Source organism: Alkalimonas collagenimarina (assembly GCF_030717845.1).
GTDB classification, from domain to species: domain Bacteria; phylum Pseudomonadota; class Gammaproteobacteria; order Enterobacterales; family Alteromonadaceae; genus Alkalimonas; species Alkalimonas collagenimarina.
In genome coordinates this window covers 113,610-171,280 of record NZ_JAUZVZ010000006.1, presented here as the reverse complement: position 1 = coordinate 171,280, position 57,671 = coordinate 113,610, and the positions used below count along the sequence as shown (strand labels likewise).

At 50.7% G+C, this 57,671-nt stretch carries 50 protein-coding genes (2 of these 50 cut by a window edge); 22 read left to right on the top strand and 28 right to left on the bottom strand.

The features are described 5' to 3' along the window. Window positions 1-393, bottom strand: the 5' portion of a protein-coding gene (locus Q3O60_RS05925) for an acyl-CoA thioesterase (protein WP_305892980.1). Its footprint begins 15 nt before the window's first position; only the first 393 of its 408 coding nucleotides appear in the window; it begins with the start codon at window positions 391-393; its stop codon lies beyond the left edge, outside the window. A 133-nt stretch (window positions 394-526) separates the two neighbouring features. On the opposite strand from Q3O60_RS05925, the gene Q3O60_RS05920 reads away from it, so the two are divergent. After that, the gene (locus tag Q3O60_RS05920; protein WP_305892979.1) at window positions 527-1,858 is read left to right on the top strand and encodes a TonB family protein; all 1,332 of its coding nucleotides are present in this window, start codon (window positions 527-529) and stop codon (window positions 1,856-1,858) included. Between the two features lie 30 nt (window positions 1,859-1,888). On the opposite strand, the gene fre is transcribed toward Q3O60_RS05920, so the two are convergent. Genes fre through ubiD form a run of 3 tightly spaced genes read right to left on the bottom strand, consistent with a single transcriptional unit; the run spans window position 1,889 to window position 4,367 of the window. Beyond that, on the bottom strand, window positions 1,889-2,596 hold the full coding sequence (gene fre / locus Q3O60_RS05915; protein ID WP_305892978.1) for an NAD(P)H-flavin reductase: 708 nt from the start codon (window positions 2,594-2,596) through the stop codon (window positions 1,889-1,891). A gap of 11 nt (window positions 2,597-2,607) precedes the next feature. Continuing rightward, a complete protein-coding gene (locus Q3O60_RS05910; RefSeq protein ID WP_305892977.1) occupies window positions 2,608-2,886 on the bottom strand; it encodes a 2Fe-2S iron-sulfur cluster-binding protein in 279 nt (92 codons plus the stop codon). Next, window positions 2,883-4,367, bottom strand: a complete 1,485-nt coding sequence (ubiD, locus tag Q3O60_RS05905; protein ID WP_305892976.1) for a 4-hydroxy-3-polyprenylbenzoate decarboxylase — start codon at window positions 4,365-4,367, stop codon at window positions 2,883-2,885. Before ubiD ends, Q3O60_RS05910 begins: the two co-directional genes overlap by 4 nt. Before the next feature lie 238 nt (window positions 4,368-4,605). On the opposite strand from ubiD, the gene Q3O60_RS05900 reads away from it, so the two are divergent. Beyond that, window positions 4,606-5,379 carry an EAL domain-containing protein gene (locus Q3O60_RS05900; protein WP_305892975.1) on the top strand — a complete coding sequence of 258 codons (774 nt, stop codon included), beginning with the start codon at window positions 4,606-4,608 and terminating at the stop codon, window positions 5,377-5,379. Window positions 5,380-5,444: 65 nt separating this feature from the next. Here Q3O60_RS05900 and Q3O60_RS05895 read toward each other — a convergent pair whose 3' ends face one another. Continuing rightward, the gene (locus Q3O60_RS05895; RefSeq protein ID WP_305892974.1) at window positions 5,445-7,931 is read right to left on the bottom strand and encodes a TonB-dependent receptor plug domain-containing protein; all 2,487 of its coding nucleotides are present in this window, start codon (window positions 7,929-7,931) and stop codon (window positions 5,445-5,447) included. Between the two features lie 283 nt (window positions 7,932-8,214). Between Q3O60_RS05895 and Q3O60_RS05890 the strand changes: the two genes are divergently transcribed. Then, the gene (locus Q3O60_RS05890; protein ID WP_305892973.1) at window positions 8,215-9,387 is read left to right on the top strand and encodes a cystathionine beta-lyase; all 1,173 of its coding nucleotides are present in this window, start codon (window positions 8,215-8,217) and stop codon (window positions 9,385-9,387) included. A gap of 302 nt (window positions 9,388-9,689) precedes the next feature. Then, on the top strand, window positions 9,690-12,500 hold the full coding sequence (locus Q3O60_RS05885; protein ID WP_305893004.1) for a TonB-dependent receptor domain-containing protein: 2,811 nt from the start codon (window positions 9,690-9,692) through the stop codon (window positions 12,498-12,500). 44 nt (window positions 12,501-12,544) lie between these two features. Here Q3O60_RS05885 and Q3O60_RS05880 read toward each other — a convergent pair whose 3' ends face one another. The 3 genes from Q3O60_RS05880 to Q3O60_RS05870 all read right to left on the bottom strand — a co-directional run bounded on the left by Q3O60_RS05880 (window position 12,545) and on the right by Q3O60_RS05870 (window position 14,856). Continuing rightward, window positions 12,545-13,645, bottom strand: coding sequence for a GGDEF domain-containing protein (locus Q3O60_RS05880; protein WP_305892972.1), 1,101 nt, complete (start codon window positions 13,643-13,645; stop codon window positions 12,545-12,547). Then, on the bottom strand, window positions 13,645-14,091 hold the full coding sequence (locus Q3O60_RS05875; protein ID WP_305892971.1) for a molybdopterin-dependent oxidoreductase: 447 nt from the start codon (window positions 14,089-14,091) through the stop codon (window positions 13,645-13,647). The genes Q3O60_RS05880 and Q3O60_RS05875 overlap by 1 nt, the downstream gene beginning before the upstream one ends. Before the next feature lie 222 nt (window positions 14,092-14,313). Next, window positions 14,314-14,856, bottom strand: coding sequence for a YaeQ family protein (locus Q3O60_RS05870; protein WP_305892970.1), 543 nt, complete (start codon window positions 14,854-14,856; stop codon window positions 14,314-14,316). A gap of 134 nt (window positions 14,857-14,990) precedes the next feature. Between Q3O60_RS05870 and Q3O60_RS05865 the strand changes: the two genes are divergently transcribed. Beyond that, window positions 14,991-15,575, top strand: coding sequence for a hypothetical protein (locus Q3O60_RS05865; protein ID WP_305892969.1), 585 nt, complete (start codon window positions 14,991-14,993; stop codon window positions 15,573-15,575). A 122-nt stretch (window positions 15,576-15,697) separates the two neighbouring features. Beyond that, a complete protein-coding gene (locus tag Q3O60_RS05860; protein ID WP_305892968.1) occupies window positions 15,698-16,168 on the top strand; it encodes an Hsp20 family protein in 471 nt (156 codons plus the stop codon). Between the two features lie 57 nt (window positions 16,169-16,225). Here the strand turns inward: Q3O60_RS05860 and Q3O60_RS05855 are convergent, their stop codons facing one another. The 5 genes from Q3O60_RS05855 to Q3O60_RS05835 form a co-directional block, all read right to left on the bottom strand. Beyond that, window positions 16,226-16,855, bottom strand: coding sequence for an outer membrane protein (locus Q3O60_RS05855; RefSeq protein ID WP_305892967.1), 630 nt, complete (start codon window positions 16,853-16,855; stop codon window positions 16,226-16,228). 279 nt (window positions 16,856-17,134) lie between these two features. Further along, window positions 17,135-17,377 (bottom strand): TIGR02647 family protein, encoded by a 243-nt coding sequence (locus Q3O60_RS05850; protein ID WP_305892966.1) that lies wholly within the window; start codon window positions 17,375-17,377, stop codon window positions 17,135-17,137. Between the two features lie 87 nt (window positions 17,378-17,464). Further along, a complete protein-coding gene (locus tag Q3O60_RS05845; RefSeq protein WP_305892965.1) occupies window positions 17,465-18,244 on the bottom strand; it encodes a CLCA_X family protein in 780 nt (259 codons plus the stop codon). Window positions 18,245-18,433: 189 nt separating this feature from the next. Further along, a complete protein-coding gene (locus Q3O60_RS05840) occupies window positions 18,434-18,757 on the bottom strand; it encodes an early set domain-containing protein (RefSeq protein WP_305892964.1) in 324 nt (107 codons plus the stop codon). A gap of 287 nt (window positions 18,758-19,044) precedes the next feature. Continuing rightward, on the bottom strand, window positions 19,045-21,726 hold the full coding sequence (locus Q3O60_RS05835) for a M14 family zinc carboxypeptidase (protein WP_305892963.1): 2,682 nt from the start codon (window positions 21,724-21,726) through the stop codon (window positions 19,045-19,047). Window positions 21,727-21,942: 216 nt separating this feature from the next. On the opposite strand from Q3O60_RS05835, the gene Q3O60_RS05830 reads away from it, so the two are divergent. After that, window positions 21,943-23,646 (top strand): methyl-accepting chemotaxis protein, encoded by a 1,704-nt coding sequence (locus tag Q3O60_RS05830; protein ID WP_305892962.1) that lies wholly within the window; start codon window positions 21,943-21,945, stop codon window positions 23,644-23,646. 124 nt (window positions 23,647-23,770) lie between these two features. Here the strand turns inward: Q3O60_RS05830 and dbpA are convergent, their stop codons facing one another. Beyond that, window positions 23,771-25,150, bottom strand: a complete 1,380-nt coding sequence (dbpA, locus tag Q3O60_RS05825) for an ATP-dependent RNA helicase DbpA (RefSeq protein WP_305892961.1) — start codon at window positions 25,148-25,150, stop codon at window positions 23,771-23,773. Window positions 25,151-25,322: 172 nt separating this feature from the next. Here dbpA and arfB point away from each other — a divergent pair, with 172 nt between their 5' ends. Then, window positions 25,323-25,745 (top strand): alternative ribosome rescue aminoacyl-tRNA hydrolase ArfB, encoded by a 423-nt coding sequence (gene arfB, locus Q3O60_RS05820; protein ID WP_305892960.1) that lies wholly within the window; start codon window positions 25,323-25,325, stop codon window positions 25,743-25,745. 6 nt (window positions 25,746-25,751) lie between these two features. On the opposite strand, the gene Q3O60_RS05815 is transcribed toward arfB, so the two are convergent. After that, window positions 25,752-26,633, bottom strand: coding sequence for a TraB/GumN family protein (locus Q3O60_RS05815; protein ID WP_305892959.1), 882 nt, complete (start codon window positions 26,631-26,633; stop codon window positions 25,752-25,754). Window positions 26,634-26,882: 249 nt separating this feature from the next. On the opposite strand from Q3O60_RS05815, the gene Q3O60_RS05810 reads away from it, so the two are divergent. Together Q3O60_RS05810 and ppc are read left to right on the top strand one after the other, a co-directional pair. Further along, a complete protein-coding gene (locus Q3O60_RS05810) occupies window positions 26,883-27,653 on the top strand; it encodes a substrate-binding periplasmic protein (RefSeq protein WP_305892958.1) in 771 nt (256 codons plus the stop codon). Window positions 27,654-27,795: 142 nt separating this feature from the next. Then, window positions 27,796-30,426 (top strand): phosphoenolpyruvate carboxylase, encoded by a 2,631-nt coding sequence (gene ppc / locus Q3O60_RS05805; protein WP_305892957.1) that lies wholly within the window; start codon window positions 27,796-27,798, stop codon window positions 30,424-30,426. Between the two features lie 82 nt (window positions 30,427-30,508). On the opposite strand, the gene Q3O60_RS05800 is transcribed toward ppc, so the two are convergent. Continuing rightward, window positions 30,509-31,027, bottom strand: a complete 519-nt coding sequence (locus Q3O60_RS05800; protein ID WP_305892956.1) for a hypothetical protein — start codon at window positions 31,025-31,027, stop codon at window positions 30,509-30,511. Window positions 31,028-31,170: 143 nt separating this feature from the next. Further along, window positions 31,171-32,058 carry a LysR substrate-binding domain-containing protein gene (locus tag Q3O60_RS05795; RefSeq protein WP_305892955.1) on the bottom strand — a complete coding sequence of 296 codons (888 nt, stop codon included), beginning with the start codon at window positions 32,056-32,058 and terminating at the stop codon, window positions 31,171-31,173. 91 nt (window positions 32,059-32,149) lie between these two features. Here Q3O60_RS05795 and Q3O60_RS05790 point away from each other — a divergent pair, with 91 nt between their 5' ends. Together Q3O60_RS05790 and Q3O60_RS05785 are read left to right on the top strand one after the other, a co-directional pair. Further along, a complete protein-coding gene (locus tag Q3O60_RS05790) occupies window positions 32,150-34,393 on the top strand; it encodes a protein-disulfide reductase DsbD family protein (RefSeq protein WP_305892954.1) in 2,244 nt (747 codons plus the stop codon). Window positions 34,394-34,517: 124 nt separating this feature from the next. Then, complete coding sequence (locus Q3O60_RS05785; protein ID WP_305892953.1) at window positions 34,518-35,120, top strand: redoxin domain-containing protein; 603 nt, start codon at window positions 34,518-34,520, stop codon at window positions 35,118-35,120. Window positions 35,121-35,377: 257 nt separating this feature from the next. On the opposite strand, the gene Q3O60_RS05780 is transcribed toward Q3O60_RS05785, so the two are convergent. The 5 genes from Q3O60_RS05780 to Q3O60_RS05760 are packed head-to-tail and all read right to left on the bottom strand — an operon-like array spanning window position 35,378 to window position 40,401. Next, the gene (locus Q3O60_RS05780; RefSeq protein ID WP_305892952.1) at window positions 35,378-36,613 is read right to left on the bottom strand and encodes an ABC transporter permease; all 1,236 of its coding nucleotides are present in this window, start codon (window positions 36,611-36,613) and stop codon (window positions 35,378-35,380) included. Between the two features lie 2 nt (window positions 36,614-36,615). Beyond that, complete coding sequence (locus tag Q3O60_RS05775) at window positions 36,616-37,791, bottom strand: efflux RND transporter periplasmic adaptor subunit (protein WP_305892951.1); 1,176 nt, start codon at window positions 37,789-37,791, stop codon at window positions 36,616-36,618. Continuing rightward, a complete protein-coding gene (locus Q3O60_RS05770; RefSeq protein WP_305892950.1) occupies window positions 37,788-38,786 on the bottom strand; it encodes an HlyD family secretion protein in 999 nt (332 codons plus the stop codon). The genes Q3O60_RS05775 and Q3O60_RS05770 overlap by 4 nt, the downstream gene beginning before the upstream one ends. Then, a complete protein-coding gene (locus Q3O60_RS05765) occupies window positions 38,783-39,733 on the bottom strand; it encodes an HlyD family secretion protein (protein WP_305892949.1) in 951 nt (316 codons plus the stop codon). Before Q3O60_RS05765 ends, Q3O60_RS05770 begins: the two co-directional genes overlap by 4 nt. Beyond that, window positions 39,724-40,401, bottom strand: coding sequence for an ABC transporter ATP-binding protein (locus Q3O60_RS05760; RefSeq protein WP_305893003.1), 678 nt, complete (start codon window positions 40,399-40,401; stop codon window positions 39,724-39,726). The genes Q3O60_RS05765 and Q3O60_RS05760 overlap by 10 nt, the downstream gene beginning before the upstream one ends. Before the next feature lie 256 nt (window positions 40,402-40,657). On the opposite strand from Q3O60_RS05760, the gene Q3O60_RS05755 reads away from it, so the two are divergent. Then, entirely contained in the window at window positions 40,658-41,731 is a 1,074-nt protein-coding gene (locus tag Q3O60_RS05755; protein WP_305892948.1) for an efflux RND transporter periplasmic adaptor subunit, read from the top strand. Between the two features lie 17 nt (window positions 41,732-41,748). Next, the gene (locus Q3O60_RS05750; protein WP_305892947.1) at window positions 41,749-44,898 is read left to right on the top strand and encodes an efflux RND transporter permease subunit; all 3,150 of its coding nucleotides are present in this window, start codon (window positions 41,749-41,751) and stop codon (window positions 44,896-44,898) included. Here the strand turns inward: Q3O60_RS05750 and mtnK are convergent. After that, a complete protein-coding gene (mtnK, locus tag Q3O60_RS05745; RefSeq protein ID WP_305892946.1) occupies window positions 44,895-46,103 on the bottom strand; it encodes an S-methyl-5-thioribose kinase in 1,209 nt (402 codons plus the stop codon). The genes Q3O60_RS05750 and mtnK overlap by 4 nt on opposite strands. Before the next feature lie 86 nt (window positions 46,104-46,189). On the opposite strand from mtnK, the gene mtnA reads away from it, so the two are divergent. Then, window positions 46,190-47,215: an S-methyl-5-thioribose-1-phosphate isomerase gene (mtnA, locus tag Q3O60_RS05740; protein WP_305892945.1), complete on the top strand. Its 1,026-nt coding sequence runs from the start codon at window positions 46,190-46,192 to the stop codon at window positions 47,213-47,215. 167 nt (window positions 47,216-47,382) lie between these two features. Here mtnA and Q3O60_RS05735 read toward each other — a convergent pair whose 3' ends face one another. The 3 genes from Q3O60_RS05735 to Q3O60_RS05725 are packed head-to-tail and all read right to left on the bottom strand — an operon-like array spanning window position 47,383 to window position 49,255. After that, window positions 47,383-47,940, bottom strand: coding sequence for a 1,2-dihydroxy-3-keto-5-methylthiopentene dioxygenase (locus Q3O60_RS05735; RefSeq protein ID WP_305892944.1), 558 nt, complete (start codon window positions 47,938-47,940; stop codon window positions 47,383-47,385). A 2-nt stretch (window positions 47,941-47,942) separates the two neighbouring features. Further along, window positions 47,943-48,617, bottom strand: coding sequence for an acireductone synthase (gene mtnC / locus Q3O60_RS05730; RefSeq protein WP_305892943.1), 675 nt, complete (start codon window positions 48,615-48,617; stop codon window positions 47,943-47,945). Further along, window positions 48,614-49,255 carry a methylthioribulose 1-phosphate dehydratase gene (locus Q3O60_RS05725; protein WP_305892942.1) on the bottom strand — a complete coding sequence of 214 codons (642 nt, stop codon included), beginning with the start codon at window positions 49,253-49,255 and terminating at the stop codon, window positions 48,614-48,616. The genes mtnC and Q3O60_RS05725 overlap by 4 nt, the downstream gene beginning before the upstream one ends. A gap of 198 nt (window positions 49,256-49,453) precedes the next feature. On the opposite strand from Q3O60_RS05725, the gene Q3O60_RS05720 reads away from it, so the two are divergent. From Q3O60_RS05720 to deoA, 5 genes are all read left to right on the top strand, one after another. Continuing rightward, window positions 49,454-50,605, top strand: coding sequence for a methionine aminotransferase (locus Q3O60_RS05720; RefSeq protein ID WP_305892941.1), 1,152 nt, complete (start codon window positions 49,454-49,456; stop codon window positions 50,603-50,605). Between the two features lie 8 nt (window positions 50,606-50,613). Then, a complete protein-coding gene (locus tag Q3O60_RS05715; protein WP_305892940.1) occupies window positions 50,614-51,411 on the top strand; it encodes an amidohydrolase in 798 nt (265 codons plus the stop codon). After that, window positions 51,408-51,977 (top strand): hypothetical protein, encoded by a 570-nt coding sequence (locus tag Q3O60_RS05710; RefSeq protein WP_305892939.1) that lies wholly within the window; start codon window positions 51,408-51,410, stop codon window positions 51,975-51,977. The genes Q3O60_RS05715 and Q3O60_RS05710 overlap by 4 nt, the downstream gene beginning before the upstream one ends. A gap of 91 nt (window positions 51,978-52,068) precedes the next feature. Then, on the top strand, window positions 52,069-52,512 hold the full coding sequence (cdd, locus tag Q3O60_RS05705) for a cytidine deaminase (RefSeq protein ID WP_305892938.1): 444 nt from the start codon (window positions 52,069-52,071) through the stop codon (window positions 52,510-52,512). A gap of 3 nt (window positions 52,513-52,515) precedes the next feature. Further along, window positions 52,516-53,832 carry a thymidine phosphorylase gene (deoA, locus tag Q3O60_RS05700; protein ID WP_305892937.1) on the top strand — a complete coding sequence of 439 codons (1,317 nt, stop codon included), beginning with the start codon at window positions 52,516-52,518 and terminating at the stop codon, window positions 53,830-53,832. A 59-nt stretch (window positions 53,833-53,891) separates the two neighbouring features. Here the strand turns inward: deoA and rho are convergent, their stop codons facing one another. Continuing rightward, the gene (gene rho / locus Q3O60_RS05695) at window positions 53,892-55,157 is read right to left on the bottom strand and encodes a transcription termination factor Rho (protein ID WP_305892936.1); all 1,266 of its coding nucleotides are present in this window, start codon (window positions 55,155-55,157) and stop codon (window positions 53,892-53,894) included. A gap of 225 nt (window positions 55,158-55,382) precedes the next feature. Then, on the bottom strand, window positions 55,383-55,709 hold the full coding sequence (trxA, locus tag Q3O60_RS05690) for a thioredoxin TrxA (RefSeq protein ID WP_305892935.1): 327 nt from the start codon (window positions 55,707-55,709) through the stop codon (window positions 55,383-55,385). Window positions 55,710-55,810: 101 nt separating this feature from the next. Between trxA and rhlB the strand changes: the two genes are divergently transcribed. Both rhlB and gppA read left to right on the top strand, forming a co-directional pair. Then, window positions 55,811-57,085 (top strand): ATP-dependent RNA helicase RhlB, encoded by a 1,275-nt coding sequence (gene rhlB / locus Q3O60_RS05685; protein WP_305892934.1) that lies wholly within the window; start codon window positions 55,811-55,813, stop codon window positions 57,083-57,085. After that, window positions 57,057-57,671: the 5' end (the start) of a guanosine-5'-triphosphate,3'-diphosphate diphosphatase gene (gppA, locus tag Q3O60_RS05680; RefSeq protein WP_305892933.1), read on the top strand. The gene runs 909 nt beyond the window's last position; 615 of the gene's 1,524 nt are visible here — the first part of the coding sequence; its start codon is at window positions 57,057-57,059; its stop codon lies beyond the right edge, outside the window. Before rhlB ends, gppA begins: the two co-directional genes overlap by 29 nt.

Here is a 57,671-nt window from a genome sequence, read left to right as displayed (position 1 = left end):
CTGCTCCAGTCGCTGTTTTAAAGCCCCTTCAATCGGCACCGCTTTGCCGGTTTTTTGATCCAGGCAAACAAAAGTAATATCGGCATCGGCGGCAATGCGGTTGCTGCCTTTGATCGTCACTTCTTGCCGTACCATGGCACTTTTGCTGCCAATCTTACTAAATTGCGTGCTGATTTGCAGGGTATGCCCCATGGTGGCTGCTTCGCGGTAATTGATGTTGATGTTCACAATTACCCAGGCCAGACCAAGCTCGCGGAAAAACTCTATATCGCCATTGTCTTCCAGATAGCCCCAGCGGGCTTCTTCTAAGAACTCCAAATAGCGGGCGTTGTTGACGTGCTGGTAGATATCAAGATGGTAACCGCGAACTTTAATTTCGGTTAGATGCGTCATAATAGGCTCATAGTCAACAAAGATAGCGGCATTGTGCCACACCGGCACTGGCTAGACCAGTTTGGCAAGAGAATGGTTGTTTTTGTCTCCTGTTGGAGCTATTATTTTAACAAATTGTTATAGGAGATTGTCTGTGAAATGGATCCTTCCCTTTTGTTTGCTGTTGGCGGCCCACTCTTCCTTAGCGGCCAGTTGGCTGGATGCGCTTGATGCGTATCAACGGCAAGATTTTGCTACAGCAAAGCAAGGTTTTGTTGAGCTTATTCCATTGGCCAATGAAACTGCTGCCTACAATCTTGGTGTGATGGCACTGCATGGCCAGGGCCAGCCTGTGGATGAAGCCACAGCGCTGGGTTATTTCTTTTTGGCTGCCGAGCTGGAACATCCAGGCGCTCGCAGTGCTATCCAGCAGGTATCCGACGCACTTAGCGCGGAGCAGCTATCAGAGGCAGAACAAGTCTATACCGCATTGCAGCAGCGTATTCAGTTGCCAAAACGGCGTGCCGATGCCATCACGCAACGAACTGCAGGTCCGGAGCCAGTTAGCCGTCCTGCTCCCCAGTATCCAGTGGATGCCGCACGCAGAGGTCAGTTCGGTTACGTCATGCTGCGTTTTTTAGTGGATGAGGAAGGTAAGGTGCAGACCATTGATACGCTGGATGCCTTTCCGCAAGGGGTGTTTGAGCGCTCAGCGACTCGCGCCGTCAGGCGTTGGCAGTACGAAGCGACCGGTGAAAAGCATATCGTGCGCGTTCGTATGGACTTCAGATTGGACGCTGACTTGAATTTTCAACGCGTGCATGCACTCTTGCATAACGACAAGCTTTGGGATTTTGCCAATGCCGGCTCACCGCGACATCAGGAAGTGCTCGGTACCCTGTTTGAGCTAGTTGCTATGGGTTCAAATATAAGTTGGCAGGTAAGGCATGAACTGAGTGAGCAGGATATGGCGCCTGATCTGAGTCTGTTTCGGGATAGGTCTCGTTTGTCTGCATCGCTGGATGACTTTGTAGGGCTGGCGCATATCGAGTTGGGGTCCGGGGGGCGTATTACTCAGGTTGATTTTCTGCGTGAGGGATCTAACTGGGATGAAGAACAGCTGTTGGCAGCAACCATTAATACTGCTGCCGCACCCGGTCGTTACCGTATTCTGAGAAGTCAGAACCACCGTGGTCGCTATCAATTACACATCCAGCCAATTCAGGAGCTACCAGCCAATATGACAGCGAGGTATTGGTGGGATATGGCTGCCCGCAATGGTGATCGCAGGGCCCAGCAAATTCTGGCTGCATTTGATCTACATTGGGAGCAGTATCTGATTGCGCAGCAAGATCCTGAAGTGCTGGCCTGGAGTGGTACCCAACGGATCCTAAATGGTGAAACAGAGCTGGGCTGGGCCATGCTTGAGCAGGCAATTGTGCAAAATAATGCCACTGCGAAAGCTCTGAAAAAGCAGTTGTTATAAATTATAAAGCCCCGGTCGGGGCTTTACGGATTAAATATAGGCAAAGGCATCGGCGAACATTTGCTCACGATGTGCGCCTTGTTTTAAGAAAGCATCGCGAGCCACGCCAACCATCGGGAAAGGACCTGCGATGTATATGTCGTAAGCCTCCAGCGAGACAAAATCCTCCAGCACGGCTTCATGTACCAACCCCGTTCTGCCTTGCCAATCGTCGTCGGCTTCCTGTACCACCGGAATAAAACGAAACTTGCTCTGGCTGCTGGCCCATTGCTGTAACTCAGGTAACAAATACAGTGATGCTTGCTGCCGGACGCCCCAATACAAGAACACTGGCCGGTTATTCCCTTGTTGCTGCAATGCCTGAGCAATGCTGTAAATGTAGGAAAAACCAGTGCCACCCGCTAACAGTACAATCGGATGATCGCGCTCGGTTCGCAAATGTGCATGGCCTAACCCTGCTTCAATGCGCACCGGTTGGTCACTCTGTTGCTGTTGTTGCAGGTGATTCAGCGCCTGACTGCTGTACTCATCGCTGGCAGAGGCACCAATATGCAACTCCAGGTGTGCTTGACCCGGTACACTGGCGACAGAAAAGGGCCGTTTATCTTCATCAGTTAAGCACAGTTGTAAGTACTGGCCGGGTAAAAAGTGCACTGGTTGTTCTGGCACGAGTCGTACTCGTTGAACATGAGGAGTCAGTGGCGAAATGGAGTCTACAGTGCAAGTGGTTACTATCATGCTGGTCTCGTTCAGGGTCGAATAAATGGATGGTGTAGCACCACATCAGTTAATGGGTAGGCTAAGCAACCATAGGTAAAATTTTGTGCTTTGTCGATATCGTTCAGTGGCTCTGGCGGATTATAACGCACCTGACCAGAGCGAAGTCGGCAGACGCAACTGGTGCATACACCCTGACGGCAGCGATAGGGAAAGTCGATGCCTTGCCGAAGCGCTGCTTCAAGAATGGTTTCATCGGTGTTAACCTGAAACTCAATCCCCGCTGGCTGGATCTGTACCGAGAAACTCATGTTGATATGTCATCGATATCAATGCCCAGCTCAGGCCACAGTGCGTCTATACGCGCACTGACTTCTGGATCCATCACAATAGGCTCTCCCCATTCACGGCTGGTTTCCCCCGGCCATTTGTTGGTAGCATCCATACCCATTTTGGAGCCAAGGCCAGATACGGGAGAAGCGAAGTCCAGGTAGTCGATGGGAGTATTCTCCACCAAGGTGGTATCCCGGGCTGGATCCATTCGGGTGGTTATCGCCCAGATCACATCTTTCCAGTCACGGGCATTAATATCGTCATCACAGACAATAACAAATTTGGTGTACATAAATTGACGTAAGAAAGACCATACGCCCATCATCACACGCTTTGCATGGCCGGGATATTGCTTTTTCATCGTGACAATAGCAAGCCGGTAGGAGCAGCCTTCCGGTGGTAAATAAAAGTCGGTTATTTCCGGGAATTGCTTTTGCAATATAGGTACAAACACCTCGTTTAAAGCGACGCCAAGGATGGCCGGTTCATCCGGTGGCCGGCCAGTATAAGTGCTGTGGTAAATTGGGTTGTCCCGATGGGTGATATGCGTCACGGTAAACACCGGAAAGTCATCAACCTCATTGTAATAGCCGGTATGATCGCCATATGGGCCTTCAGGTGCCATTTCACCAGCTTCAATGTACCCTTCCAGCACAAACTCAGCACTAGCGGGCACCTGCAGCTCATTGCTAATGCATTGTACCACTTCGGTATTATCACCCCGCAATAAGCCAGCAAAGCCATACTCGGACAGGGTATCTGGTACTGGCGTAACAGCACCTAAGATGGTTGCGGGGTCGGCCCCCAAGGCAACAGAAACCGGGAAACGCTCGCCCGGATGCGCCTTTTGCCACTCATAAAAATCCAGAGCGCCCCCCCGGTGCGATAACCAGCGCATAATCAATTTGTTTTTACCCAATAACTGCTGACGATAAATGCCGAGGTTCTGTCGTTCTTTGTGTGGCCCTTTGGTGACCGTTAAGCCCCAGGTAATCAGTGGCGCAGCATCGCCTGGCCAGCAGGTCATAATGGGGAGAGTCGTTAAATCAACGTCATCGCCGCTTAAAACCACTTGTTGACAGGCACCTTTGCGTACTTTTTTAGGTGACATGTTCAGCACTTGCTTAAAAATTGGCAGTTTGCTGAATGCATCTTTCAAGCCTTTCGGGGGCTCGGGTTCTTTTAAGAATGCGAGGAGTTTACCGACTTCGCGCAGTGCTGCAACATCCTCTTGACCCATGCCCAAAGCAACACGCTCTGGGGTACCAAATAAATTGGCCAGTACCGGAATGGTTGAGCCTTTGGGGTTTTCAAACAGCAAGGCCGGCCCACCAGCACGAAGCGTTCGGTCCGCAATCTCCGTCATTTCCAACACCGGGTCGATTTCAACCGAAATGCGTTTCAGTTGGCCCCGCTGTTCCAGCTGGTTGATAAAATCTCGCAAATCTTTGTATTTCATAGGTTCACTTCAGCGCAAAGCTGCTGGATACGTACAGAAAAAGAGCAGCGATCAATCGCGGGCTCATGAATGCGTATTAGTATACATGGCTCTGACTCAGGTGTCAGTGCTGGTATGTTTTGCCAGCGAAGGGGGATAGGGAACCGATGTAAATACAGAAGTTTAGGCTCAATAGCTGTGCAACTGTCACTGATTTATAGCTATACTAAAGGTTCATGCAACACAACGCGGGGGGCGCATGGAGTTTCCGACCAGTATAAAACAGCAAACTTGCAGAGATTGCTTGAGTGGCCAGTCGCTTGGTTTTCAAATAAAAATGGCGTTTCAGCCCATTATCGACTGGCAAACCCAATCTATTTTTGCGCATGAAGCCTTAGTACGTGGCCCGGAAGGACAAGGTGCAGGCTGGGTGTTCGAGCGGATCACCTGTGATAACCGGTATTATTTTGATCAGGCCTGCCGGGTGAAAGCGATTGAAACAGCGGCACGACTTGGCTGTGATAGTTATTTAAATATCAACTTTATGCCCAATGCAGTGTACAACCCGGAAACCTGCATCAAAGCCACGCTCGAAGCATGCGACTTGTATGGCTTTAATAAGAAAAACATTATTTTTGAAGTCATTGAAAGCGAAGAGATCCCGGACAAAGCGCACTTAAATAGGATTTTTAGAAGTTATGCCAAGCATGGCTTTTTAACCGCCATTGACGACTATGGTTCTGGCTTTGCCAACCAAGAATGGCTGCGCGAACTCAGGCCGCACATATTAAAGCTCGATATGTCGCTGATCCGTGATATTGACCAAAGCCCTGCTAAGCAATTAATAGTGGAAAGCACCTTGGCTGAATGCGAGCTACAAGGCACCAAGGTGCTTGCCGAAGGCATTGAGAGTGCGGAAGAATTGGCATATTTAGTGTCATTGGGAGTGCGGTATATGCAAGGGTATTATTTTGCCAAACCGGCACTGGAAACGCTGATCCCATTGGCCGATATTCATGGTTTATCGCAGTAGTTACTTGTTGGTCTGTATTGAGTATAAAGGCGCCAATTGGCGCCTTTATACTGCCCGACTAAACCTTAAAAATCATAGCTTAGGCGTGCATACAACATCCGGCCAGAACGACCAAAGGGGGAGTAGTTAGAGAAAGCGGTTGCTCCTGTTGTATTCAAGTTGATTGGGAATGCATCCGGATATGTATCGAACAGATTATCTGCCCCAAACGCTATCCGCATATTATCCGTTACCTGGTAGCGCCCCTCTAAATCAACCAAAACTTTTGAGCCCAATGTAAAGTCGTTGATTGGGTTGGCATTTGGTGTCAATACTTCCCCGTAGCGAGTGGCTTTTAAGGTGGCGCCAAAGCGATCATGAGCCCAGTTAACAATGGCACCGAATTTGTCTTTGGGATTGCCTTTCTCAAAGGTGAGCACATTTACTCGATCAAACAGCACTGGAGCAGGATCCAATGCAGCTAGTTCGGCTGTTTCAGGTACTCGCGTGACTTTGGTACTATTTAGGTTACCCACTAATGTAAAGTCAAAGTTGCCCATAGTATCGGTCAACACTGGCCAGTTGATCACCACATCCACACCTTGTGTTTCGGTATCGACCCCATTAATGAAGAAGCGGCCGCCACCTATGCCGATAAAGCCTTGTGATTCCAGAAAGTCTCGCACATTCGGCTGCGTCAGGTTCTCTGACAAAACGATGCGATCATCAATATCGATGCGGTAAGCATCCACGGTAATGGTGACGGTATCAAAGCGCATCACAGCACCGAGCGAAAAATTAATCGATTTCTCCGCATCCAGCTCCCGAGCTCCAAGAGCTACCGCCACCGGATCATTGACGGGGAAGGTGGTGATATCAAACGGAATACCGCCGATAAAGTTGGTCGAAGTAGCCGTAAAGTTTTGTTGCTGCAGCGATGGTGCGCGAAAGCCGTTTTGCACTGAGCCGCGAAGTGCAAAGGTGTCGGTGAAATCATAGCGGGTGGCAAACTTACCGGATAGGTTACTGCCAAAGTCGGAGTAACGTTCCGCTCGTAAGGCAGCCGATGCCAGCCATTGATCGGTTATATTCGCTTCAAGATCGATATAGGCACCGATGGCGGTCCGGCTTTCGTCAACTTCATTGGATGGTCGAAAGCCAGGGAATACCTGAGAACCCGAGGCGGTTGGGTTGCCATTTGGCAACAATACACCACCATTTTGATAGGATTGAGGTTCGCCAGCAAAGATCGAATAGCTTTCGCGACGAGCCTCCACGCCAAGTGCCAGGTTAAGCGCTGAGGCAAGGCCATCGACATCAATGGCTTTTACCCCCGATAAGTTGTAGACCCATTGATTGTATTTATAACCACCGGCATCAAATTCGGTTTGGCTGGCTGGGCCAAAGGAGCGGTTGAGTGTATTTTCAATGGTAAAGGCCATTTTATTGGAGCCATAGACCACAGAGGTATCCAATTGCCATTCACCCCAATCCCACTCATAACCAAAGGCGGCACTGAAGTCATCCACATCTGGTGAAATAAGCGGCAAGAAGCCGTCTGGGTATATCTCAGGCACGTTTCTGGCATCATTGGCTGGCCGGTAAAAGCCTCCAGAGGTGGCTTGACGATTCTGATAACTTGCCCAGCCATAGAGTTTGCCGTTATCCGTGGTGACGCCTGCATTGGCAAATAAGGTCCACTGCTCCATTTCTGGCTCACCATACCAAGCACTAAAGCGGTTAAAGCTTTGCTCACGGGGATCGAAGCTACCATCTGCCAGCAGAGGGTATTGTTGTCGATAATCCCAGCCTCCACGTTCCGTACGTTCTTGATCTTTGTACTCAGCTGAAACGGTCAAAAAACCGTTATTGCCCAACTCAAAGCCTTTCCAGCCAGACAGGGTAATGGTTTCACCATCACTGCGGCTGCGTTTTAGTTCGCTCGGGGCACTCCAGGTCGCCCCTTCCGGAGGTGGGGTGGTCGGTGTGGTGTAACTGGTATCCCGCAAGCTATAGCCTAGCGTCACGGAACCTCCATCGGCTGCTTCACGTAAGCGTACGTTCATAACCCCGGCTATGGCATCAGAGCCATATTGGGCGGATGCACCATCGCGCAACACTTCAATGGCGCTAATGGCTCCCATGGGGATAGTATTCAGATCCACTGCGGAAGCGCCCCGGCCAACGGTACCATTCACGTTCACCAGTGCGGCAGCATGGCGTCGTTTTGAGTTCACCAATACCAAGGACTGATCCGGTGATAAACCACGTAGTGTAGCGGGACGAATGGTATCGGTACCATCGGCAAGGCCTGGCCGGGGAAAGTTAAAGGATGGTAAAGCAACCGACAACGCTTGATTAAGTTCGGTGGTGCCAGAGCGCTCCAATACATCGGAGCGAACTAAGTCGACCGGTACTGCGGTATCGGAAATTGTGCGGCCAGCAACGCGGGTACCTGTGACCACTATGGTCTCAACTCGCTCAGCAGCAGTATCATCATCAGCAACCACCAGTGGGGTTGTTAGTATGGAAGTGATGGCGATGGCCAGGGGCGTGACACGAAAAGTACGCATATAGTTTCTCCTAGGGATTTTAATTTGTGTTGTCTCTATCCTTATACATCGATACTTATTTTTATAATGATGCTGGCTTTTTCAGCTTCTTATTAGTAACGACTCAACTACAATGTCGTACTTCATGTATACGTGATGCCATTAATCATAGACCAGAACTCCATGAATTTCCTTGCAACTTTGGTCTGACAGATGATCTGGGCGACCAAAAGCAGTACCATGATGAAAGATTATAGGATCGTGAAGGTGCTGAGCCCGAACTTGGCGTTTAAGGAGTTGTTGCATGAAGAAAAATACACACCTCATTCAAGCAGGCCGCGGCAAAAAGTGGGTTGGTCAAGCGGTGAATCCTCCGGTAGTCAGAGCTTCTACTATTACCTTTGACACCATGGCAGAGCTGGCGCATGCCAGCCAGCATAAAGGCAATCGAGTCCCTTTTTATGGCCGTCGCGGCACAGCAACGCATTTCGCGTTTCAAGAGGCGATGTGTGAGCTGGAAGGTGGTGCTGGTTGTGCTTTGTATCCATGTGGTGCGGCCGCTGTGAGTGGTGCTTTGCTCTCGTTCTTACAATCAGGCGATCATCTGCTGATGGTGGACTCGGTGTATGAACCCACCCGGGCTTTATGTGAAAAGATTTTACGGCCGATGGGCATCGACACCGAGTACTATGATCCCATGCTTGGTGCTGGCATTGTGGAGTTGATCCGGCCATCGACCAAGGTAATTTTTCTGGAGTCGCCGGGCTCTTTGACGATGGAAGTACAGGATGTGCCAGCTATCTGCAACATAGCACAGCAGCATGGAATCGTGACCATTCTCGACAATACCTGGGCTTCACCGATTTTATGCCGGCCATTCGAGATGGGGGTCGATATCTCCATTCAGGCGGCAACCAAGTACATCGTCGGCCATTCCGATGTGATGCTGGGTACCGCCAGTGCCAATGAAAAGCACTGGCCGCAATTACGTGAGCACAGCTATGTGTTAGGTTACTGCGCCTCGGCCGATGATGTCTATCAGGCGAGTCGTGGGTTACGCACTTTAGGGATTCGGTTGCAGCAACACGAACACAATGCGCTGCAGATTGCTCGTTGGCTGGCCGACCGGCCAGACGTGGAAACGGTCCGTCATCCAGCGTTTAGCAGCAACCCAGGCCATGAGGCGTTTAAGCGTGATTTCAGCGGCAGTAACGGCCTGTTTTCATTCGCCTTAAAGCAAGGCGGTGCCAAAGCCGTGGCCGCTTTTGTTGAAGGCATGCAATATTTTAAAATGGGCTTTTCCTGGGGTGGCTACGAAAGCCTGATTTCACCTACCCTGAATGTACAAAAACTACGTACTGCCAGCCAGTGGCCACACCAAGGGCCTTTGATCCGTTTGCATATTGGCCTGGAAGATCCGGACGATTTAATTGCCGATCTAACGCAAGCTTTTGCCCGGTATCAAGCTGCACTTTAGCTTATGAACAGTACAGAGTGGTGCTTGATATACCACCACTCTGTATAATTATCCGACTAAACCTGCATAACAATTCATCGAACGGTTTTTTTCTGGCCGTTTTTGCTGGATCCTGCGCCATCTTTCCTTACAATGCGCCCATTTTGGGTAAAGCCATCGTTGTCTGCATGCGCAGTGCAACGCTTTTAACCAGTGCAACAACTGGTCGTATCTTTCAGGGAGCTGTTATGCGCAACACTAAATTTAGTAATTCATCACTGCATCGGGCGATGCAGATTGGCCTGCTCGGTAGCAGTGCTGTAATGTTTCCGGCTTTGGCCGGAGCAGATGCCACCAGCAGTGACGTCGCCGCGGCGCCAGAGCGGATTCAGGTAACTGGCTCGCGCATTCTACGTGAAGGTGCTGTGGCTCCATCACCGGTGACGGTGATCAGCGGCCGGGATCTGGTTGAAACTGGCGCCATGAATATTGGTGAAGTGCTCAATGTACTGCCATCGTTAGCCGCTACTTACTCATTGGCCAACTCAGGCCGCTTCATTGGTACGGCTGGTTTAAGTTTGCTGGATTTACGTGGTATGGGCGCATCCCGTACTCTGGTGCTGGTGGATGGCAAGCGTCATGTGTCCAGCAGTGCTGGCTCTGCGGCGGTAGATACCAACGCCATTCCTACGGCCTGGATTGAATCGGTCGAAATCATCACCGGTGGTGCCTCTGCGGTTTATGGTGCCGATGCGGTTACTGGCGTGGTGAACTTCAAGTTAAAGCGCAACATTGAAGGGTTTGATGTGCAGGCCATGCTGGGCACTGCTGAAGACAACCCGTACCGCAACCACAAGCTAACCGGCTCGTTCGGTACCAACTTTGCCGATGATCGCGGTAACTTTGCCATCTCGGCAGAAGTGTCCGGCCAGCGTGGTATGAATGCCACCCAGCGTCGCCAGACACGCACATCCTATATGGCAGTGCGCAACCCAGACGACGGCGATTATCGCGATGCCGATGGCAACTGGATACATGATGGCATCCCGGATACCATCACCGTGGCCAATGCCGGCTGGTACGACAGCTCGACAGCAGGCAATTTCTACCTAGAGTCAGACAGCGGAAGCATCGACTGGTTTATCTTTAATCCAGATGGCAGTGTCCGTGCTCAGGACTTAGGCACCACTTATGGCCAGTGGGGACGTTGCTCTGATTGTGAGTTGTTAGATTTACGCCGTTACACCGATTTACAGCCAGCCTTTAATCGCTTTAATGTGAACAGCAAAATCAACTTTGAACTGACGCCGGATACCCTGATCTATGCCGAAGCCAAGTTTGTTCGCAGCAAAGGCGACAGCGAAGGGCAGCCATCCTTCTTCGAATACGACAGTGCTTTAATGGTTGGGCGCGACAATGCCTACCTGGATCCAAGCCTGGTACAACTGATGGATGCGTATGGCATCAATGAAATTGCCGTACACCGCTTCCAGCAAGATGCTGGCCGCCGGTTGGAAAACAATACCCGCACCACGTCTCGCTTTGTGGCTGGTATCGAAGGTGCCCTGGGACTTGACTGGAACTACGAGCTTTACGGTGTTTTTGGTGAAACCAAGCTGGAGCAGATCAACCGCAACAACCTGATCCGTACCAATTTTGCTCAATCGATCGATGCGATTGTGGTCGGTAATGAAATAGTTTGTCGTGACGAGCTAGCGCGCGCCAATGGCTGTGTACCCACCAGCATCTTTGGTGACAATGCCATTAATGCCGAGGCGCGCAACTGGTTCAACACCAACTCATACAGCAACAGTACTGTCCGCCAGACGGTGCTTAGCGGCCACTTAAACAACAGCGGTTTATTTGAGCTTCCTGCCGGTTATGTCGGTGTATCTATGGGTGCCGAATACCGTAAAGAAGAAAGTGAAAGTGTTCCGGATAGCTTTGCCGCTACTGGCGCAACCTTTCTGAATTCATTGCAGTATGAAAAAGGCAGCTTTGAGGTAAACGAAGTATTCGGGGAAGTCTCGATACCACTGTTGGCTGATTTACCGCTGATTCAGGATCTGGTGTTTGATGTCGCCGTGCGTTACGCCGATTACAGCACCATCGGCAGTGCTGTCAGCTGGAAAACTGGTTTGGATTGGCACCTGAACTCGCAGCTGCGGGCGCGGGCAACCTATTCTGAAGCCTTACGGGCGCCGAACATTGGTGAACTGTATGGGCCACAAAATCAAACCTTCTTCCGGGTCACAGACCCTTGCGGTGTTGATGAGGTGCAGAGTGAAACCCGACGTATCAATTGTGCGGCACTGGGTATCCCTGAAAACTTTGATCCGCAAGCGACCGCATCAACCATCGAAGGTTTGAGTGGTGGTAATCCGGATTTAACCGAAGAGAAGTCTACCAGTTACACGGTTGGTTTGGTGTATCAGCCAGACTGGTTACCGGGCTTTAGCGCGACCCTGGATTACTGGTCTATTGAGATAGACGATGCTATCTCTGCGGTGTCGGCGCAGAATATTCTGAACAAATGCGTTGATTCAGCAAGTGGCACCAACAATCAATTCTGTGCTTTAATCGAGCGGAATGATCAGAGTGAGCTGACGTTGATCACCTCAATTACTCAGAATGTGGCGGCATTGACCGCTGAAGGCGTCGATTTTGAGCTGGGCTATGATTTTGATGCACTGGGCGGTCGTTTTAACACCAAGCTGATTGGTACTTATCTCGATTCCAGAAAAACCTTCTCGTTCCAGGACAGCCCGGAAGAGTTTGACCAATACGCCGGAACAGTCGGGGATGCGCGTTGGCAAACCAACCTGAGTATCAATTACCGTTACGATGTCTGGACGGCAAGCTGGAAAACACGCTTTATCGACAATGTCTCGCTGTACCGTCAGCAGGAGCTGGCTATCAATCCGGATCCTAGCGATATCATGAATTATGGTAGCTACTTTGTGACGGATTTACGTCTGGGCTATCAGTTTGCCAGCGGCGTGCAGTTGGCGGTTGGTATTGATAACGTGTTTGATCGCAGCCTGCCTGGTGTAACTACCGGCACTACTGGTACTACAGCGGCTTACAACAATATTGGGCGCTTCTACTACACCTCGGTGTCGTACAGCTTCTAACCACTGTAAGTGGAGAAGCCAGCCCGCGCATGTCGCGGGCTTTTTTAATCTTGTTGAAATACCACCAGTTGGTTACGGCCCTGTGCTTTGGCTTGATACAGGGCTTTATCCGCCTGACGGTACAGTTCGTCAAAGTGGTACTTCCCCTGTTCACTGCAAGCCAGCCCCATACTGGCGGTGATGTGAAAAGCCTGTTCATCGCTCACTTTCGTTTCTGCGAGTGCATTCAACAGCACCTTGCACAACTGCTCCGCGACTTCTTCGTCGGTATCTGGCATCAGCAGCATAAACTCTTCACCACCAATGCGGGCCAGCACATCCGTGGTACGCCGGGCATAGGCTTTCATCAATTGAGCCAACATTTGCAGTGCTTTATCACCTGCCGGGTGGCCATAGACATCGTTTACTTGTTTAAAGTGGTCGACATCCAGCAATACCAGGGTTATTGGTTGATGATTGCGTTGCGCCATGGCGCATAGTAACTCACCTTGCAGCATGGCACTGCGCCGATTATGCAGGCCGGTTAAACCATCTTCGGAGGCGAGTTTATTCAATTGACGATTTTGTTTGCTAAGTAGGATAAAGAGCAACAGCAATACAAAGCCGATGGAGAAAACACCGATACTCAGCCAAGCCACTGCATTGCCATAACGATGCAAGGCGTTGGTTTGCCCCGCGATGATTTCCTGCAACGAGCGGTGTACATCGCTGGTAAATATATCCATGTCTTCCTGGATCCACTCCACCATTTGTTGCAGTGCTTGAGGGTCAATATGCTGCTTTTCATGTTCAACAACGTGCTGAAGTTGCTGAATTTGCCGTTCAAGCACTTTGAAATTACTTTCCAAATCGACAAACTGATGCAATAACCCTTGAATGGTGCGTTGCCGGGCCTGGATCCGGCTCCATAATGACTGAGTCAACTCAGCATTACTCTGGTGGGTGAGCGCTTCAGCATAGGCTGACACCTCTCGGTTTAGCATCTCAATCTGCCTGCCAACATCAATCACGCGCAAGGCTGGACGTTGCTGCATATTCACTTTGGCATGCCAAATCCAGCTACAACTCGCCATCGCAACCAAGCTGTAGCCAATCAATACCAAGGCAATCGCTTTGGTGAGCTTAATCGAACGCATTGTCAGCATTAGGGGCGAACTCGTATCTCAGACAGGCTCCAAATCCAGAGTACCAATGGTGCGGTTCCAATGAGCACCTGTTCAGCCTGTTGCGGCCAAATTAAAATTATCGGGCCATTTTTTTCCAGTGGTATCGGTTCGCCATTAAAGCGTGTTGCCAAAATCGGTTGGCCTTGTTCAATGTCTTGCTGAGTCAGGCGAATACGGTATTCATTCAGTGCATTTAAGCGAATGTCCTGAAAGCCCTGTAGCTCATAGTGCTGCAACAATTGATGCAAATAGACCCCTTGCCATTGACCTTTAGGTCCCCAGGCAGCCTGAAAAGACGCCTGCTGTTGCGGCATAGCATCGAGGTCTGTCAGGGTCAATGCTTGCTGCTGATCGCCATAGTGAACATTTAGAATAACCGGCTCGGACGCGATAGCCTGCGCCATAAGCAGTAGATGTGTGATCATGAAACACGTAGCAGAGGCTACAAAAAGAAAACGCTGTGATCGCATAATAATCCCTTACTACACTCGAGATGCTCAATGTGAGCAGTCAGTTTAAAAATGATGTGAGTCATAATAGCCGCCCCTTCAATTTTAGAAGCTACTGGCCGAAAGTGCTATGCACTGAGAGCCTAAAAGACTAGAGAATGAATCATACTTTATGAATCTCTGATGAACTTGGCCGTATTATTGTTTTAAGCAAAGTGGCGTCAAATGCACATTATGCTGTTGGTTACTCAGCCATACCTGACCTTCGGTAATGGTGCATTGTAACTCCATGCTTCGATTGACCATCGCCGCCAACTGTTGAACTTCCGATTCCGCAAACTCCGATATGGCTAAATTCTGATAGCGCTGCAGGTTCGGGGCTTGCTGCTGCCACCAGACAGCGGTGCTGCGACCACCATAACAATAGAGCTGTACCTTTTTGGCCCGACCACAGGCTTTTCGCAGCCATTTTTCATCGGGTTGACCAAACTCGACCCACAGGTTTACTTCACCAGAGAGCGATTGATCCCATAACTCCGGTTCATCCGCTTCTGAGCTGAGCCCTTTCGTGAAGGCAAGGGTATCCGAGGCATTTAAGGCAAAGGCCAATAAACGGACCATCATGCGTGTATCGGTTTCAGAAGGGTGCTGTGCCAAGGTCAAACTATGATCGGCGTAGTAGCCACGGTCCATGTCGGCAATATTCAATTGGACTTTAAATACAGTTGCTTTTAACGCCATCCTTAGGCCCTACTCAATAAAAGCGGCAGTGTAGCCTGTCTGCCACCGCAGCTCAAATAAAAGGCACTGGCAGCGACTACCGAAGTCGGATAAACTACGATTTGTTTGCTAAAATGCAACAAGGAACAAGCATTATGAATAAATTAACCCCGATTTTACTGGTTGTATTTGCTTTGCTCGCCATGCCGGTGTGGGCTAAAACCATCTTAACCAAAGACAACGTTGAGCGTTATCTGGCGATGCAGCCGGAGCTTATGGCGTTTGAAGAACGGCACCCAGACAACGATAGCAAGGATATGGTATTGGAGTCGCATTGCGATTGGCCGCGCCATTACCAATCGTTAAAGGCACAAGAGTTGGATGCCGGTTACATTCAAGGCATGGAAGCAATTATCAAACAATACGGCTTTCAGCCCGCCGAGTTTCTTGAGCTGAGTTTAAAGATCAGCTGGCCCCTACTGGAAATGAGCAAGCCCATGCTAGAAATGTCGCATCAGATGCTGGAGCACTTACCAGATGACATGCGAGCAGAGCAAGAAGCCGAAATGGCGCAAGCCATGCAAGTCATCAACTTGCTGGAGCAGTGCATGACCGAAGCCGATAAAAAAGCCGCCGCAGGGTTTCAAGACCAGCTGATACAGCAAATGATGCTGCATGATGAAGAGGGCATGGATCCTGAACAGCTGCAGCAGATGATGGACATGATGCAGCAAAACTGAACAATTTTTTCGTCAGTGCAACTTGAAAACGAGTTCATAGCCCTTATATACAGTGATGACGGGGTAGGTCTCTAAGAGAGTACCCTTAATCACAACTCGTATTGCTTTTCGGAGAATATGTTATGAACTCAATAGATTTTAGCCCACTGTACCGCAGCAGCATCGGTTTCGACCGTTTTGCCTCTTTATTGGATCACGCCTTGCGCTCTGATCAGAACAACAACGGCTATCCTCCATACAACATCGAAGTGCTGGATGAAAACCGCTATGCCATTACACTGGCCGTAGCAGGCTTCAGCCGGGACGAACTCAGCATCGAAGTCGAGCAAGGCGTACTGACCGTCAAAGGCAGTAAAGCAAACGATAGCAAAGAGCAGCGTCAGTACTTGCATCGCGGCATTGCCAACCGCTCCTTCGAGCGAAAATTCAATTTGGCCGAATTTGTCGAGGTGACCAACGCCAGCAGCGACGATGGTTTACTGACCATCAGCCTGACGAAAGAGATCCCAGAAAAAATGAAGCCAAAACAAATTGCCATCAATGGCAGTAACGACAAGGCAACTATTGAGCACCAAGCCAATAAAGTGGCTTAAGCACAATGCATTGCTAAATCAACCAAGGGCTGTCTACGGATAGCCCTTGTTGTTTTATCAGAAGTGGTAGCTGATACCCACACCCAGCAGTGAGTTATCGCTTTCAAACAAAAAGTTGCCGTAGATTGCAAACTGAGTGTTTAAACGAAAACTTGCATTAAGCTCACCCAAAGTAGAGCTATCGAGCCCCGAAACATTGATATGTCTTAAAGCTGCACCTAGCTCAAGCTCTGGTGTTGCCATGTAACGTACGCCTGCACCAAGTTGATAGCCACTGCCAGAGTCGCGATAACGCAGCGCGATATCATCCATAAAGAGGATATCGGAGGAGGCTGACTCTTTGGCATACCCGCCTTCAAAAAAGGTATCCAGACCTGGCATAATTTGCTGACGCAGGCCTAAGCTTAGCCAGCTTTGCTCTGATTTGGCACTAACATTCAGCAAGTCACCAGTGACCCGATCGTAGCGACCACGCAAATAAAGCCGCTCAGTCAATAAATAGCTGCCTTGTAACTGCCAGCCATCCGGTTTAAAGCGATTGCGCTCACCAAAATCAGCAGCATCCAACTTGATGTTGGCTTTGGCATAGCCAGCAGATACATAGTTCCAGTTAATATCCGAATTGCTGTCTGCAACCGCAGAGGTGGCCGCTACTAATGCAGCACACAGAGTAAGTTTGAATTGCATAGAAAGTCCTTATCAAATTTTGTAGCGAAGCATGCTAGCACAAAGCTCAATGTTGAAAAAATGTTTTTTTTATGTCTAATTGATTGCATCTAACTAGGCTAAGATCAGGCGATATTTGAGACAATCATTGAGAAAACAGCTGACACAGCAATTTGCTACCGGAGTCAGCTATCAATGTTTTCCCGCCATCGGTAGTAGCTGTGTTGTACCTTTAATCCCTTTCAGCGACATCCATATTGGTGTCGCTGGCGGTGGGGGGGGCAAGCGGACTAATGAGAATTAGTTATTTGGCGTGGTTAATATTCGCAGAGCGGATTGTAGCTGTTCAGCGCAGTGCACTCCCAGATCGGTTAGGTAGCCGCCATCAGGTTGGGTCAGCAAGCCTTTTTGGTGCAAGCGTTGAATAGCCGCTTTGGTATCGGTGTCGGCCTCATGGTGGACTTTGAGTCCTTCGCGCACACTATCCAGGTTGTATAAATTTAAAATACGAATTTCGGCATTAAGATCGGTGTTAATGGGCATAAGCAGCTCCTGCTTTAAGTGATAAAACTACCATAGCTGGAATCACAGTAAATGCCACGCTTTTTCAATAAAAAACTCATGCGCTGATTAGGGTTGCGCATTAATGGCGTTGCCCAGTAGAGCGAAGTAGCGAAACCAGTGGTCTCCAAGAGCATCTAACTCGGCCTGATTGGGGTAGGCCCCTGCCTTGGCCAATTCACTTTGTCGGGTGCCACTGACCAAAAAGTGATTTTTCAGTGGCTGCGCTTGCAGCATGGCTTCAAAAGCTCGGGCGCAGAGTTCTTCTGGTTGCGACAAATACAATTGCTGGCGCGCTTTATCAAGTTGGATGCAGCGATTGAAAAACGCACTAGGCTGTTGGCCATCTGCGGATAACAGTAGCGTTTTATAACCCTCTAACAAGATATGGCTTAATGGATGAGGGTGAAAGGCATGCTGATTGATAAAGCATCGGCTGGCAAAATGATGGGCGTGAGCTGATGGAAAGAGCTTTGGCGCGATGTAATGGTCAAAGGCATGAAACCATTCATGAGCGAGGCTACCCGCACCGGCATTTTTCGCCAGTGCCAAAATACGGCCTCGAGGCTGATAGTGTGCACAGACACCGGGCTGGCCACCAATACCAAAGGTTAAGGTGAGCGTCTGGTTGAGAGAGATGACCTTTGCTGGCACCTGCAGTAATTGCTGCAGATCGCACAGCGCATCAAAAAATAAGTTGGCGGCAATGTGTTGCTCTTCGGCTGTGACCCAGCGACCCACCCGAATGCCGCGAAAGCCAAACAACTTCACAATATCGGCAAAGCTGACATCGGCTCCTGCACGGTGATTCGGGCCATTGCGGTAAAAGTCGTTATAGAGGCGGCTCAAGGATGAGCTGACTCTTCAGTGACTGCATGCAGACAGCAAGCCAATAATGGATCGCCAAACACATTGTGGCCGTTGCTTTTACTCATAATCATCCTTAGGTTGGCTGCATAGCTTACCCAGTATGATGAAAGTGAGTCAATCGATCACTTCAATCCGTTTTGTGGCAGCAAGATACCGATCGCAGTACCGTTAATTTCGCACACGAACCACGGAGTTGTCTACGCCCAGCGCGCCGGGCCGATAGGTATCGGCTTGCCAGTCGTTATCGTAGTGTTCTTCTCCATGTTCATCGAGCAGGCAATAACGAAATTCAAAATCGTCTTGCTGATCGGTCGGCAATTCAAGCATGGTTTTAAAGCTGCCGTTTTTCAGCTGTTTTAATGGTTCTTTTTGCCAGCCCTGTGCTTCGCACAACAAGTAAGCGGCTTTTGCATGGCCGGCAGCTTCTGCCGGGATCTCAAAGGTCACTTTGACAACGGGGCGGCTTTTTAAAAACTGTTTTTTCAATGGCATGGTAGATACTCCCTCGAGTGTGACGTCTATGGAACAGGGGTTGCACTTTTTGGGTGCAACTTGATGCTTAAACAAGCAAGACCGGTCGTGATTCGGTTGTTTTCGCCTGTATAAAATGTAGTCATTCATAATTTATGCCAGCATCATGCGATGGGTGTCGGGCGAGTCAGGGCGCCCTAATCATGATGTATGATTATAGACATTGATGACGATTTGATGAATTTCAGGGAAGCAGCATTGCAGGAGAGCTGGAAGCCCCCTGCAATGCAGTCATTGCAGGGGCAGGATTAACGCAGTGGATTGGCGTGCGCGGTACCGCGAAAGATGGCATTGATGTACAGCAAGTGCATGCCATCGACATAGGCGCGGAAGTTAGGTTCTTGGGTAAAGGCGATCACTTGCCCACGGCCCAGCGGTTGCACCATCAATAACGGTTTATGAGCAATTTGTTGGCGATTCTCATCCCAGACAAAGCCACCGGCCAATAACTCATCTGCTCCTTTAAAGGTCACCACGTTGCGGCCATGATTGATACTCAGTGGCTGATAAACCTGATTGCCAACATAAAGGCTGGTCAGTGTCGGCGCTATGCCGGCCGTTAGCCAGTGGTTTTGATCGACGCTGGTACGCGCTAAAAAGCCGGGCACCCAGTCGGGATCGGCTTCTTGTGGCACCAGCAATTGCTGGTATTCCGCCATATCGGCAATAACCCGGCCACTGACCCGTGGTTTTTCATCAGCGTTGTTGCCGTTGTGTTCATTGACCTTGAATTCGCGTTTACTATTGAGTAGCGGAGTCTCACCTTGGATCAGCCACTCCGTGGCATTCCCCAGTGTGATTAACACCCCGCCTCGTTCGACAAAATGGCGCATGTTGGCCTGACCAGCTTGGCCCAGTGCTTGTTGGTAATTTCCCCGTGCCGTGGCCGGCAAAATAAGCACCTGGTAATGGCTTAAATCGGCAGTGCGAAGCTGAGCAGGGCGAATGGCGGTGACCGGGTAGTTAATGCCTTGTTCAATGACAAAGCGGGCGCTGCCCGCACTCAGCGGATTGGTGGGTTCATCCCATAGCATGGCGATGTTGGGTTGATGCAGGGTTTTGACATTCATCGAGCCAAAGTTTGGGCCATCCAGTACCCAGCTGCTATCAATGCCATCAATATGCGCGCCCGTTTGCACAGCCAACTGCTGCACGGTGGCGGCCAGTTGCTCTGGGTTGTCGCTATGGCTCAAAATCAAGCTACCGGCTGGGTAGCGGGTGCCATTTTGATGGGTAAAAGGCAGATCCGAGCTTTTCAGGCGTAGGCCTAGCTGCAGCGCTTCACTCATAAAGCGGGCAGCTGCCATGTCACCCCAAGGGACGATAAAGCCAAAGCCGGCTTCTGCTTGATTGACCTGGCCGGCCAGAATGGTGTCAGGGCCTACTGGTGCAGTCGAGACTGAGACGTTGCGGTTGCATGGCATCACATCCAGGTTGTACATCAATGGCAATGACCAGGCCGTGACATCGTAGATTTGATCACGCAGGTTGTTGGCGCGGCGCTCTTCTTGCCGGGCAATAAAATCAGCATCCATCGGTACCGTATCGTCCAGCAAAGTACGGATCAGGTGATAGCTTGGCTGTGCGGCATTGATGACATAAGCTCCGGCATCATAGCGCGTGCCACAGGCGGTAAATGCCTGCGTGCTCTGGCCGACTTCGATGCCATGCTGCGTTAAGGTACCCATCAGTTTTTGATGGCCAGCCCGATCTCGGGTCGCCGGGAAAATATAACTGCGAACCGAACCTTTTTGCCCTTGCTCAATGGCATTGGCCCGGTACTGATAAAAGCGCTCGAGCAGTTCAGGGCCCCGCTGGCTGGCGGTTTCCAGCGTTGCTTTAAAAGCGACAAAATTTTGTTGCACACTATCCGCAAAGGTCAGGATATCGCCATCGCGTTTACGGAACTGATGGCCGCGGGCAGATGCCATTTCATAGGTCATGGCAATGCTGCCGTAATACAGTGGCCAGCTGGCGCCGTAGCCAGGATAAAAAGCGTCAAAAATCTCCCGGGTAAAGTAGTCATAGCCCAGCGCATCAAACCAATGCGCATTGTTCTGACCAATCCAGTTCAGTGCTTCACGTTGCTGTGTGCCGATGTGTGGGTTATAGGGTTCGGCTTCGGGGCTGAAGTAGTAGCCCATATCACCCCCCATTTCGTGCGAGTCGACAAAAATCAGTGGATACATCTGTTGCAGAGCCTGCACCCGGCCACGAATTTCAGGTTGAGTCAGTGAAATCCAATCTCGATTCATGTCGAATAGATAATGATTGGTCCGGCCATTCGGCCACGGCTCGTTGTGCTCAGCGGATAGCCGATCGGCCGAGTGGGTTAAACCAACGGTGGCATAATAGCGGCTGACAAAGCGGTGATGGCCATCCGGGTTTTGCAGTGGGTCGATATAGACCAGGGTGTTGTTTAAGATCGATTGCGTGCGTTCGCTCTGGTCGGCCAATAAATGATAGGCCAATGCCAGTGCGGCATCGGCTGGGCTGATTTCATTGCCATGCAGAGTACTGGCGATCCAGACACTGGCAGGTAATTGTTGCATCAATTGCCGGGCATCACGATTTGATAGCGTACGTGGGTCAGCTAACTTGCGCATATCGGCTTCAATGCGATCAAGTTCAGCGATGTGCTCTGGGCTGCCAATCACGGCATAAAACAATGGGCGGCTTTGCCAGCTTTCGGCGTAGGGCACCAACTTGATCCGTTCCGGGTGATCGGCCGCTAGTTGCTCAAAATACCGCGCAATGGCAGCTGGGTCAGAAATACGTTGACCGAGCGGATAACCTAACACCTGCTGCACGGTGGCAACATCCGGCTGATACTGGCTGTCTGGAAAGAAAGGAACCTGTGGTTCACTGCGAACTGACGTGCTGGCCATGCAACTGATGGCAAGCAGACAGGGAATGATCAAAGCACGCATAGCAACCCTTTTTAGCAAGTAAACAACTAAATTAAAGGCATGCCGGCGGTTGTACAAGAGCATTGGCAGCCCGTTGCGGCAAAGTGCTGGTTTCATAAGGCTGCTGGCGTAAAAAATTAGACTATGGTTTAAAGGCAAAACAAAAGTTCTGAGCTAAGCTTAACATTCTGACATAGCAGTCATTATTCATAGTGTGAGCTTTCTGAGGATGAAGCGATGAATTTCTTTTCTACCGTTGCAGGCCGTTTACTGACCATTCCATTGATGGCCTTGTTGGGGTTTATCCTGCTGGCTGCCGTCGCACTAAGTGCGCTAAACACCAGCTTGATGGAGGGGCGGGAAGCTCGGGTGATGGCGATTATAGAAGCCAGCTTGAGTATTGTAGAATACTATCAGCGACTTGAAACAGAAGGCTCCCTGAGTACTGAGCAGGCGCAACAACAGGCGCTCCGTGCAATCCAAGCCATTCGTTATGATGGTACTGAGTATGTCTGGATCAACGATATGGGCCGACCCATTCCTCGCATGATCATGCACCCAACCGTACCCAGCCTTGATGGCACCATTCTTGACCGCCCTAACTTTATGCATGCTACCCACATGCGCAGCAAAGATGGCAGCCAGTCACAGCGACTGGATAATGCCAATTTATTTGTCAGTTTTGTTGATGCGGTCAATCGTTATGGCTCTGGTTTTGTTGAATATGAGTGGCCAAAGCCACTCGCCGGCGGTGGCGTGACTGAAGAGCGATATACCAAGTTATCGTTTGTTGATCGTGATGCGCAATGGGGCTGGGTGCTCGGCTCGGGCATTTACATTGATGATGTGAAAGCCACGTTCTGGAGCTTAGCACTGCGTATTGGTCTGGTGGTGGTGTTGATCATTACCATTACCGTTGGCTTATCGCTGTATATTCGTCGCTGGTTATTAGCCCAGCTTGGTGGAGAAGTCGCAACGGCGAGAGAGATGGTGCAGCAAGTGGCCAGCGGTGACTTTCGAGTCGACTTTGCCTTGAAACCGGGTGATAGCAGCAGCTTACTGGCCGCACTAAGTAGTTTGGTGCAGCGGCTGCGCGACATTATACGCCAGCAAAGTGAGATGTCGGAGCAATTGGCCGGACAATCTGAAATGCTGGATGAAACCAGCCAGCAAACGCAGCATATTTTGCAAAGCGTGATGGATCAAACCGCTCAGGTGGCTACAGCGGTCAGTGAAATGACCGCGACCTGCGAGGATATGGCACGCAATGCCTCTTCAGCGGCGCAATCGGCTCGGGATGCGGATGATGAAACACGCTCCGGCACCTTGGCGGTAGAAGAAACCATTACAGCCATTAATGCCCTGAACCTAAAAATCAAACAGGTGGGCGAGGTGATTCAGCAGTTGTCAGAGCGCAGCGAAGAAGTAGGAGCGGTCACCGATGTGATTGGCAGCATTGCCGAGCAAACTAATTTACTGGCGCTCAATGCAGCGATTGAAGCAGCCCGGGCCGGTGAAATGGGTCGGGGCTTTGCTGTAGTGGCCGACGAGGTACGTACCTTGGCGAGCCGGTCGCAAGAGTCGACGCAGGGTATCAATAAACGGATCGAAGATATTCAGCAAGGCTCCGAGCAAGCGGTACAGTCAATGGCCGATAGCCAGCAGGAAACTCAGCAGACGATTGAGCGCTCACAGCAAGCGGGTGCAACGCTTACGCGCATTAGTACTGCGGTATCCAGCATTACCGATGCTAACGACCAGTTAGCCAGCGCGACAGAAGAACTGGCAACGGTATCTGCGACCATCAATGAAAACATGGAGCACATTGCCAATGCAGTGCAGGATACAACGGCAAAATCGACCGAATTATCCGGTGCCAGTCAGGAGCTTCGGCAGATGGCGGCAAAAATGAAAGAATCGCTGCAGGGCTTTAAGTTGTAACCGTCAACCCAAACCGGCTTGCCCAGAGGGACAGGCCGGTTGGAATACACTCAAGTTACAAATACTGTCGTAAAACTTCATCCAGGCTTGCTGGGCGGTAATGCGATTCTCCCGCTTTGGTAGCTCAGAGTTGCCACGCCCGAAAGCTACGACCTTTCATTTTATCGTGATTGAGAATTTGCAGCGCTTTTTTTGCCGCGCTGCGCTTCACGGCGACGTAGGCCCATAAATCATGCAGCTGAATTTTACCGACATCCTCAAAGGCGACTTGTTGGTCGCGCGTTAAGGCACCGACAATATCTCCGGGTCGCAGTTTCTGTTTCTTCCCGCCTTGAATTTGAATGGTCACCATGTCAGCCTGAACTGGTGTTTTATCCAAAAGCGCTTTGGCTGGCAAGGATTGCAGCTGGATGGTGTCGCTTATATCATCTTGCAACAAGCTCAATTTGTAATCATCGCTACCATCAATCAGCGTGAACGCTTGTCCTTTTAAACCCGCGCGACCGGTGCGGCCAATGCGATGGGTATGGGTGTCGGTATCGTGCGCCAACTCAGCGTTGATCACCAAATCCAATTCACTGATATCCAGCCCGCGAGCTGCTACATCGGTGGCGACCAAAATACGGGCGCTTTTATTGGCAAATTGCAGCAGGGTTTGGTCGCGATCTTTTTGTTCTAAATCACCGTGCAGCGCCATGGCGCTGAAGCCTTGTTGTTGCAGAGCATCGGCCAGTTGTTGGGTCACGCGCTTGGTGTTACAGAACACGACACAGCTGGCAGGTTGAAACTGTTGTAACAACAGCATCACCGCCAGCTCGCGGGAGCTGCCCGCCAATGAAAAGAACTGTTGTTCAATCTGGTTTTGCGCCGGATTCGCCGCAACAGAGACGCGAATTGGATCTCGCATCAGGCTGGCGGCCAGCTGTTCAATTTTAGCCGGATAGGTAGCGCTGAATAGTAGTGTTTGTCGCTGGGCTGGCATGGCGGCAGCGATGGTGGCAACATCGTCCTGAAAGCCCATTTCAAGCATGCGGTCAGCTTCATCTAGTACCAGCATACTTAGCTCGGATAAATCCAGTCGTTGTTGCTGCAGATGATCGAGTACCCGGCCCGGTGTGCCAACAATAAAATGAGCACCATGTTCCAGTGACAGCGTTTGGTGACGGCTGGGCACACCTCCACATAAGGTCAGTACCTTAATATTGTGGATGCTACGGCCCAGGGTGCGCAGCTCGTTTGCGACCTGCTCGGCCAGTTCACGTGTAGGGCAAAGTACCAGCCCCTGAATACGGAAGCGTTTTACTTTCAGTGCCGACAACATGCCAAGCGCAAACACAGCCGTTTTGCCGGAGCCGGTTTGTGCTTGGGCAATCACATCCTGACCAGCCAAAATGGCAGGCAGGCTTTGCTGCTGAATAGGCGTCATCTGCTGGTAATTCAGTTCCTGCAGGGTAGACAACAGAGCTGGGGTTAAAGAAAGAGTAGAAAAATCAGTGGTCGACATGGTGTAAGGCTCCGTTTCGGTGGCACAGAGCCAGCGGGGGTTGTTTTTCGGACGCTAGTATAGCAGATGTTTCATACGTCTGACTGCTGTTCGTGTTGGATACTACCCGTCAGCGACGAACTGAGCATCTGGCTATGATACAATTGATGAATAAGAGTTATAGAGGTAACGCATGATCGAGATATCAAACAACATACAGCTGGCTGACGACGAGTTGGAGTGGCAGTTTATCCGAGCCAGTGGGCCGGGTGGTCAGCATGTCAATAAAACATCAACCGCGGTGCAGTTGAGCTTTGATATCCAAACGTCATCTTTGCCAATCATGTACAAAGAGCGTCTGCTACGAAAAGCTGACCATCGCATTACCCAAAGTGGCAAGGTATTGATTAAATGCCAGCAAAGCCGTAGTCAGGAGCAAAACCGGCAAATCGCGCTGCAGCAGTTTATTGAGCTGGTCGCTAGTTGTGGCTTTACGCCAAAAAAACGCAAGGCCACCAAGCCGACCTATGGCAGCCAGCAGCGCCGCTTGCAGCAGAAAAAACAGCGCGGCGCGACCAAAGCTACCCGGCAACGAAAACCGGGGCCTCACGACTAAGCTAGTTTACTCAGCACTGATTTGCCGTACCTGATAACCACGTTCAGCCAGCAGGTCCAGCACGTTATCTGGCCCGGCGAGGTGAAGCGCACCTACCAAGACAAACTCGACCTCTGAGGTTTGCAGCATGGCATCTATTTGCTCTACCCAGTCTTTGTTGCGATCGGTCAACAGACGTTGGTAAAAACGCTGGCCTACCTCTGTATCGTGCATTTCGTTGGTCAGCTCGGTTAAAGCGTCGCGATCGCCCCGGCGCCAAGCGGTCAGGGTTGCCTGCAAAAAGTGCTCGGTATCATCCAGCTGATCTAAATTTTGCTCCAGCCACTCGTCTTCAAAGCCATCGGAAATGGAAAATAACAGTTCAAATTGTTGCTCCAGTGTCTCTAAATAGCCTGTACTTTTACCATCGTTTGCACCCTTATTAAAAAAGTACATATCGACGCCTTCGCCTGCCATATCCAACTGCTGCAATTTAAGTTGCATCATTTGCACCAGGATAAAGTCTGGCTTAAACCCAACGAGCGCATTGATATCAATACCGAGCTCAGCCGCGGCCTGCTGAAGGCGTTGGAAATTTTCTGAGCTGATGACCTCGGGCAAAGTACGACCATCTTGGTACATGGCATAGCCAAGCACCATTGGGGCTATATTGGGATCAGCCATTTTGGCCAGATCGATTTCAAATACCAACTGGTCAGCTTGTTGGTAGGCTTTATCAAACTCGGCGGGTAAGGGAAATTCGCTGGCTGGCAGTAAATGGACAGTGCCACCAATAAATAACTGATGCTGGTCGTTACTGACTTGCCAGACGGCACTTTTGGCATAAAGTGCGCTGCTAAATAAAAAAAGACTGAAACAAATCGCTTTACAGAGTTGGATTTTGCTCATGGCTCATTCATCCGTTATCGGTAAAAACGTTATCATAAGTGAATCATCAGCAAAGAAAAAGGTTAAAACACCAGTTGTTTTCAATCAGTTGCTGCCAGCCTGCTATAGTGTGAGGTATCCAATTAAACTGGCTAGGATCTGAGGGTGCTATTGCGATTATTTTGTAAGCTTTTGCCATGGTGGTTTGCTGTCGTATGGGGTTTGCACGGCCTACCTGCGATAGCATCGGTCGGGGCAGCGGACCCTGAATTGACTTTTTACACCGAACACAGCCCTCCGGGGCAGTTTCTCAATGAGCATGGCGATGTAGATGGTGCTACCGTGCGACTGATCCAATTGCTGCAATATCGGTTGGATGAATCCATTAGCTTTCGCTTATTGCCTTGGGCCCGGGCGTTTGAGTTGGCACAGAAAGAGCGTAATTCAGTGTTGTTCGAAACGGTTCGCACACCAGAGCGGGAGCATTTATTTCAATGGGTGGGTCCGATCAAGATGTTTGATATGCGATTGTATGTGATGGCAACGGAAGAGGAGCTACCTGGCGATACCGAGAGTTTTGCGCGGCGTCTTCGTGCCTGCGGTTACCGTGGTGCGACACAAATTGCCTATTTCAATACTCTCGGGTTTGAGGAGGGACGAAACCTGACAGTCACCTTAAAGGCTGGAGACTGTTTGGCTATGGTGCGCCATGGCAGAGCCGAAGTGATTGCGTTAAATTACTTGCGCTATGGTGATGTTATCGAGCATGAGGGCGTGCAGCTACAGGCCTCGGTTCCGCTGTATCACTCGCACTTGTACTTGGCTTTTTCTTTGGAGATTGCAGCCAGTCGAGTGCAGCGTTGGCAACAGGCATTGGATCAGAGTGTTCAGGATGGCAGTATGCGCTCTATTTTTGCGCCGCATTACCCGGCTCGAATGATCGACGAGTTGGAGAAACAAGCTCAAACCCGTCTTCTGGCTGAGTTCGATGCTCAGTCTGAGCCATCGGAGCCACTGATCCGACAGCCATCTATTCATTAAGTGTGACAGAAGCCCCGTCTGATTTGGTAAGCGCTTTCGTGATCTATCATAGTTGAGAACAGCCTAAAGCAAGCGTAGGGTGAAACCATCCGGCTTTGTCATTGTAGCAAAGCCAAACAGCCAAAGTGTGTGAGGGGATAGTATGGAACATTATGCAGGATTACGGGCCAACGTTGGTCTGCTGGGCACACAACTGGGTGATTTGATTCGGCAGCAGCTCGGTGAGCAGGTGTATCAGCGTATCGAACAGATCCGCCAGTTATCAAAAGAAGCTCGCGGTGGCGATGCGGGGCAAGAGCAACAGTTAAAGCAGCTGTTGCAATCATTATCGGATGACGAGTTATTACCGGTAGCGCGGGCATTCGCTCACTTTTTGAATTTAGCCAATCTGGCCGAGCAACAACACAGCACCAGCCAGGAAGTGTTGGCTGGTGATGCTCAGGCTGCTCCACTTGCGGCGTTGATGCAACATCTGCAACAGGCCGAGCGAACCCCTGAGCAAGTTGCTGAAGCTGTGCAGAAGTTGTCGATTGAATTGGTACTGACAGCGCACCCGACCGAGGTTTCACGCCGTACTGTGATCCATAAACTGAGCGAAATTGCTGCCTGCCTGACCAGCTTAGAACAACAGCAACACGAGCCAGAGCAAGAAAGCTTGCGTCAGCGTATGCAAGAGTTGATCGCTCAGCTTTGGTTTACCAATGAAATTCGTGAGCAACGACCTACGCCGATTGATGAAGCGAAGTCAGGCTTTGCCATGATTGAAAGCTCACTGTGGCAAGCAGTACCTGCTTTTTTGCGGGAACTGGATGCCAAAGTGCGACCAATCACCGGGGTTGGTTTGCCACTGGATGCCACGCCAGTACGGTTTGCTTCGTGGATGGGTGGTGACCGTGATGGTAACCCCTTTGTCACGGCCAAAGTGACCCGTCAGGTGCTACTGCTGAGCCGTTGGAAAGCCGCGGATCTTTTTATCGCTGATCTTGATCTGCTCAGCAAAGAACTCTCCATGAATCAAGCCAATGACGAATTGCAGCAGTTGAGTGAGGGCGCTTTTGAGCCGTACCGAGCGCTGGTCAAGCAACTACAGCAGCAGCTGATCTATACCCGTGATTGGTTGGCTGAAGCGGCCCAGCGCGACCGCTTGCAGCGTCCTGCTGATTTAATCTGGCATCAGGAGCAATTGCTAGAGCCCTTATTGCTGTGTGATCGCTCCTTGCGTGAGTGTGGTATGTCACAAATTGCCGATGGCAGGCTGCAAGATACAATCCGAAGAGCTTACTGTTTTGGCGTGACCTTACTCAAGCTTGATATCCGCCAGGATGCCGCCCGGCATGCTGCGGTGTTCAGTGAACTAACCCGGCATTTGGGCTTGGGCGATTATCAGTCATGGTCGGAAGAGGACCGACAGGCATTTTTACTGCGTGAATTACCGAACCGCCGGCCGTTATTTCCGCGGCAGTGGCAACCCTCGGAAGAGGTGCAAGAGGTGTTGGACACCTGTGCCATGGTGGCTTTACATGGTGAAGAAGCCTTGGGTACTTATGTGATTTCGATGGCCGGTAAACCCTCAGATGTGTTGGCGGTGCAGTTGTTGCTGAAAGAATCGGGTATCGGCTTCGCCATGCCAGTGGCACCGCTGTTTGAGACGCTGCGCGATTTACAGCAGGCTCCCGAGTGTATCCGTGAGCTGCTGGCGATTGACTGGTATCGAGGTTACATTCAAGGGCAGCAAGAAGTGATGATTGGCTACTCGGATTCGGCCAAAGATGCAGGCGTGATTGCCGCTTCATGGGCGCAGTACAGTGCGCAAGAAGCGTTGGTCAATAGTTGTGCTGAGGCAGGGGTGAAACTGACCTTGTTTCATGGCCGTGGCGGTACGGTGGGCCGGGGTGGCGCCCCCGCTCATGCGGCTATTTTGTCGCAGCCACCCGGCTCTCTGGATGGCGGCTTACGAGTCACTGAACAAGGTGAAATGATCCGCTTTAAATTTGGCCTGCCCAAATTAGCCGAGCGCAGCCTTAGTCTGTATGTCAGTGCGGTGCTGGAGGGCATGCTGTTGCCGCCGCCAGTGCCGAAACCAGAGTGGCGTCAGGTGATGGATGCACTGGCCGAGCACTCTTGTCAGGCGTATCGGGGTATGGTTCGTGAGCACCCTGAGTTTGTACGCTATTTCCGTGCTGCCACACCAGAGCAAGAGCTTGGCCAGCTGCCTTTGGGTAGCCGCCCGGCCAAGCGTAACCCAACGGGTGGGGTGGAAAGTTTGCGTGCAATTCCCTGGATTTTTGCCTGGTCGCAAAACCGTCTGATGCTGCCTGCGTGGTTAGGTGCTGGCAGCGCCTTACAGCAGGCAGTGGCCGAGGGGCAGCAGCACACCTTGAATACCATGCAGCAACAATGGCCATTTTTCGCCACCCGGTTATCGATGTTGGAGATGGTGTTTTTAAAAGCGGATGCTGAGATATCAGCCTATTATGATCACAAGCTGGTGCCTGCGGAGTTGCAGCATTTAGGCGATGAGTTGCGTCAGCAGTTGCGGGCTGATCAAGCCTTGTTACTGCAGGTCACTCACAGTGATGTGCTGATGGAGAAAGAAAGCTGGATCCGCGAGTCCATCATGCTACGCAATACCTATGTTGATCCCTTGCATTTATTGCAGGTCGAACTGCTACATCGGCAACGGCATCAACCAGAAAACAACAACTCCATTATTCAGCGTGCTTTGATGGTGACGATTGCAGGTATTGCTGCTGGCATGCGTAATTCAGGTTGATTGGATAGATGTGAAACAAAAACAAGGCCCGACATCCTGTCGGGCCTGCTCTCCCTGGTACAACTCATGTTTTCGCGAATGTTTATGGCAAGGTGCTGGCGGTAGCTGAAGCCATCAGCGTTTCCAGACGACCTTCAAATTGCTGCAGGTTGTTCTGCACTAACTTGCTATCACTTAGTTTTGCTGCGCGCTGAAAATCTTGCTGAGCTTTGGCAACATCCAGACTGACCCAGTGCATTACGCCGCGGTTGGTTAAAGCCAGTGCTTGCATTTCACGGCGTTCAGCGCTGCTTGCCAATGCATTGGTTCGGGCCAAATGAACCGCTCTGTTACAAGCTGGGGTAGCACTTTCGTACTCGGCCAAGCGTGTGTTGGCAACACAGAGCGCCATGGTTTTGCCAAATAAATCGGCTTTGGCCCGGCTTGCACTGTTTAGCTCTAACAAGCCCTGTTCAATGGCACCGTTTTGAATATCAGCCGCCCCCGGGGTAGCTTGAACAATAGCCATTTGATAATGATCACTGGCACTCACCACGCCTGCGAAGCAGGCAAGCAGTAAGGCCGCGACAGGTTTTAACGAAGATAATAAAGATGCTTTCATGGTGACTCTCCAGTTGCTGTCGGTCTAGGGTTGCCGACAGGGATAACTTTAGAGATCGTCAGGCAGACTGACAAACGATATAAAAGCACCTGATGGATGAATGCAATTCATCTATACCAATCCGCTCATCGGTACTGCTCAAATCATCTGTACTGCTCAAAGCTGTGCAGCACCCAATCAATCAGCCACTGAATTTCAGGTCGCTCAGGTTGTCTTCGATGTTGAACGAGGTAATAGCGATCGCGTGTGGTCCAGCGCTCGGTAAATAAAGCCACCAAGGCACCGCTATGGAACCACGACTGGCTAATCGGCATCGGGATCAATGCAATCCCAAGCCCTTGCTCAGCGGCTCGGGCCATACCAAACATGCTGTCGAGTTGCAGTATTTGCTTTGGGCGGAAATGATTAAAGCCTGCAAATTCAGCCCATTGGTGCCAAGCGTGCGGCCTGGATTGATGCAACAACAAAGGGAATTGATTTAATGCTTCTAATTCTGATGAGGCGCACTGCTCATACAAACTTGGGTTGCAGGCAGGTTGGTAACTGATGGGAAACAGCTCATGGCATTGCTCGGCCTGAGGCTCTGAACTGGATAGTACTATAGATACATCGGTTTGACGGGTGGGGTCGCTGCGGGTTTTCACCGTATCCAGTCGTAAGTTAATGGCTGGGTATTGCGTTGACCAGCCCTTCAAGCGCGGTAAAAATAATTCGCTGGCAAAAAACTCCGGCATGCTGATGGTGACCTCTTTGGTGCTGTCAGCCTGACTAAACTCACTGATGGTTCGTACCATTTGTTGCATCACGGGCTGGATCGCCTGATAAAAGCTTTGTCCGGCGGGTGTCAGCTCCAGTGCTCTGGTTTTACGAATGAACAATGCAAGACCAAGATCATCCTCCAACTGCTTGATTTGGTGGCTGACAGCCGATGGCGTGATAAAAAGTTGCTGGGCGGTACTTTTAAAGCTCAGGTTGTCAGCCGCAAGGCAAAAGCAGCGCAGACCTCGCAAAGGGGGCAGGCGCGTGGACATAAAAAACTCCTTTTATCAGTGTATAGTAGCTGTACAGCAAGAGTTGTGCCTGAAATGGGCGCTACCGGAATACAGGGCCAGGCGTGGGTTTATGGTGTTTCATTGCATCTTTTTGGTGCAAAAGCGTGCTTTGCTGTGCAATCGAATTTACCATCTCACCATTCAGCTGATTTTTTATAAGAGTGGTCGCAGCCAGGTGGTTTCGCTTGATCCTCCCCCTATGGCATGGCGTACACTAGATCAATGCATTAATAATTACTTGGCTATTATGAAACTTCGTCATTATCTTTGCGCTTGGTTGCTGTTGCTTTTGACGGTTCCTGCTCATGCTGTGACTACTGGCTTTAAGCAAGCGCCTCATATTCAGGTTGAACTGGTTAGCCAGTACCAGTCGGTATCGCCTGGCCAGAGCTTCCTGGTGGCTCTGCATTTATTGCCGCAAGAGCATTGGCATACCTACTGGTTAAACCCCGGTGATTCCGGCATGCCGACCAGCATTCAGTGGCAGCTGCCCGATGGCGTCGAAGTATCTGGTATTCAGTGGCCTACTCCAGAAGCTTTTTCCATCCCTCCCTTGATGAACTATGGTTTTGAAGGCTCGACCGTTCTGTTGTCAGAGGTTCAGGTTCCTGCCGACTACTCAGGCACCAGTTTACTGTTGAAGGCGAATGCCTCCTGGTTGGTGTGTGAGGAAATCTGCATTCCTGGCGACATGACTCTTGAACTGCCGCTGGCGGTGGCTCGACAGGCCGTACCTTCGGAGCCATTTCAGGCATTAATTGCTCAGGGTAAAGCGTCTCAGCCAGTTTCCTTGCAGCGGACGGCTTCGTATCAGGTTCAAGATGGCGTGTTTTCTGCGGTGATTGAATCGAAAGATGATTTATTGGTGGATGCGTTTTTTGTCGCAGCGACCGACTTAGTAGAGCATGCTCGCGCACAAGAGATAAGTTGGCAAGATGGCAGCTTGTTGCTACGCCAGCCACAAAACACCTACTTTCATCAGGCACCTGATCAGATCGAGATGGTACTGATCAGTGGCTCGCAATCCTTTGTGGTGCAGGCGCAGCGGATGGATGCAGGCAGCGCAGCAACCGTGACGGCTGAATTTGGTCTTGGTGCCTTTATGTTGGCGTTATTGCTGGCGGCAGGGGGCGGTTTGATCCTCAACCTCATGCCTTGTGTCTTTCCGGTGCTATCGTTAAAAGCCATCAGCCTGGCCAACAACAGTGGTGATTCGGCCCGACAAAAGCGTGACGCCTGGAGTTATACCTTGGGTGTGCTCGCGATGTTTGCGCTGCTGGCGCTGGTGCTGATTGGCTTACGGGCAGCCGGCGCTGCTGTAGGGTGGGGCTTTCAATTGCAAAACCCATGGTTGGTGGGTGGCTTGGCCTATTTGTTCTTCGCACTGGGTTTAAGCTTATCTGGCTTGGTGCAGTTTGGCAGCCGGTTGATGCAATTGGGTTCTGGCCTTGGTCAGCAACAAGGGGCGAAAGGTTCTTTCTTTACGGGCGTGTTGGCGGTGATCGTGGCGAGCCCCTGCACAGCCCCCTTTATGGGAGCGGCACTTGGCTACGCAGTGACGCAGTCGGCTCCGGTCGCTTTGTTGGTATTTTTAGCCCTTGGCTTTGGCATGGCGCTGCCATTTTTACTCTTGGCTTACAGTCGTCGTATGGCGCGCTTACTGCCCAAGCCCGGTGCCTGGATGGATACGCTCAAGCAGTGGCTCGCTTATCCTTTGTACTTAACCACCGTTTGGCTGCTGTGGGTACTAGGGCGCCAAGCTGGCGTGGATGCGCAGGCTCTGGTGTTGGTTGGCTTGGTTTGCTTAGCCGCTGCGCTCTGGCTGTTTGGCCGTCATCAGTTAGGGCTGGGCTTTCGTTTGGCGCCTCAGCTCAGTTGGGCTTTGGCACTACTGGCATTGCTATTGCTGGTGGTTTTGCAGCCGCAGCAAGGCAGCCAGAGTAGCTCAACTCAAGCGCATTGGGAGCCATGGAGCCCGGCACGTTTGGCGGAATTAACCACAGAGCAACAGCCGGTGCTGGTGAATATGACCGCGGACTGGTGCATCACCTGTTTGGTCAATGAGCGGGTAGCGCTCAATACGGATAGTAGTCGGCAAGCACTGCAAGATTATGGGGTTACTTACTTAAAAGGCGACTGGACCTTACGAGATGCCGACATCAGTATTTATTTACAAAGTTACCAGCGTGACGGTGTACCCTTGTATGTGCTGTATTGGCCCGGGAAAGAGCCGCTGGTGTTACCACAAATTTTAACGCCGAATACGCTACGCGATCAGCTGGCGCAATTGGCAGCTACATCGTCAGACGGCTAGTCTCCTGCCAGATAGAGCGTGCAGGATTGAAAGCAGTTAGCGTCTGATACAACCTTATGCAGTCAGAGCCGTGGTGGCTGCAGAGAAACTACAACTGGGCACTTAGCCCAATAGGAGCAACATCATGAAACTAAAGCAACTTATCAGTGCTCTGGCACTGGCTGGTACGGTAACAGCTGTGGCTGCTGCACCGCAAGTTGGCGCCCCGGCGCCAGATTTTACGGTCATCGATAGCCATGGCCAAACGCATTCACTGGCTGATTTCGCCGGTAAAAATGTTATTCTGGAATGGACCAATCACGACTGTCCTTTTGTCGTGAAGCATTACGTCAGTGACAATATGCAAGGTTTGCAGCAGCATTTTACCGAAGAAGAGACCGTATGGTTAACAGTTATTTCTTCCAAGCCAGGTAGCCAGGGTCATGTCAGCCCAGAGCAAGCCAATGAGCTGACGGCAAGTCGCAGCGCTAACCCGAGTGCCGTATTACTGGATGAAGCCGGTACCATGGGCCGGGCGTATGATGCTCGTGTTACGCCGCATATGTATGTGATTGGTGGCGATGGCAACTTGCTGTACATGGGCGGCATCGACAGCATCCCAACCGCTAACCCTGAGGATATTCCAAAAGCAGACGCTTACCTGGCTAATGCCGGTAATGAAGTACTCGCGGGCCAGCCAGTCAGCAACCCTGTAACCCGCCCATACGGTTGCAGTATCAAGTACTGATCTCGTTCTTATCCAGCAGGATAAACCTCCTGCTGGACTTCGTTACACGGATCCTCTTTTTACACTATATCTTAGGGCTAAAGCTCAAGCCATCAATCATCTGGAACCTTTCAGTACCCCGATAAGTATGCAGCTGTAGCATGATATATGGAGTTCGGTTGTAGCGCGGGTATACCCATCAAATGAAAAACGGAACGATGCAGATGCCTATAAATATACGATGGCCAGATAAATCCGGCTCTGGCCTTGGTTCGAACTTAATCGGTCTGCAAGGCGGTAATCGGATCAAGCTCTGCTGCCCGAATCGCGGGGTAAACTCCAAACGCAACGCCGATCAAGGCGCAGATACTAAATGAAATCACAATCGCAGGAATAGACCAACTGACCGCCCAGTCCGAGTAAAAAGCAATGATTTCAGACAGCAAAATACCAAACACAATACCAAGCACACCGCCTAAAATGGCGATGGCAAAGCTTTCCGCAATAAATTGCATTTTGATATCGCGCCGGGTGGCGCCGACGGCACGTAACAAGCCAATTTCTTTGGTGCGTTCCAACACCGTTGCCAGCATGATGTTCATAATGCCAATGCCGCCGACCAGCAATGAGATACCCGCAACACAGGACATGACGATGTTAAAGATTTGCTGAGTTTGCTTTTGTTGCGCCAATAAAGCAGCAGGAACGATGATAGTGAAATCATCAATGCCATTATGCCGGTAGCTCAGCAGGTGATGCAGGGCCTGTGCAATAAGGGCTGAGTTTGCACCTTCGGCCAGTTGAATGCGAAAGGCATCCAGCTCCGGGGCCAGATGCTCGGCACGAAAACGACTTTGGGCGGTGTTTAATGGCATAAAGAGTTGATTCTGCTCTCCTCCTAACTGCACCCCTTGAAAATCCTGATCGCTTTGATACGGCTCGGCCAGTACACCAGTAACCTGTAACCAGACATGGTTCACTTTGACAAACTGACCCAGTGCATCGCCATCAGGAAATAAGCTGCGCGCGACCGATGATCCTAATATGGCAACCGGAGCTGCCTGTACTTCATCATGCTCTGAAAAAGGTGCTCCGGCATGAAAATCCAGCTGGCTTAGTTGGAAGTAACTGGGGCTGACCCCAACCACCTGGCCGTCACTTTTACCCGCATGACTGATCATGGCATAACGCTCGATCCGACGCTCTGCGCTGTAGCCGGTCACCTGAGGCAAGGTGGATACAGCGGCGTCGATATCGCCGTAATGCAGGCCTAATGAATGCTTGCGATGCTCCAGCAAGGTATTTTCATCGAAACTGCGGCCCTCAACAATTAGGTTGCGAAGCCCCATCGTTTCAATGGTTTTTAGTGCTTCACGCTCTGCACCTTCACCGATATTAAGCATGGCAATGACGGCACCGACACCAAAAATCATGCCGAGTAAGGTTAAAAAAGTGCGAAGCTTGTGCTGAGCCAATTCAGCCAGAGTATCTTTCAATAAAACAGCGCTTTTCATGTTTAGGAGCCCACATCGATTAGGGCGATACGATCACCCGCATTAACACCGCGAACCACTTCGGCATGGGTAAGGCTTTTATGGCCAATTTCTACCGTCTGCTTCTCAAATTCCCGACCACTTTGGCGCCAGACATACAGCTGATTTCGCTCGGCGAAAATGGCTTGCAGCGGCACGACTAATTGTTGTTCTACCTGATTTAACAGAATGGTGGCCTTGACCCGGCTACCAGGCAGAAATAGCTCAGACTGTGCTTCGGGGGCTACCGTGACTTCGATATAACGGCGGGGATCACGCCGCTGCCTTGATTGCGCAACCTGACTGACCTGGATGACTTCACCTTTAAATTGCTGGCCCGGCTGTGCTGCCAATTGAAAGCTGACCTCTTGACCTGCAGCCAAACCAGAGGCCTCGTGCTCAATAACAAAGAGTTTTAGGTGTTGCAGCGATAAATCGGGCAGGCTGCCAATGCGTTGACCGGGGAATACCATGCCGCCAACTTCCGCTTTTTGGCCTCTCCAGTCCGCGTCCAGCACCAGAATGCCCTCATAAGGTGCCCGGATCTCGAGAGCTTCTAAGCCATCGCTGGCCGCTTGGCGTAAGGTCTGTTGCTGTTGCTGTCGCAGCTCCAATAGATCCTGCTGGCCTTTGGCTTTATCAGTAAAGCTTAGCTCTTGCCAATTGAAGAAGTTTTGTTTTTCTCCAAGGTAAGCTTTGTTTTGCAGTGAGTCGATAATTTCTAGTCGCGAGCGGATTTGCACATCATCGATACTGAATTGATCGGCAAAGCCAAACTCCTGTGAGACTAAAGCCTGGCTTAGAGCGATGGTGCCCAGCTCAGAGTTTTGTTCAATCTGTTGTTGTGCCAGTTCAGCTTGAACCGTGGCAAGCGCATGATCGGCATTGCGATGATCTCGTTGTAATTGTCGAGGGTCAAATCGCACCACCAAATCACCTTCCTGCAACTGGGTGTACTCCGCTTGAATCTCGGCAATTAAACGCGGTCCGCGGCTTTGCGGTGCATTGATGCTGATCGAGTTGACGGCAAACAACTCCCCCTCCGCTTGAACCCGGTGTTGAAAGTGCTGAGGTTGCAGCTCAAGCAGTGGAGTATTCTGTAGTTCTGACTGACAGGCCAGTAGCAGTAGGCAAGCCGTTATCATTAGCCCATATTTCATTCGGTGTCCTCCGCATCATCACGTAGCTGAATGGCCAATCGGGCGGTCATTCCCGGGCGCATCAGCTCTGGCTCCAGCACGTCAAAAGCAATGGTAGCTTCAATGACCCGGCTCAGTTGTTCCCGCGATTTATCCCGAACGGCACGGCCCAGATCTTCGATGACACCACTAAAGCTGCGATCTGGTAATGCATCCAGAGAAATATGCACGCGCTGACCAATTTGAACGTCACGCAAATCAATCTCATCCAGCTCAGCTCTGATTTTTAGCGTATCCAGTAAGCTTACGGCTGCAACCGGTTGACCAAATTGGACATTATCACCTACCGATGATTTTTCACCCTGGTGGTTGGGTATATACAACACCATGCCAGCAAAGGGGGCTTTGACTTGTAGGCTGGCGAGTTCCCGTTGTGAGCGCGATACCTCCGATTGCAAGCGGGCAATACGGGATTGCAGCAACTGAGCTTCAATCTCGCGCTGCTGCTGATGAAAGTTCAGCCGGGCTTCGGCCAGCGTCCGTTGATTGCGGGCGATGGTATAATCAATTTGTGCTTTGGCCCTATCATTAGCCGAGCGGGAATGATCGACAATCTCGGCTCGTCGTTTATAGCGGTCGTACTCCATGTCACGTTCAGCCAGGGTCAGTTTTAATTCTTCATGCCGTTGTTCATCTTGTTGGAGCTGATTGGCCAGTTCTTTTTGCACACTACTTAGCTCCATTTGTTGATTGCGCAGCTCGTCCTGTACCGTCTGGCCAGCAAAAGCGACCACCACAGCACCAGCCTCGATCATGCTGGATTCAGGAGCCATCTGCTGAATGGAGTATTGCCACATGCGTGACACACTGGGTGGCGAGATTTGCTGGGTTTGCTCTGCGTACAGCTCGCCGGTGGCTCGGATCTGCTGGCGTTGCTGGCTTGTCGTTGCGGTTTCATCGGGCTGGCAAGCCGTCACCATCAGCAACACAAACAACAGGCTATACAGACGGATCATGGCTGCACCTCCAGCAACAAACCCATCCCTAGCCGAGGATTGTTTACTGGCCATTCGGAACTATGAAACTCTGCCCGATAATACAAGCCTGGTCCCCATTGCCGGCGCTGCTCACCTTGTTGCGCCAGACTATGTAAACGGACAGAAAAAGGATGTTCGGCGGCAATATCAAAGCGAGCGGTCAAGCTTTCGGCCTGTTGAACAGCGGCCACATCGGCTTCGTACACCCAAGCCTCGATAGTTAAATCTGTCAGTGGTTGCACCTGCCCAATCAACCAGCCGGGTTGGGCAGTCATACCAGAAAATACCTTGGTGCCATACCAAGGATGGGTGCCGTAAGTAAAAGCACCATCAAAGTTGGCGTAGACGCTCATCGCATCCAGCTGTTGCTCGGTATCGGCCAGCTCTTCTAATTGTTGGTCGATTTGCAGTTGCTGCTTAGTTAATTCGGTTTGTTGTGCCACCTGAGCAAGTACCAGCGCTTTTTTTGCTTTTTCCAGTTCGGTTTCGGCCCGGCGATGGTCTAGTTGATATAACTCATAATCGTAGTGACTGATATTCTCCAATGGGATCGCAGCATCGATACTGGCTTTTTCCAGCAGCAACTGGCGGCGCTCGACCTCATACTCAGCCTCCATCACCGTTAGCTGATGTTGAATGGTCAGTTTATTCAGTTGCTCATTGGCGCTATCGACTTGGGTTTTGAGCCGCTCAATGGTGCTTTGCAAGGAGCCGGCATCGAATACTGCAACCCGCTCGCCTGCGACTACAGCTTCACCCTCTGGCTTTAACCACTGCACCTGCACCCGCCAATTATCGGTCATGGGCGAGACCACATTTTGTTTGGTTTGTGACTGCAGAGTGCCGGTTAGCAAGACCGGGCTATTGGAACCAGTCACTCCAGCCATGCTGATGGCCAAACTAAAACTAAAGGCAGTTAACCACATGAGCTATCCTCCAATATGATGCCATCGCGCATGCGGATCACGCGCTTGGCGTGGGCCGCAATTTCATCTTCATGCGTCACCATGACGATGGTATTGCCCTGCTGATGCAGCTCGTTGAGTAACTGCATAATTTCATCCGATGTTTTACTGTCCAGATTACCAGTAGGTTCGTCGGCAAAAATCACTTTCGGATCGTTAATAAGTGCCCGGGCGATTGCGACCCGTTGCCGCTGGCCACCAGACATTTCATGTGGCTTATGCTCCATACGATGCCCGAGGCCAACGCGATCGAGCAGTATGGCTGCTTTGGCTAGTGCTGCTGCTTCTTCAATAGCACTGTAACGCAGAGGCAATGCCACATTCTGCTGCGCACTTAAGCGTGGTAACAAATGAAAGGATTGGAAGATAAAGCCAATAGATTGATTGCGAATAGCTGAGAGCGCCTCATCACTGAGACTAGCCACATCTTGCCCGGCCAACTGATAGCTGCCACTGGTGGGAGTATCCAGACAACCAAGAATATTCATCAAGGTCGATTTACCTGAACCAGAAGTACCCATGATGGCCACGAATTCATTTTCAGAAATGGTGAGGTCAACGCCATGCAGTGCAATGACCTGATTATCCCCTTGACCAAAGGTCTTATTTAATTGCTGTGCGCGTATCATCCATAACATCACTTGGTTACGTAAAACAAGAGATTCTGCCATAAAAACGCAGATAAAGGATAAAGAGATTTGCCAACAGTTGATTTAATTGTAACAGTTTGTAATTAAAGCAAGATTGTCCATGCCAGCAGATCAATGTCTAAGGATATTTGACATGATAGGTCATGTCTTTAATGCAATAAAAAGTGATTCCGCAGATGTTATGTTGCATACTAAGCAGTAAACAAGAATTATTCTTATTTATGATGGGGAGAGGATGATGGGTTTTCGCTATAGCGCTGTATCTTGGTACCTTGCTCTGTTTGCGATGGCAGTGGTTGGGGTGGCCAAAGCTGATAACGCTGTGGTTGATGTTGCAATGCCCCAGAGTAAGGATTTGCAACAGGAACTCAGATTGACTGGAACCTTGAACGCCTTACAACGTTCGGATTTATCAGCTCGTACTGAGGGTCTTGTTGCTGCGGTGATGGTCGATGCGGGTGATCATGTCGAAGCCGGGCAGGTTTTATTGCAACTGGATACCGCACTTGCTAATCATCAATTGAGTCAGTTACAAGCGATGGTGACGCTGATGGATGCTGAGTTGATCGAGGCGAAACGTCTGTTCCGCGAAGCTGAAAAGTTAACTGCACAGAATTTATTCCCGGAAAGTGAGCTGGCTATACGCAGTGCTGATTTAGATAAAGCGCAGGCTACTCTGGAGCAAGCTGTTGCTTCGATGTTGCAACAGAAGGAGTTGGTACAGCGTCATACGCTTATTGCTCCTTTTTCAGGAGTAATAGCCAGAAAACAAGCTGAAGTAGGCGAGTGGGTTAATCGGGGAACCACTGTGCTGCAATTGGTTGCTTTGCACCCACTTCGGCTTGATGTGCAGGTGCCTCAGGAGCATTTCCAGGCCATTACCTCAGCGACTAGAGTTCGTGTTCGAAGTGATCAGGCTGCAGATTCGGAGGTCGCAGGAGAAATTCAGGCGAAGGTTCCGGTGATGGATAGTGCCAATCGCAGTTTTCTGTTACGAATACAGTTACCTGTTGAATACCCATTTTTATTACCGGGAGCCTCCGCAACCGCGATAATTGAACTGCCAGTGACTGATCGTCAGGTAAAGGTAGTCTCACGCGATGCTATTTTAAGACATCCTGATGGCAGCTACAGCTTATTTTCTGTGAAAGATGAGGTGGCCTACCGGCGTCTGGTCAGTCTTGGCCGCTCAAATAGCCAAGGCGTTGAAGTACTCAGTGGCTTACCGGATGGTGAGGCCGTAGTGGTAAGGGGCAATGAGTTGTTGCGAGATGGTCAGTCTGTGCAGTTACGTGATCAGGCTCGATAAGCAAGGGAGTATACATCATGCTTGAAGCTGGACTGCGTCGAGGGACTATTTTAACGGTACTGGTATTAATTATTGTCGTACTAGGTATTACGGCTGCGCTTCGGATCCCTGTACAGATGATCCCTGATTTAGAGGTCCGTACCATTAGTGTTGTGACCGGCTGGCCAGGTGCTACGCCACAAGATATAGAAAAAGAAATACTCATTGAACAAGAGCGTTATTTGCGTACCTTGCCAAATTTACAGCGAATGATTTCTCAAGCCCAAACCGGCTCGGCAAGTATCGAGTTGGAATTCCCATTTGGGGTGGATATCAATGAAGCGATGATCCGTGTTAGTAATGCCCTTAGTCAGGTCAGAAATTATCCAGAAAATGTTGATCAACCACGCTTGTTCAGCAGTTCTTTTTCCAGCAATGCATTTATGTATTTCCGTCTGATGCCGGAACCTGGCAACCCGCTCGGGCTAGATATGGATATGGTGCGCGATTTTGCTGAAGATTATGTTCGACCCCGGATGGAACGAGTGGCTGGTGTATCTGAAGTTGGAGTGAGTGGTGGCGCAGCCAGACAAATCCAAATTCTGGTGGATCCATCGCGCTTAGCACAGCGTGGCATTAGTATGTTGGACGTGCGTCAGGCGATTCGAAACCGGAATCGGGATGCTTCCGCAGGAGATATTGATAGCGGGAAGCGTCGTTATTTACTGCGGGTGGTTGGCCGTTTCGATGACTTATCTGAACTTGAAGAGTTGATTCTACTGCAACGAGAAGGCTCTCTCATCCGTCTGAAAGATGTGGCTCTTGTAAAACTGGATCATTTTGAAGTACGTGATTTAGCATTTGCCAACGGCGAGCGTTCGCTCAGTTTGTCGGTGCGGCGAGAAAGCGGTTCCAATGTCATTGATATTAAAAACGCCATGCTTCCTGAAGTAGAGCGGATAAATCAGGACTTGTTGATCCCCAATGGTTTACGCTTGAGCTTATCCAGTGATGATGTGCGCTATGTTGAGGACTCGCTGCGAAGTGTCTGGACCAATTTGGTGTTAGGGGCCTTACTGGCAACCTTGGTCATGTATCTGTTTCTACGGTCGGGGCGGGCAACCTTAGTCGCGGTGATCGGCATTCCTATTTGTACTATTGCTGCTTTTCTCGGCTTATTGTTGTTTAACCGTACGATCAACGTGATCTCACTGGCTGGTATTGCTTTTGCCATTGGCATGACGGTGGATAACTCCATCGTTGTGTTGGAGAGTATTGAGCAAGCCAGACGACGAGGCTTGGCTCGAATGGATGCAGCTTTAGAGGGGGTTCGTGATGTGTGGCCTGCGGTATTGGCCTCTACGATGACTACGGTATTGGTGTTTGCACCGATTTTGTTTATTCAACAAGAAGCCGGACAGTTGTATTCAGATATTGCCATAGCGATAGCCGCGGCCATAATCGCTTCAATGTTGGTGGCGATTTATGTGATCCCGGCGGCTATAGCCCGCTTGGGGTTTGGCGGTCAGGCTAGTCAGCAGGAAGGCAAGTCAGGCATTGCCAATGGCCGCTTGTTCGGCCTGATATCCCGCCTGATCGCCAGCAGCCGGGCCAGACTGAGCTGTATCTTTTTTACCGTACTGTTGGTGCTGGGTGGGGCCTGGTGGTTAATGCCACCGGCAGAGTATTTGCCTGAAGGAGAGGAGCCGAAAGCATTTTCCTCCATGATTGCGCCCCCTGGGTATAATTTGTCAGAAATGGCACTGATAGCCGATGAACTGAAGGCTTTTCTGACTGAGCAGGTCGAAGCAGACCCAAGCCGGTTTGATCGGGGTGAAACCAGCATGCCATCGTTGCAATACTATTCATTGAGTGTATCTGTTGGTCGAATTCGGGTGTTAAGCGAGCCGACCAGACCACAAGATATTGATGCCATGATGACGGCCATGACCGAGTTATTTCGTCAGTACCCGGGCATGCGGGCATTTTCTTCGCGTGGTTCGATTATTTCAAGTAATGATGGCGGTACCCGTGCGGTTGCGTTGGATATATCAGGGCCCGATCTGGCCAGCCTTTATCGAACGGCAGAAGCCGCCTATCGTGCTGCCGAGGCATTATTTGATAATCCTCAGTTGAATTCCGACCCTTCATCGTTATCGTTGGATCAGCAGTTGATTGAGATCCGGCCTCGTTGGGATCGGTTGGCTGAGCTTAACTTCAGCGCTACTGATTTCGGCTTTGCTGTCGCGGCTTTAAGTGATGGCGCTTTTGTCGATGAGTTTTTCTTACTGGATGACAAGATTGATATTTTTCTGTTTAGTGATGCTGGTCAGCAACAAAGTTTAGCTGCTTTGGCTCAGGCCCCTGTACTAACACCTCAGGGCAGTGTGTTGCCACTTAATGCATTAGCGGATTTAAACGAGGTCGCGGATAGCGATAATTTACGCCGGGTGGATGGTCGTCGAACCGTCACCTTGTACATCATTCCCCCTCGCTCTGTGGCGTTGGAAACGGCAGTTGCACTTGTGCAACAACAGTTGGTGCCACAATTACAGCAGGATGGACATATCGAGCAAGGGGTGTCGATTGCAATTAGTGGCGCGGCGGATCAACTGGATGCCACCCGGACCGCGCTGGCAGGTAATTTTGTCATCGCTGTTGTGCTGATTTATTTACTGCTGGTGGCCATTTTTACGCATTGGGGCTATCCCTTGTTTATTCTGGCCACTGTGCCTTTAGGTTTAGCCGGTGGTTTGCTGGGGTTAATTAGTATCAATGGAGTGGGTCAGCTGTTCAGCATGCTCGGCATGAATGGTTTTCAGCAGCCATTTGATATGATTACTATGCTGGGTTTTCTGATTTTATTAGGCACCGTGGTGAACAATCCGATTCTGATTGTCGATCAAAGTCGTAAAAACCTGACAGAAAATAACGTGTCAGTGGTCGAGGCTGTGCAAGCCGCTGTGGCCACCCGGCTGCGGCCTATATTGATGTCGACGGCTACCACCATTTTTGGCCTGGCACCCCTGGTGTTACTCCCGGGGGCCGGTACAGAACTCTATCGTGGTTTAGGTATTATTGTGCTGACAGGCTTAGTGTGCTCTACCGTGATTGCACTGACTTTTTTACCTTCACTATTGGTGACGGTGATGCAGTGGCAGCAACGGCGAAAAGCAACATCGCTTTAAGCCGGTAACTGCTGGTGCCGCACCAGCGTCAGCAGCTGTTGAATGGTGGTCAGCTGCTGTCGTTGCATGATCAAACTGCGACCCAAGGCTAAAGCCCAACGTTCAGAGGCGGCGCGCTGTTGCTCGTTACGGATCTGTTCTAAATCAGCCACATGCGCCAAACCGACGGTGCGGCGAATGAGTTCGCAGCCAGCGTAGCCCAAGCTATCGGCGAGTAGTTGCTGTAAGAAATAATGCTGGTATTCACTATTACGGAAACTGTTTTCTTTAGTCTCTGTTTGCATCAACCGGGTAAATTCATGGCTAAAGTGCTGCCATAAGTCTTCGATCTGGCGCAGCAAGTAATCTTGCTGCTGCTGTCGGCGCCCGGCATCTTCTTGCAAGCCAAACTGACCGGCATAGCTCAGCAGCAAATTGCCGATAAAGCTGCCGACATCAAAGCCCATAGGGCCATAAAAACCAAACTCGGCGTCGATCACTTTGCATTGTTCGGCGCTGATGAAAATACTACCGCTGTGCATATCACCATGCAACAACGCTTGTGGCTTGGACAAAAAATCGGCTTTTAAACGGGCAACCTCTGCCTGCAGTGCTTCATCGTGCCACAGCTCACGGGCCTGTGGCATGATGGGCTGGTGAATAGCATTGCGTTCATGATTGCAGTACGGATCGGAAAAGAATAAATCTTCGGTAATCAGGCAGAGTTCCGGGTTGATAAAACGAGCCACTTCGATTTTTTTTTGCAGACCATTGAGTACGAAATCACTGGTAAAAAATAGCGTACGAGCCAGATACAAAGCAAGCTGGTCAGCCAGCTGCGGGAACTGTTTACCGGCGACCAATTCGCTGCGCAAAATAGCCAGCTGACCTAAATCTTCCATGACTATGGCGGCAACACCGGCATCGTAGTGCAGCACTTTAACGGTATGCTCAGGGCAAATACGACCATGACGTAGTAGCACTTCGGCTTCAATTCGAGCGCGTTCGATGGTCAGCGGCCAGCTTTCTCCGACGCAACGGGCGTAAGGCAGGGCCTGTTTGACGATCAGGCTGCGGCCGTTAGCATTCTTTACCCGAAACACAAGATTCAGGTTGCCATCACCAAACTCTTCGGCTTCCAAAGAGTCACTTTCACGAAAGGTATCACCATGAGCCAGTGCAAAAGCTTTGGCATCGGCGATAGTAAAGGTATGGTAGTCGCTCATTGAGATCACAGACTTGTCAGGACAGAAACAGAACTGCATAATCGCAGACATTCTAGACGTCTGCAAGGCTAAATAAGGCATAGACTATGAAAAATCTTACCGGTCTCAGTATAAAGACTGAACAAAATCAGTTGTTCATTCTGGACCAGACTCTGCTACCTCATCAACAGCAATGGCTGCCATGCCAGACTGTTGCAGAGATGGTGCAATTGATTCAAAACCTTCAGGTGCGCGGTGCTCCGGCCATCGGCATTGCGGCAAGCTTGCTATTGGCTTACCGCGCTGAGCAGGGCGATAGTCGGCAGCAGTTGCGGCAGGATGCTGAAACGCTGCGTTTAGCCCGGCCAACGGCAGTGAACCTGATGAATAATCTGGATTGTATGTTGCAAGCGTTAGCAGCGGATGATTTTGTTGCCACCGCTGTAGCTTGTGCCGAGCAGTTGTTTTCAGAAGATGTAGAGCTTTGTCAGCACATGGCTGAACATGGCGCCGCCTTGGTGAAACCGGGGGAGCAGTTACTGACGCACTGCAATACCGGAGGTCTTGCTACGGCAGGCGTTGGGACCGCTTTGGGGGTTGTGCGGTTAGCCCATCAGCAGGGAAAAAATATCCAGCTATGGGTCGATGAGACCAGACCCTTGCTGCAAGGCGGTCGCTTAACGGCTTGGGAGTGCCAGCAATTAGGTATTCCTTATCAGTTAATTTGCGACAATATGGCTGCGATGCTGATGGCGCGTGGTCAGGTCGATCGTATCTTCGTTGGTTCAGATCGCATTGCGGCCAATGGTGATTTTGCCAATAAAGTCGGTACCTACAGTCTGGCTGTATTGGCAAAGTATCATCAGATCCCGTTTTACGTGGTGGCTCCTCATACCACGGTTGATCCACATTGCCCCGATGGCAGCCAGATCCCGATTGAGCAGCGCAGTGCGAATGAGGTGCGCGGGGCTACTGGCAGCTTCGGTACTATTTGCTGGGCGCCGGCCGATGCTCCCGTCTATAACCCTGCTTTTGATGTGACGCCAGCCAGCCTGGTGACCGGCTGGGTGCTGGATAGCGGTGTGTTGGATCAAGCAGCGGTGGCCGCTGGTGCGCTTACCCGGCTGACATAAAAAAACCCGGAGCAAAGGCTCCGGGTAAAAGACAAGGATAGACAGGGTGGAACCGCCGTGTTGCTTGGCGACAGATTTAGAGTAAGCGCTTTCCAAGATGCTGACAAACGAGATAAAACTACGCGTCGAGTGAAAAAAACTCAGCCATGCACTCCTCTGGTGTGTGCTTAGGCCAACAATGGAAACCGACTGGCAATATCGCTGCCGGTAAAGTTGGCCACCCAGCCCTCCGGGTTATTAAACAACCGGATTGCGGTAAAATTGGGTTCGCTGCCCATATCGAACCAGTGTGGCGTGTTAGCCGGCACGCTGATTAAATCGTTTTGCTGGCATAGCACCTGATAGATGTGATCGCCTAAATGCAGACAGAATAAGCCTTCTCCACGGACAAAAAAGCGTACTTCATCTTCACTGTGGGTATGTTCGGCCAGAAACTTTTGCCGTAATGCGGCTTTATCCGGGTGATCACTGCTTAGTGAGATGACATCCACCGTGACGTAACCGCCTTGCTGCTGTAAGCGCTCAATATCAGCTGCATAGGCAGTGAGAATAGCGTCATTGCTGGTGCTGGCGTCTATCTGAGCACTCGCTTGCCATTGCTCAAACCGGATCCCTTGTTGCGCAAGTTTGGCTGCAACTTGGGCGGGGTCACTGCTTTGAAAGCTACTCTTTTGTACGTTGCTGTGCTCAGCTTGATTGGCTTGAAAAATGGTTAACTGTGACATGGTTAAATCTCGACCTGATAAAAATCTTCGGCGATGTTGTGATCGCCAGGTGTTTGCTGCTCGCGGATCAGTTGGCAAGTGGCCATGCCTAATGCACGAGCGGCATCGAGTTCAGCCGCAATATCGGATAAAAACAATACCTGTCCGGGCGGCAGTTGCAGGTGCTGCAAAATAGCGGCATAGGATGAAATATCGCGCTTGGCGCCAACCCGGGTATCAAAGTAACCACTAAAAAGAGGGGTTAAATCACCAAAATCACTGTAGCGAAACAGCAGCTTCTGCGCTTCAACAGAGCCAGAACTATAGACATACAACTGCACGCCTTGCTCATGCCATTGTTTCAACTGTTCGGCGGCGTCGGGATAGAGGTGGCCGGTAAAATGGCCTTGCTGATAGCCTAAACGCCACACCAAGCCTTGCAGGGTCTTCAGCGGAGTGACCTTTTCGTCGGCGGCAATCCAACGATGCAGCTGCGTAATCACCGCTTCGATATCGGCTTCAGGCTGTTTCATCAACTGACGAATGGCAGTTAGTTCTAACGCGACTTCTGCTTGGTGCTGCCGGTTACGGATAAAATCCGGCAAGTGTTCAGTAGCGTATGGAAACAACACCTCAGTGACAAAAGCAATGCGGCTGGTGGTGCCTTCAATATCGGTGATTAGGGCGCGGTACTTCATAAATCTCCAGTGAGTCGGATACGTTCCAGCTCACAGTGTATAAGAAATTCCCATCCCTCTAAATGTCTTTTTGCTTCTTCCAGGCTTTGGCCCCAGACATAGAGACCATGCCCTCTGACCAACAGTGCTGAAGCTTTTTGAACCTGCGGCCATTGTTGCTGCACCAATTCGGCCAGAGCTGGGATATCCTGAGTGTTGGCAAAGAGGGTAATGGGGCAGTTTTGCTCATGGCTCTGCTGGCCACGAATGGCTTTTTGCATCTCGTAGCCGGAAAAAATGTACTGATCGGTTGTGATGATGCGGGAAAAGACGGTGGCTTGTACTGAATGTGTATGCAATACGGCTTTAACCGCAGGGTCTAGTTGATAAATCCGGGCATGCAAGGCGGTTTCAGCGGATGGTGTGCCGGGGCAGGTTATGTGGCCATCAACCCAACTGACAGGCAATAAGTCGTGTGGGCTGAGTTCACCTTTATCTTTGCCAGATGCGGTGACTAAGGCGTTGTGTTCACCATCGCGAATGGAGAAGTTGCCACCGGTCGCGGGGACCCAGTGACGGCTGGCGATCCAGCGTGCGGTAGCGCAGAGCGCGATGGCATATGGATTCAGCTGTTGCACGTGCTGCGACGCATGATGCATGAAATAACGCTCCTGAACGGCCTGACGTTTAGATGTCTATACATAAAACAGGCTAAAATGATAGCATGATTGCTTCAATTAGCAACTGCTTTGCACAAAGCGCGACACGATTCGCTGCTCGTGTGATTTTCAGGTAGAGTCACTCTATCATTGATAGCGCAGGGCGTGTTACACGTCTGATACAAACAGGAACCGTCGATGCAGGTCGAATTGCCGAGTAAATTGCCTCAGGTGGGCACCTCAATTTTCAGTCAGATGTCACAATTGGCGGCGGAACAGCAAGCCATTAACCTATCGCAGGGGTTCCCGGACTTTGGTTGCTCGCCGTTTTTGCTGGAACAGCTAAGTAACTTTAGTCAGCTGGGGTTGAATCAGTATGCTCCTATGCCCGGCATACTGCCATTGCGGCAGCAAATTGCTGCACTGATTGCCCGTTGTTATCAACAAAGGGTTTGTCCAGAGCAGCAAATCACGGTGACGTCAGGTGCCACGGAAGCCTTATTCTGTGGCATACAAGCGCTGGTGCAGCCGGGCGATGAGGTGATTGTATTCGATCCGGCGTATGACAGTTATGCCCCTGCCGTGCAGTTGGCTGGTGGCAAAACAGTGCATCTGGTGCTCACAGCCCCTGATTTTCGGGTCGACTGGCAGCAGGTGGCCGATCATATTAACGAAAGAACCAAGCTGATTATTGTCAATAGCCCGCACAATCCGAGCAGTCAGGTTTTTCGGCACGACGATTGGTTGCAATTGGAACGTTTGGTCTGTCAGCATGGTTTGTATTGCCTGAGTGATGAAGTGTACGAGCATATGGTGTTCGACCAGAGACCACAGCTAAGTGCCTTGTGTTTTGCCGGGCTGGCGGCGCGCGCGCTGGTGGTTTCTTCTTTTGGCAAGACCTTTCATGTCACCGGCTGGAAGCTGGGTTATTGTGTAGCTCCTGCGCAGCTGATGGCTGAGTTTCGTAAGGTGCATCAGTACGTCACCTTCTCCAGTTTCACCCCGGCGCAACATGCCATTGCCGCCATGCTGCAACAGCATCCTGAGCAGGTCAGTGGTCTGGCTCACTTTTATCAACAAAAGCGGGATGCTTTTGTTGATGGTTTACAAGGTAGTCGCCTGCAGTTGCTGCCGGCAGAAGGTACTTATTTTCAGTTAGCCGATTACAGTGCCATCAGCGATATACCCGATGTTGAGTTTTGCCGCTGGCTCACTATTGAGCATAAAATTGCGGCTATACCGCTCAGCGTTTTTTATCAAACGCCGCCAGCACAGCGCTTGGTGCGGTTTTGCTTTGCCAAAGAGGAAAGCACCTTGCAGCAGGCTGCGGGGGTGCTATGCCAACTTTAGGAGATACGATGTCGGCTCTAAAAGTTGCTGTGTTGCAAACTGAACTGGTTTGGCAGCAGCCGTTGCTGAACTTCCATAAGTTTGAGCAACAGCTGGCATCGTTGCCGCAGCAAGACTTGATTGTGTTGCCGGAAATGTTTACCACCGGCTTTTCGATGGATAGTAAAAACATTGCTGAGCCTGCTGGGCAAGTCAGCCTACCTTGGTTGCAACAGCAAGCCAAAGCCACTAAAGCGGCGCTTTGCGGCTCAATCGCGGTGCATGAGCACGGCCAATACTTTAATCGGTTGTACTTTGTCACCCCAGATGGTGACTACTGGCAGTACGATAAGAAGCACTTGTTTCGAATGGCTGGTGAGCATGAGGCCTATCAGGCGGGCAGCGACCGGGTGATCGCGCAATGGCGCGGCATGCGTTTTTGCCTGCAAGTCTGCTACGACCTGCGCTTTCCAGTGTTTAGTCGCAACCGCAACGATTACGATGCATTAATTTATGTCGCCAACTGGCCAGCGCCACGTCGCTTGGCTTGGCGTACCTTGCTGGCGGCTCGTGCTATTGAGAACCAAGCCTATGTCATCGGCTGCAATCGCGTCGGCGAGGATGGCAACGGCGTTGCTTACGCCGGTGACAGCCTGCTGCTCGATTATATCGGCCAGCCTTTGGCTGATGTGGCCGAAAATCAGGCTGCCGTTTTGCAGGCAGAGCTGGATTTGACCGCTTTGCAGCAGTTTAAAGAAAAATTTCCCGCTTACCTCGATGCCGATGATTTTGAGTTGGCTCAACCCAACAACAGGAGCAATTTGTGAGTAAATATCTAATCATTAGTGCTATGGCGTTGTTGGCCGTCGCTTGTAGCCCTCAAGAATTACCGCAAACGGGTGATTTGGATGCTGCCAACTGGCGCTATGCCACCGATCCACATGGCAGTACGGCTACCTATGAGGGAGAGCTCGTTCAGCATGGTATTGCTCGTATCGAATTTCAACGCGTTGCCAGAGTCGATGCTCAAAACAATTCCTGGGTGGAGCTGATTTACGATCTGCCTGAAGGGCGTTTGCAGGATGAGCCCCAAATTGAGCTCAGTTATCAGAGCAGTACCGATTTGGTTATTAAATTATCGCAACGGGAGTACGGTGAGCTGGGCGATCAGAGTTACGCCCATTATCAGGCGGTTGTGTCTGCTACCGATGATTGGCAACAGGTTCGGCTGAGTAGGGCTGATTTTCAGCGACCAGACTGGACCCCTGCTACTTCAACGGATCAGGGGATTGTGCCAGCGCATGTCAACGCCATCTATTTGGTGCCAGATTTAACGGATGATAAAGGCGGCGCCGCACGATTGTCGGTCCGCTCTGTGCGGTTACTACCGTAACAATTTTTCAACCTTTACCCTTGATCTGAAGTAGCTTTACCGTCATAACTGTTTATCCGGCCCGTTGTGGGCAGTTTGGATGAAGACATTAATGACAGCATTAACAGCACTAACGCCAGAGCTTGAACCTTTGTATCAGGCGGCACAAACCGCAGCGGCTCAGGCTTATGCACCGTATAGCCAGTTTCCGGTTGGAGTCGCCGTACGTGCCATCAGCGGCCAGATCTACACGGGCTGCAATGTAGAAAATGCCTCTTACGGCGCCACGGTTTGTGCCGAGCGCAATGCCATTGCGGCTGGTGTGGTGGCTGGGGAGCGTCAGTTTGACGCCTTGCTGGTGTATACGCCTCAGTCTGATTTGACGCCGCCGTGCGGCATGTGCCGTCAGGTGATTGCTGAATTTTTCTTACCTGATACCATCATTTACAGCAGCAATCATCTTCAACAGTTGCAAGGCTGGCAAGTACAACAGTTACTGCCCGATGCCTTTACCCCTTTGTATTTAGCCAACAGCACCAAGGTGCCGACGGAGTAACGGATGCCAATTCCACAGGAAATCATCAAAATCAAACGCAATGGCAAGGTGCTCAGCCAAGCGAATATCCAGCAATTTGCGCAAGGTTTAACGGATGGCAGTTTCAGTGATAGTCAGGCCGCCGCACTGGCGATGGCGATTTATCTGAATGGCATGTCGGTGGATGAAAAAGTCGCCTTGACCTTAGCCATGCGCGATAGTGGCACCAGCCTCAACTGGCAGGGGCAGTTAAGTGGCCCGGTAGTGGATAAACACAGTACCGGTGGTGTCGGTGATAAAGTCACTTTGATGCTGGCACCGATGGTTGCTGCATGCGGTGCTTTTATGCCAAGTATTGCGGGTCGGGGGTTGGGCCATACCGGTGGTACGGTCGATAAGTTGGAGGCCATTCCGGGTTACAGCTGCAATCAGTCGCTGAGCCGCATTCGTCAGCTGCTGCCTGAGCTTGGCTGCCTGATTGTCGGTCAGACTGATGAACTGGCTCCGGCGGATCGACGCTTGTACGGCATTCGGGATGTCACCGCCACGGTTGAGTCCATCCCATTGATCACTGCCTCAATTTTATCGAAGAAGCTCTCGGAAGGTCTGGATGCCTTGGTGATGGATGTCAAGGTGGGCAATGGCGCCATTATGGCCACTGCCAAGGATGCGGATGCATTAGCGCGCAGCATTGTCGATACCGCCTGTGGTGCAGGCGTGCCGACCCGAGCCTTGATCACCGATATGAATCAGATCCTTGGCAGCAGCGCAGGCAATGCCCTGGAAGTGCTGGAAACCCTGGATTATTTGACCGGTAAGCAGCGTGAGCCACGCTTGCATCAACTGACCCTGGAGCTGGGCGCGGATATGCTGTTGCTAAGCGGTCTGCAATCCAGTCGGGACCAGGCGATGACAGCGTTGCAGCAGAGCCTGGACAGTGGCCACGCCGCCGAATACTTCGCCCGCATGGTGGCCGCTTTAGGGGGGCCAACCGACTTACTAGAGAAACCGACCCGTTATTTGGCTCAGGCGCCGGTGGTACTGGATGTGTTGGCGCCAGCCGGTGGCGTGTTGCACTATACGGATACGGTGGCGCTGGGTATGGCTGTGGTGCGCCTTGGAGGTGGCCGCGCTCACCCTGATCAAGTGATCGATCCAGCGGTTGGCTTAAGCGATATTGTACCTGCTGGACAGCAGGTGAGCACGGGGCAACGGTTGGCAAGAGTGCATGCAGCCTCGGCACAGGCGGCTGAACAAGCCGTGAAAGACTATCTGGCAGCTTGTCGGCTGTCTGTTGAGCCTTTAGCCACGAATGCATTGATTCATCAGCGATTGGGCTAGGGTTGGTTGATGGGCATAAAAAAACCGGCTTCAAAAGCCGGTTTTTTGCAGATGAAAACTTAGCTGCGCTGACGCTTCATGGAATCGAAGAACTCATCGTTGGTTTTGGTCATGCCGAGTTTATCGATTAAAAACTCCATCGCATCGGCTTCATCCATCGGATGCAGGATTTTGCGTAAAATCCACATCTTCTGCAATTCTTCCTGCGACACCATCAACTCTTCACGGCGGGTACCTGAGCGGTTGAAGTCAATGGCTGGGAAGATACGCTTCTCAGCGATTTTACGGCCCAGGTGCAATTCAAGGTTACCAGTACCTTTAAACTCTTCGTAGATGACTTCGTCCATTTTTGAGCCGGTGTCGACTAGCGCCGTGGCGATAATGGTTAAGCTACCGCCTTCTTCCACATTACGGGCCGCACCAAAGAAACGCTTTGGTTTATGCAGTGCATTGGCATCAACACCACCGGTCAGTACCTTGCCAGAGCTTGGAATGACGGTGTTGTAAGCACGGGCTAAACGGGTGATGGAATCGAGCAGGATAATGACATCTTTTTTGTGTTCAACCAGACGCTTCGCTTTCTCAATCACCATTTCTGCCACTTGCACGTGGCGGCTGGCTGGCTCGTCGAAGGTCGACGCGATCACTTCACCTTTTACCAGGCGCTGCATCTCGGTGACTTCTTCCGGCCGTTCATCAATCAGCAATACCATCAACACACAATCCGGGTGGTTGGCGGCAATAGACTGAGCGATGTTTTGTAGTAATAAGGTTTTACCGGCTTTTGGCGGCGCCACAATCAAGCCCCGCTGACCCCGGCCAATCGGCGCTGCTAAGTCCAGTACCCGGGCGGTGATGTCTTCGGTACTGCCGTTACCGCGCTCCATCCGCAGCCGGTCGTTGGCATGCAGCGGTGTTAAGTTTTCAAATAAGATTTTGTTGCGGGCATGCTCAGGTCGACCGAAGTTCACTTCATTGACTTTCAACAAGGCAAAGTAACGCTCGCCATCTTTTGGCGGGCGGATCAGTCCGGCAATGGTATCGCCAGTACGTAAGTTAAAGCGACGGATTTGGCTAGGAGAGACATAAATATCGTCCGGACCGGCTAAATAGGAACTATCGCCTGAACGCAAGAAGCCAAAGCCATCCTGCAGAATTTCCAGTACGCCTCCACCGAAAATCTCTTCGCCTTTTTTAGCGTGGGTTTTCAAAATGGCGAAAATAATGTCCTGCTTACGCAAACGGGCCATGCTATCCAAGCCCATAGACTCAGATAATTCCACCAGTTCGTTGATTGGCTTACTTTTTAATTCTGTTAAATGCATAGTGATGGGTTTCTTGTTGATCAAAAAAGGGTTGTTTGCTTATCAGTGTGCATGAATATGATTTGGAGTTGGTCTATTCGACGGACAAGCGTGGTCACGGATGTTGTGCTGAAAACAACAATAGCAGGAGATGATGCAGCCGTCTATCTTTTCTCAGCGAAAATTGCATAAAATTAAAGCACTGTTGTTACGGAGCGGGCCTGACAACAACAGTGCGTGTCACCATTAGATATTGCTATCCAAAAACTCTTTCAATTGTGTTTTGGATAAAGCACCGACTTTGGTGGCGGCAACCTGACCATTTTTAAATAACAGCAAGGTTGGAATGCCACGAATGCCGTATTTAGGCGATGTGTTTGGGTTTTGATCAATATTCAGCTTAGCAATAGTGACTTTTCCTTGATATTCACCTGCAACATCATCGAGAATGGGGGCGATCATTTTACAGGGTCCGCACCATTCAGCCCAGAAATCGACTAAGACAGGTTGTTCAGCACTCAGTACATCAGCTTCGAAGCTGTCGTCTGAAACATGTAAAATTTGGTCACTCATGATTTTCTCCGTTTTGAACTGGGCAGATCGACTGCAAAATTTGTCATCAATTTAAACGCGGCTGTTTCCTAATGCAAGGGGAACGGTTATGCTAGGCTGGTATGAATAAAACACACTTAACACCACACAAATTCGCCGATTTCGCATTGGCACCTCAGATACTGGATGCACTGACTAGTCAGGGCTTCAGTTATTGTACTCCAATCCAAGCTCAGTGTCTGCCTTTAGCCTTGAAAGGTAAAGACATTGCCGGACAAGCTCAAACCGGTACCGGCAAGACGCTGGCCTTTTTAACCGCGACTTTTCATCATCTGTTAACGCATGAGCCAAGAGGTTCTGACCAGCCTCGCGCTATCATCATGGCTCCTACGCGCGAACTGGCGGTTCAGATCCATCAGGACGCCGTAGCACTGTCAAAAAGCTCTGGCTTACGCCTTGGTCTCATTTATGGGGGCGAGGGGTATGAATCTCAACGGCAGTTGCTGGAACAAGGCGTAGATATTTTAATCGGCACCACCGGCCGTTTGATTGATTACCAAAAACAGGGCTTGTTTCAACTGGATCAAATTCAGGTGGTGGTGTTGGATGAAGCCGATCGCATGTTTGATCTGGGTTTTATCAAAGACATTCGGTTTTTGTTCCGCCAAATGCCACCAGCTAACGAGCGCTTAAGCTTGCTGTTCTCCGCTACTTTGTCTTATAAGGTACAGGAACTGGCTTTTGAGCAAATGAATGAGCCGGAACATATCCACATCGAGCCGGATCAAATGACAGCCAGCCGGGTCAGTGAAGAGTTATTTTACCCCTCAGATCCAGATAAAATGAAGTTGCTGCTGACCTTGATGGAAGAAGAGTGGCCTGATAAAGCCATTGTTTTTGCCAACACCAAACACAGCTGCGAAAATGTGCATGCCTGGTTAGAGGCCGATGGTCATCGGGTAGGTTTGTTGACTGGCGATGTGGTTCAGAAAAAGCGCTTGAAAGTACTGGATGACTTCACGCAGGGGCGGGTTGATATTCTGGTGGCGACGGATGTGGCTGCACGTGGTTTGCATATTCCTCTGGTTAGTCATGTCTTCAATTTTGATTTGCCTGATGACTGTGAAGATTATGTGCATCGTATTGGCCGGACCGGACGGGCCGGTGAGAGCGGGGCTGCCATCAGCTTTGCTTGCGAGCGTTATGCGCTGAATTTAACTGCCATTGAAGAGTACATCCGTCATCCGTTGCCAGTGACTCAGTACGATCATGAGGCCTTACTGACCGATTTAACCACGCCAAAACCACGGGCGCGGCGGCGCTCTGGTCAGGCGCGAAGTGGTAGTGGCCAGAGTGGACGAAACCCAAATGCAGCCAGACGTCCACGCAGCCGCTGAGTCGATACGCTCAGATCAGCAAGACATATACGCCGTCATCGACCTCGGCTCCAACAGCTTTCATATGTTGATGGTGAAGGTGGTCGGTGGCAGCGTGCAAGTGATTGGCCGGGTTAAACGCAAAGTCCGCCTGGCCGCAGGTTTAAATGATAATTTGGTATTAAGCCGTCGAGCGATGAAGCGAGGCTGGGAATGCCTGGCCCTGTTTGCTGAACGGCTGCAGGATATTCCGCCACAAAATGTTCGTATTGTTGGCACCGCTACCCTTCGATTGGCTCGTAATGTGAAAACCTTTTTGCACGATGCCGAGCATATTCTGGGTCATCCTATTCGAGTCATCAGTGGCGATGAAGAAGCCCGCATTATTTATCAGGGTGTGGCCCATACTTCAAGCTGTGAGCAAAACCGTCTGGTGATCGACATCGGTGGTGCCAGTACCGAAATTATTGTCGGGCAAGGGGTGCAGCCGCTTAAGCTCAGTAGCTTGCATATGGGCTGTGTGACCTTCTTGGATGCTTACTTTGCCGATGCTCAGCTATCTGAAGAAAATTTTGCTGCGGCTATTGCTGCAGCTGAGCAGGTACTG

Excerpts from the sequence above, each read along its gene's own strand:
- fre (WP_305892978.1), bottom strand. The coding sequence starts at position 2,596 with ATGATAGTAACCACTTGCACTGTAGACTCCATTTCGCCACTGACTCCT.
- Q3O60_RS05910 (WP_305892977.1), bottom strand. The coding sequence starts at position 2,886 with ATGAGTTTCTCGGTACAGATCCAGCCAGCGGGGATTGAGTTTCAGGTT.
- ubiD (WP_305892976.1), bottom strand. The coding sequence starts at position 4,367 with ATGAAATACAAAGATTTGCGAGATTTTATCAACCAGCTGGAACAGCGG.
- Q3O60_RS05900 (WP_305892975.1), top strand. The coding sequence starts at position 4,606 with ATGGAGTTTCCGACCAGTATAAAACAGCAAACTTGCAGAGATTGCTTG.
- Q3O60_RS05895 (WP_305892974.1), bottom strand. The coding sequence starts at position 7,931 with ATGCGTACTTTTCGTGTCACGCCCCTGGCCATCGCCATCACTTCCATA.
- Q3O60_RS05890 (WP_305892973.1), top strand. The coding sequence starts at position 8,215 with ATGAAGAAAAATACACACCTCATTCAAGCAGGCCGCGGCAAAAAGTGG.
- Q3O60_RS05885 (WP_305893004.1), top strand. The coding sequence starts at position 9,690 with ATGTTTCCGGCTTTGGCCGGAGCAGATGCCACCAGCAGTGACGTCGCC.
- Q3O60_RS05880 (WP_305892972.1), bottom strand. The coding sequence starts at position 13,645 with ATGCTGACAATGCGTTCGATTAAGCTCACCAAAGCGATTGCCTTGGTA.
- Q3O60_RS05875 (WP_305892971.1), bottom strand. The coding sequence starts at position 14,091 with ATGATCACACATCTACTGCTTATGGCGCAGGCTATCGCGTCCGAGCCG.
- Q3O60_RS05870 (WP_305892970.1), bottom strand. The coding sequence starts at position 14,856 with ATGGCGTTAAAAGCAACTGTATTTAAAGTCCAATTGAATATTGCCGAC.
- Q3O60_RS05865 (WP_305892969.1), top strand. The coding sequence starts at position 14,991 with ATGAATAAATTAACCCCGATTTTACTGGTTGTATTTGCTTTGCTCGCC.
- Q3O60_RS05860 (WP_305892968.1), top strand. The coding sequence starts at position 15,698 with ATGAACTCAATAGATTTTAGCCCACTGTACCGCAGCAGCATCGGTTTC.
- Q3O60_RS05855 (WP_305892967.1), bottom strand. The coding sequence starts at position 16,855 with ATGCAATTCAAACTTACTCTGTGTGCTGCATTAGTAGCGGCCACCTCT.
- Q3O60_RS05850 (WP_305892966.1), bottom strand. The coding sequence starts at position 17,377 with ATGCCCATTAACACCGATCTTAATGCCGAAATTCGTATTTTAAATTTA.
- Q3O60_RS05840 (WP_305892964.1), bottom strand. The coding sequence starts at position 18,757 with ATGCCATTGAAAAAACAGTTTTTAAAAAGCCGCCCCGTTGTCAAAGTG.
- Q3O60_RS05835 (WP_305892963.1), bottom strand. The coding sequence starts at position 21,726 with ATGCGTGCTTTGATCATTCCCTGTCTGCTTGCCATCAGTTGCATGGCC.
- Q3O60_RS05830 (WP_305892962.1), top strand. The coding sequence starts at position 21,943 with ATGAATTTCTTTTCTACCGTTGCAGGCCGTTTACTGACCATTCCATTG.
- dbpA (WP_305892961.1), bottom strand. The coding sequence starts at position 25,150 with ATGTCGACCACTGATTTTTCTACTCTTTCTTTAACCCCAGCTCTGTTG.
- arfB (WP_305892960.1), top strand. The coding sequence starts at position 25,323 with ATGATCGAGATATCAAACAACATACAGCTGGCTGACGACGAGTTGGAG.
- Q3O60_RS05815 (WP_305892959.1), bottom strand. The coding sequence starts at position 26,633 with ATGAGCAAAATCCAACTCTGTAAAGCGATTTGTTTCAGTCTTTTTTTA.
- ppc (WP_305892957.1), top strand. The coding sequence starts at position 27,796 with ATGGAACATTATGCAGGATTACGGGCCAACGTTGGTCTGCTGGGCACA.
- Q3O60_RS05800 (WP_305892956.1), bottom strand. The coding sequence starts at position 31,027 with ATGAAAGCATCTTTATTATCTTCGTTAAAACCTGTCGCGGCCTTACTG.
- Q3O60_RS05795 (WP_305892955.1), bottom strand. The coding sequence starts at position 32,058 with ATGTCCACGCGCCTGCCCCCTTTGCGAGGTCTGCGCTGCTTTTGCCTT.
- Q3O60_RS05790 (WP_305892954.1), top strand. The coding sequence starts at position 32,150 with ATGGTGTTTCATTGCATCTTTTTGGTGCAAAAGCGTGCTTTGCTGTGC.
- Q3O60_RS05785 (WP_305892953.1), top strand. The coding sequence starts at position 34,518 with ATGAAACTAAAGCAACTTATCAGTGCTCTGGCACTGGCTGGTACGGTA.
- Q3O60_RS05780 (WP_305892952.1), bottom strand. The coding sequence starts at position 36,613 with ATGAAAAGCGCTGTTTTATTGAAAGATACTCTGGCTGAATTGGCTCAG.
- Q3O60_RS05775 (WP_305892951.1), bottom strand. The coding sequence starts at position 37,791 with ATGAAATATGGGCTAATGATAACGGCTTGCCTACTGCTACTGGCCTGT.
- Q3O60_RS05770 (WP_305892950.1), bottom strand. The coding sequence starts at position 38,786 with ATGATCCGTCTGTATAGCCTGTTGTTTGTGTTGCTGATGGTGACGGCT.
- Q3O60_RS05765 (WP_305892949.1), bottom strand. The coding sequence starts at position 39,733 with ATGTGGTTAACTGCCTTTAGTTTTAGTTTGGCCATCAGCATGGCTGGA.
- Q3O60_RS05760 (WP_305893003.1), bottom strand. The coding sequence starts at position 40,401 with ATGATACGCGCACAGCAATTAAATAAGACCTTTGGTCAAGGGGATAAT.
- Q3O60_RS05755 (WP_305892948.1), top strand. The coding sequence starts at position 40,658 with ATGATGGGTTTTCGCTATAGCGCTGTATCTTGGTACCTTGCTCTGTTT.
- Q3O60_RS05750 (WP_305892947.1), top strand. The coding sequence starts at position 41,749 with ATGCTTGAAGCTGGACTGCGTCGAGGGACTATTTTAACGGTACTGGTA.
- mtnK (WP_305892946.1), bottom strand. The coding sequence starts at position 46,103 with ATGAGCGACTACCATACCTTTACTATCGCCGATGCCAAAGCTTTTGCA.
- mtnA (WP_305892945.1), top strand. The coding sequence starts at position 46,190 with ATGAAAAATCTTACCGGTCTCAGTATAAAGACTGAACAAAATCAGTTG.
- Q3O60_RS05735 (WP_305892944.1), bottom strand. The coding sequence starts at position 47,940 with ATGTCACAGTTAACCATTTTTCAAGCCAATCAAGCTGAGCACAGCAAC.
- mtnC (WP_305892943.1), bottom strand. The coding sequence starts at position 48,617 with ATGAAGTACCGCGCCCTAATCACCGATATTGAAGGCACCACCAGCCGC.
- Q3O60_RS05725 (WP_305892942.1), bottom strand. The coding sequence starts at position 49,255 with ATGCATCATGCGTCGCAGCACGTGCAACAGCTGAATCCATATGCCATC.
- Q3O60_RS05720 (WP_305892941.1), top strand. The coding sequence starts at position 49,454 with ATGCAGGTCGAATTGCCGAGTAAATTGCCTCAGGTGGGCACCTCAATT.
- Q3O60_RS05715 (WP_305892940.1), top strand. The coding sequence starts at position 50,614 with ATGTCGGCTCTAAAAGTTGCTGTGTTGCAAACTGAACTGGTTTGGCAG.
- cdd (WP_305892938.1), top strand. The coding sequence starts at position 52,069 with ATGACAGCATTAACAGCACTAACGCCAGAGCTTGAACCTTTGTATCAG.
- deoA (WP_305892937.1), top strand. The coding sequence starts at position 52,516 with ATGCCAATTCCACAGGAAATCATCAAAATCAAACGCAATGGCAAGGTG.
- rho (WP_305892936.1), bottom strand. The coding sequence starts at position 55,157 with ATGCATTTAACAGAATTAAAAAGTAAGCCAATCAACGAACTGGTGGAA.
- trxA (WP_305892935.1), bottom strand. The coding sequence starts at position 55,709 with ATGAGTGACCAAATTTTACATGTTTCAGACGACAGCTTCGAAGCTGAT.
- rhlB (WP_305892934.1), top strand. The coding sequence starts at position 55,811 with ATGAATAAAACACACTTAACACCACACAAATTCGCCGATTTCGCATTG.